Source organism: Desulfovibrio desulfuricans (assembly GCF_024460775.1).
GTDB lineage: Bacteria > Desulfobacterota > Desulfovibrionia > Desulfovibrionales > Desulfovibrionaceae > Desulfovibrio > Desulfovibrio desulfuricans_E.
Genome location: NZ_JANFYZ010000003.1, coordinates 172,880 through 230,550, shown reverse-complemented (window position 1 = coordinate 230,550; position 57,671 = coordinate 172,880). Strand labels below are relative to the sequence as shown.

Below are 57,671 nucleotides of genomic sequence, written 5' to 3'. Positions count from 1 at the left end.
TGGCAAGCAGATGGTTCGCTGGTGCCTCGATCACAAGGACTTCAAGCCTGAGTTCGCGGAATCCGCTGACGAACTGAAGAAGCTGATCTACCGTCCTTTCTACAACTACCAGGAAGGCAAGGCCGCTTCGACCGATCCCGTGGTGAACCCGAACTACATCACGCCCAAGAACTTCATGATGCGTCTCGTGAAGTGCACCGACGAATACGGCGGTGGCGTGAGCACGTACTACACCACCTCCAAGGCGCTGCTTGACACCGGCTTCAACCTGCTCGCCATGATGGAAGAAGACTCCTTCAAGCTGGCCGCTCGTGACCTGCACGAACTGCTGCGCTGCTGGGAAAACTACCATCGTCTGTGGACGGTGCGCCTGCACATGCAGCACATCGCCTTCCGTGAAGAATCCCGCTACCCCGGCTTCTACTACCGTGCGGACTTCATGGGCCTGGACGACGACACTTGGAAGTGCTTCGTGAACTCGAAGTACAATCCCGCCACCGGCGAGACCAAGATCTTCAAGAAGCCCTACTATCAGATCATCCCCGACTAGTCGGCGGCACTGATGCCAAATGGGGGCGGCCGCAAGGCCGCCCCCTCTGCTGCAAGCTCTGGCTTTGCCAGGCTCGCGGCGGCGAAAAACGCGTGCCGGCGGCGGCCCAGGCCCTGCCGGAAAAAGAGCGGTTTTCGTGCCAGCCTGTTGGTGTGCCGATTGTTTGGGCATAGGTGCGCAGCACAAGGCAAATGTTCGGCAAGGGGATGACCGGCAGCAGGCCCCCCTTTGTCGGCGGGCGTGGTGCGGGCAGTTTTGTGCGCTGGCGCTCGCAGAGGTCGGCCACGGGGCCGCTCCTTTTTTTTCGCGGCGGGAGTCCTTTTCCTTCTTCAGCCGCTATGCAACAACGCAGGAGGATATCCAGGATGTCCAATGCCATTCTCGTCGTGGGCGGCGGCTTTGCAGGCCTCACAGCCGCCATTGAAGCGGCGGAACTGGGCCACGACGTCTTTATCGTCGAAAAGTCGCCCTGGCTTGGTGGGCGCGTGGCTCAGCTCAATAAGTATTTTCCCAAACTTTGTCCCCCCTCCTGCGGCTTGGAAATTCAGTTCCAGCGCATCAGGAACAACCCGCGCATAAAATTTTTCACCCAGGCCGAAGTGGTCGGGTTTATGGGCGTAAAGGGCGATTACAAGGTGAAGGTGCGCATCAGCCCCCGTCACACAGCCCCGCACAACATCGATTTCAGCCTGCTGGCCTCCAGCCTGACCGGCGAAGTGGAAAGCGAATTCGAGCTTGGTCTTGCCACGCGCAAGGCCCTGCACAAGGATATGCCTTTCGCCTTCCCCAGCCGTTACACGCTCGACCTTGATGCGCTTTCCAAGTCTGACAGCGCACGGGTTGCCGGGGCCAAGTTCCTTGATGTGAATGAACCGCAGCGCGAGCTTGATCTCAATGTCGGCGCTGTGGTCGTTGCCACAGGCTGGAAGCCCTATGATGTTACCCAGTTGACCAATCTTGGCGCGGGCAACGTGAAAAACTGCGTGTCCAACATGCAGCTTGAACGCCTTGCTTCGCCCTTTGGCCCCACCGGTGGCCGCATTGTCCGTCCTTCCGACGGCCGTGCTCCCCACCAGGTTGCCTTTGTGCAGTGCGCTGGTTCCCGCGACCAGAATCACCTGAACTACTGCTCCTACATCTGCTGTATGGCCACGCTCAAGCAGTGCCTGTACATTGCAGAGCAGAATCCCGACACGCAGATCACGGTGTACTACATCGACCTGCGCGCCCCGGGCCGCTATGTGAAGGTGCTGGAAAAGGTCAAGGCGCTGCCCAACGTGAAGTTCGTCAAGGGCAAGGTTGCCGACGCCGTGCAGGCCGAGGGCAACAGGGTGCGCATTACGGCGGAAGACGCCGTGCGCGGTGAAAAAATGACCCTTGATTATGATCTTGTTGTGCTGGCCACGGGCATGCAGCCCTCGCTGGCTGGCGAAAATGCGCCCCTGCCCCTGCCGCTGGACGAAGACGGCTTTATCGCGGGCGGAGAAGAGGCCGGCATTTTCGCTGCTGGTTGCGCGCGCATGCCCCTTGATGTGATGCGCTCGGCGCAGTCCGGCACAGCCGCCGCCCTGAAGGCGGTACAAACGGTGAAAGGGAGGTAGGCGGCATGTCGGGTAAAATTGGCGTCTATTTTGACCAGCAGAACATTGGCGGCGGGCTTGATCTGACCGCTCTGGCCGAACAGACGAGCCAGAAGTGGGGCAGTCTTGTGCCCGTAGTCAAGGTCGTTCCCGTGCTGGCCCTGGCCGTGAGTGAAATCAAGGCCGACATCGAAGCGCAGGGGCTGGACGGCGTGCTGCTGTGCGGCGCTTCCCCCCGCGTGGATGCGGACATCTACCGCCTGCCCGTGCAGGTGGAACACGTAAACCTGCGCGAACAGTGCGTGCAGGCCTATAAAAATCCTGATCACACCCCCGTGGACACGGCCAACGGCGCGCCTGAACTGCTGGCGATCATGGCCCGCGACTATGTGAACATGGGCGTGGTCAAGCTGCAAAAGAGCGAAGTTCCCGATTCTGCCGCCATTACCGGCGTGCCGAGGGTGCTCGTTATCGGCGGCGGCTGGACGGGCCTTACCGCAGCTGCGGAAGCTGCCGAAACCGGGTATGAAGTTGTGCTCGTTGAAAAAGCCGAGAAGCTCGGCGGCGCAGCCAACAACATTCCCATGGGTTCGCCCCTGGCCTCTCCCTGGACGGACAAGCAGCCCACCAATGTGGCCGACAAGGCGAGCAAGGTGCTCGGCAACAGCAAGATCACCGTGCACCTGAACACCCGCATGGAAAAGCTGGAAGGCCAGCCCGGCGAGTTCAAGGCCACCTTTGCCACGCCCTCTGGCGCGCAGACCATTGAAGTGGGCGCTGTGGTGCTGGCTACCGGCTGGGTGCCGCTGGATCAGAAGTTCCTTGCTCCCATGGGCCTTGGTCAGAGCACCAAGGTTGTGGACGCCGCCACTTTTGGCAAAATGCTGGTAGCCGATCAGGTGAACGCCCGCCGTATCGCCTTTGTGCTTGATACCACTATTGCTGAAGAGGCCGTGCGCAAGGCCGCTGAAGAAGCCGAAGCCGCTCCTGAAGCCGCCGAAGCTGCCAAGCCTGCGGAAGGTGAAGAAGAAAAAGGCTTTGTAAAAGCCAACCTCGAAAGCTTCCGCCATGTTGCGTATTCCAACGCGGTCAACAGCGTGGGCATGCTCCGCCTTGCCAATACGGTCTGCGAAAAGACCAACGACACCTGTCAGACCTTCATCCTTTATAAGGACATGACTGTTCCCGGCATTCTTGAACGCTTCTACAAGAAGATGCAGGATCGTCTGGGCGTCATGATGACCAAGGCCGACGTGACCGACATCCGCGAAGCTGGCGACCACATGGTTGTGAGCTGCAAAAATACCCTGCTGGGTATGGATTTCGATCTGGATGTGGATCTGGTTGTGCTGCCCACGGGCCTCGTGCCCACCACGGCCAAGGACGTGACCGTCTGCTTTGACTACCGTCAGGGCCCGGACTTCCCGGATTTGAACCTGTTTGATGGTTTTGCGGATTCCAACTACATCTGCTTCCCCTACGAAACGCGCCGCACCGGCGTGTACGCAGCGGGTTGCGTGCGTCAGCCCCTGACCATGGACGCCTGCGAAGAAGACGCCAAGGGCGCTGTGCTCAAGGCCATGCAGTGCATTGAGGCCGCCAGCCACGGTGTTGCCGTGCATCCCCGCTCGGGCGACCTTTCCTACCCCGTGTTCAACTTTGTGCGTTGCACCCAGTGCAAGCGCTGCACGGAAGAATGCCCCTTCGGCGCTCTGGACGACGACGAAAAGGGAACGCCCAAGCCCAATCCGGCACGTTGCCGCCGCTGCGGCACCTGCTTTGGCGCTTGCCCGGAACGCGTTATCTCCTTCGCCAACTACAATATCGACCAGATTGGCTCCATGATCCGCGAAGTGCAGGTGCCCAAGGACTTCAAAGCCGATGGCCCCCGCGTGCTGATTCTGGCCTGCGAAAACGACGCCTACCCGGCGCTCGATATGGCCGGTGCCCGCAACAAGCCCTGGAGCCCCTACTGCCGCATCATTCCGGTGCGCTGCCTTGGCTCGGTCAACGCCATCTGGGTGTCTGACGCCATGAGCAAGGGCTACGACGGCGTCATGCTGCTGGGCTGCAAATATGGCGATGACTACCAGTGCCACTTTGTGAAGGGCTCTGAAATCTGCTCCCGCCGCAAGGAAAACATTGCCGAGACGCTCAACCGCCTTGGCGTGCAGCCCGAACGCGTGGAACAGCTTGAAGTGGCCATTGACGAATACGACAAGGTTCCCGACCTGATCGACGGCTTTGTTGACCGCATCATGGCCATGGGCCCCAACCCGTTCAAGGGCATGTAGGAGGATGGCAGCAATGGCACAATGTACAATCAAACCTGATATGGAGTTTGTCAGGGCGCTGGAAGAATCTGGGGGAGAGTCCCTCAAGAAGTGCTACCAGTGCGCCACCTGCTCCGTGGCCTGCCCTCTCGCTCCGGCCAATGCGCCTTATCCGCGCAAGGAAATGGTCTGGGCTTCGTGGGGCCTTAAAGACAAGCTGCGCGCCGACGTTGACCTGTGGCTCTGCCACAACTGCGGCAACTGCTCCGACCTTTGCCCGCGCGGCGCCAAGCCTGCGGACCTCATGGGCGCAGCGCGCAACGTCATTTACCGCGAACTGACCGAACCCACCTGCGTGGGCAAGCTCATGAGCAAGCCTGCTGGCCTGCCTGTGCTCTTCGCCATCCCGGCTGTGCTGTGGCTCTTTGTGTGGTGGATCCGCGCCGGTTTCAACGGCGGTCAGTGGTTCCCCCGCGCTGCCGATGGCCGCATTGTTTTTGGTCAGATTTTTTACGGCGACTACACCATCGACCCCATCTTCATGCTGACCTTCTTTGGCGCGGCCTTGATTATCGCGCGGGGCGTCATGAAACTGTGGGGCATGTTCAAGCCTGAAGGCTCACTGGCCGTCATTGGCAAGAAAAAGTGCTGGGTCTGGCATTTGTGGGACGTGCTGTGGGATGAAGTCATCACCCACCGCAAGTTTGACGACTGCGAAGACGGCCCCGCCACCGGCAAGGAAACCCCCAACCGCAAATTCGGCCACATGCTGCTGGTTTACAGCTTCGCCATTCTGGCCTTTGTTACGGCTGTGGTGGCTGTTGGTCACTGGGGCGGCAAGGTCATTCCGCTCATCCACATTGAAACGCCCATGCCGCTGCTCTTCCCGGTGAAGATTCTGGCCAACCTGGGCGCGCTCATGCTGCTGGCCGGTCTTGCCATCCTTACTGTCCGCCGCGTGATGCTGAATCCCAAGTTCCAGGGTTCCAGCTGGTACGACTGGTATCTGCTGGGCATCATCTGGCTGGTGGCCGTCACCGGTGTGCTGTCGCAGTGCTTCCGCCTGGCGGACGCCCTTGTGCCCGCCTTCCTGGTGTACTACCTGCACCTGGTATTTGTGTGGATGCTTTTCGCTTACCTGCCCTGGTCTAAGCTTGGCCACTTCGTGTACCGCACGGCGGCCCTGGTTTACGCCCGCATGTACGGCAGAAGCTAACGGCGTTGGCCCCTGGCCTTGCGCCGGGGGCCGCCCTTGAGGATGCGCACAGTTCCCCGTGAGCTTTTCTGAAAAAAATACGATCTCCGAGGAGGAGGCCGCCATGTCCGATACATCTCGTAAGGTTTTTCCCGTGGAGTCCGTGCTTGCCCTGGTTGTGGGCAAGGAGGGCGTAGACGTCAAGGAAATCGCCGGTTTTGTTGCCGGTCGTTCCGTTGCCTGTGATACCTGCGCCAAGGCCGTTGGCCCCTTTGCCGCCGCATGGCTGGCCCGCTGGTACCCCAAGTTTGCCGATCTGAACTGGGTTGAAGGCCAGTCCTGGGACGCCTTTGTCAACACTGGCCGTAGCGCCCTTGGCGACAATGTTTCCCTCACCTGCATGGACGGCCTGACCAAGGCCCTGTGCGACAAGGTGCTGAACTACCTTGGCGAAACCTACGCCAGCATGGCCGCTCAGACCGCTGCCGCCGTGGCCCTTGAAGACCGCGTGCGCGCTCTGGAACCCGCTGAAGCCCGCGCTGCCGCTCTTTCCAAGAAAGTTGATGAGCTTGAAGCCAAAATCAAGACCATGAACACCGATATGGGCGGGCTGCGCAAGCAGGTTGCCGAATTCCAGGGCAAGGTTGCCATCAACCATGACGAACTGATGATGAACATCAAGGACGCCATCAAGGACGGCCTGAAAGGCATGGTTGTGGGCGGCGTTGCCGCTGGCGCTGCCGCCGCTGCCGGTGATGAAGCTGCTCCTGTTGCTGAAGAAAGCGCTGTGCCGGATGATTTCGGCTTCGGTGCTTCCGGCGCCAACAACGATGGCTTCGGTTTCTAAAGCAAAGACTGTCTGCGAGAGGGTTTGGGGCCTTGCCCCGAACCCTCTCGCAAATAAAAAAACCCGCCAACTGGCGGGTTTTTTTATTTGCTGCGATACTTATTGCACTGTACTTGTGTGCCGTGCTGGGAAGGTGTACGTCTGCTGCCCTCGGTTGCTGTAACAGTCACAGAGCCGCCCTTGTCAGCGCATCCTTTGTATCCTGCGCGCTGGGCGTAGCGGCTACCAGCGTTCGGGCATGGAGTGGGGCGGGAGCGAATTTTCCGGCTGGTCGCCAAGTTTTTCTCGCAACAGGCGGATCACGGATGTGGCATCGGAAAAATCCTGCTCCAGCTTGTCCAGTTGCAACTGTTGGGCGGTAAGCGCCGCATCAAGGGCCTTGATGCGTTCCTCCTGAAAAAAAGTCAGTTCTTCCAGACGGGTCAGCCGATCATCTTCAGAAGTCAGTGGGCGGGGCATGGTTGCCTCCTTGTGAAACACCTGCTGGCACAGTTAGGCGCGTCTTCCGCCGCGCCGTCCATCGCCTCGTTTGACGTTGCGGTCAGAGCTACGATCATCAGAACCGAAGCGTGAGTCTTTGCCCCTCTGCGGGCTTTCGCCACGGCCCGGTCTGTCGTGCGCGGCACCACGATCATTATCCTCGCGCCGTGCAGGCCGGTCGTCCCGCTGTCCTTGCGGGCCACGGGAAGGCCTTGCCCTGTCCTGAGGCTTGCCAGCTTTGTCGGGCCGTGGGCCGTCAGGCTTGCGAGCGTCACCATGCGTGCCGGGCCGGGTGCTTGGTCTGGCGCTGGGCCGTGAACCAGGTCGAGAGCCGGGCCGCCGTGGTGCGTCCCCGTCCTCCGTGGCGGGCATGAGGATGTAATGCTGGCGCATGCGCTGGGCATCTGTGCGGGCAACATATATCTGTTCGCCAAGCTCATCGCGCCCGCAATAAAACATGGCCGTGGCAATGGTTCCGGGTGTGGGAATAAAACACTGCGTCTGCTGCGGATTCCAGTGGCGTTGCCGCAACCAGTGCGACAGGGTGCGCATGTCTTCATCCGTACAGCCGGGAAAGCCGCTCATGAGATACGGCACCACATACTGTTCCCGCCCTGCAGCGCGGCTTTGGCGTACAAAGCTCTCCAGAAAGGCTTCAAACACGTCCAGCGAGGGCTTGCGCATGAGCTCAAGCACAGAGGGCGCACAATGTTCCGGCGCAACCTTGAGCTGACCGCCCGTAAATTCGCCTGTATAGGCGGCAAGGGCCTCGGCGTCACGCAGTGCAAGATCGGCGCGAACGCCGCTAGCCACCCGGGCCTGCTTGACTTCCGGCAGGGCGGCAACCTTGCGCAGCAGCTCCACATGTTTGCGCTGCGGCGTGATGAAGGATTTGCACACGCTCGGGAAACAGCAACTGGTGCGGCGGCAGGCGCTTTTAACTCGTGGCTTGGCCGAGTCATCGTTCTGCGCATTGCGGCTGTCCAGTGCGCAGTGCCCCTGCCACATGTTGGCTGTGGGGCCGCCCACGTCAGAAATAGCCACAGGGCCTTTGCCTCGTGCCACATTTTGCTGCCCCAGCAGGCGCGCCTCGGCAAGAATGGATTGCTCGGAGCGCGAACTGATGCGCCTGCCCTGATGCAGAGCCAGCGAACAGAACGAGCAACCCCCGCCGCAACCCCTGTGACTTGTGATGCTGGTACGCATCATTTCCGCCGCAGGGATGGCCTCCCTGTAGCGCGGGTGCGCCATCCGGGTGAAAGGCAGAGTGTAGAGGTCGTCCATTTCTTCGGTGGTCAGCGGCTGGGCGGGGCGGGCCAGCACTACGGCGCGGTCGCCCACAGGCTCAAAGGCCCAGGCGTCAAGGCGGTGTACCTGCCGTTCCAGTTCCTGCGTCAGTTTGAGCAACTGAAAGGAGTCCGCCAAAATTTCATCGTGCGAGGGCAGGGCAACCCACGGTTCGCCTTCAAGGGCAGGCGGCAGATTGGCCGGATGCCCGGAAGCGTCCAGCTTGTTCATCCAGGCCGTACCGGGGATGCCGCGAATGTCTTCCCCCTTGTCCAGGCGCTGGGCGCATTCGATAATGGCCTTTTCGCCCATACCCCAGATGAGCAGGTCAGCCTTGGCATCCATAAGAATGGGTTTGCGCAGGGAGTCTGTCCAGAAATCGTAGTGGGAAACGCGGCGCAGGCTGGCCTCAATGCCCCCAAGAATGATGGGCAGGCCGGGAAAGGCCCGCCGGGCAAGGTTGGCATAGACCAGACACGCGCGGTTGGGGCGCGCCCCTGCCTTGCCTCCAGGCGTATAGGCATCGTCGTGCCGCTTTTTGCGAAAAGCCGTGTAGTGCGCCAGCAGAGAATCAAGCGCACCGGCGCTCACCCCGGCAAACAGGCGCGGGCGGCCCATGACGAGCAGATCGTCAGTATCCTCCCAGCCGGGCTGGGCCACGATGCCTGTGCGGAAACCGTGGTGGATCAGCCAGCGGGCCAATAGCACATTGCCGAACGAAGGGTGGTCAACGTAGGCATCGCCGTTGATCAGCAGCACATCAAGCTGATCCCAGCCAAGTGCGCGCATTTCTTCCGCGCTCATGGGCACGAAACGCGGCTGGCGCAAGCGGCCTTGAGGCTGTGCGCCGCCAGCGCTTGCCTGCGGCGCGTCCGCCCACAGAGATTCTGGGGCAACAGCCTTGCGTTGCTGTGCGCTCTCGCGCAGCAGATCGGGAAAAGGCGGCTTGCGCGTGGGCGCTGGCTTGTTGTCTGCGCGCGCGGAGGCTCTGGCACCCTGTCGGCGCGGCGCACCCTTGGGCGCGTCAGCAGAAAGCGGAACGGCAGCCGTTTTTGATTTTTCGGGCTGCCGCTCAGGAGCAGCACAGCCCTGGTCGCCGTGCTGACGCCAGGGCTGCGGAAATGGCGCGGGTCGTTTATTTGCCATTGGGGGGCGTCACCAGGGGCATGTCTGCGCTGCCGGGAGTGGGCATCATGGCGTTGCCGGGCATGCCGTTCTGGCCGCCCATCATGTTGCCCATGCTGCCACCCATGTGGCCGGAGGAATGGTTGGATACAAATTCGTCCCATTCAGCGCGGTCAATAACTTTATCGCCGTTTTTGTCAATAACGGCAAAGGCTTCTTCGCGCATGTTGGGGAAGTAAGCCTTGAATTCCTCGTAGGACACCTTGTCGTCCTTGTTAGTATCCATCATGGCAAATTTATCAACCTTGGCCGTATCGGTTGCGGCGGGGTTGGCCTGGGCAGATGCGGCCCAAAGGCAGAGCACGGCAGCGAGGGCTATGTGCAGAAGCTTCATGGGGGATCTCCTTGTGGGGTGTTGAGCCGTCAGCGCTTGGGTTCTGCCTGCGGCGTTGCTGTATTGCAAGATAAAGCCTTGCCAGTCATCGGCAAGGTCAAAATTTCAAGTCCGGCCTATTCTGTTCTGAAATCAAGGCCCAGTTTTTCCATGCGGTCAATGCACAGAGTAAGATTGTCGGGCTGTCCCGGCTTGTGATTATCGGGGTAGAGCAGGGCTGACATATAAAAAATTGAGTTCAGACGCAAAGACATTCTGGCACTTGCCGAAAAGCCTTCCAGAGCGAGCGCGTAATTGAAGCGCGTTTCGCCCGGCAGCGGTTCAAGCAGGGGCTTGGCGTCTTCGGCCATTGCGGCCAGCAGTTCGGCCTTGAGGCGCATATGTTCATTATGGCCGGGGGTATCCCCGGCGTCAAGGCGGGCAAGGGCCTGCGCCTCTGCCGCCATAACTTCTGCATGGCGGTTGCGCAGCCACTTGATAAGGCTTGCCAAGGCCTGTTCGCTGGTGTTAGCGCTCACGGGATTCTCCTTGCTGGGGTTCGGCGCGGCCTGCTGTGCAGCCGTGCATGATTTTTAAAATGATACAGTTCAGGCAAGAAGGCAACGCCGGGCATGCATTTTGCGGCGTTGACCATAATTGCCGTTGACTAGTGCGGTTTATTGGTAGGATGATCAAAATAGATCCCCCCTCACGATTTATCCGCGTAGTGGAGGACACTATGGACATGTCGCTTCGGGTTAAACTGGCAAGCGGTTTTGGCGTAATCCTGCTGATTTTTGCCATATCCGGCAGCCTGGCAATGCTGGCTTTGCGCGCGCAGCGCGAGACGCTGGGCATGCTGGGCAGGCATGAACTGCCCACTATCAATCTGCTGCACGAAGCATCCCTGGATATGCAGCTCTATCGCAAGGCTGAAAAAGACATCCTGCTGAATATGGGCGACAGCAAGGCGCTCAAAGGATACATGGGCAAGCTGGATGAGGTCTCGGCTGGATTGGGCGAAAACCTGCGAAAGCTGGAGGCCGCCCTGCGGGGCAATCCTCAGGCCGGAGCCAAAGCCGAGGCCCTGGCGCAGGAGGCGACACAGGCATTTGCGGCTTACGATGCCGTGGTGCGCCGCGCTTCTTCAGATATAGCTTCCGGCTCTGGCAGCATGAGCGCCGCACAGGCCAATGCCTACTACACAACCTACAAGAATCACGTTCATACTACCGAAAAAAATCTGGAAGCGCTGGAAACCCAGTTCATGGAACGCGTGGTATCCAGCCAGCGAGAACTGGCCGAACAAACGCGCGGTACAGAACGCCTGCTGTTGATATCCATTTGCGGCAGCGTTGTGTGCGGCGCGGGTATTGCCCTGCTGGTGCTGCTGTCTGTAACCCGGCCTCTGGGACGGGTGATCAGCTTTGCGCGCGCCGTGGCTGGCGGAGACCTCGAGGCCCGGGCCAGCGGCAGTTACAGTGCGGAAATGGCCGCGCTGCGCGACAGTATTGAGGGCATGGTGGGCACGCTCAAGGGCAAGATAGCTGAAACCGAGCGCAAGAGCGCCGAGGCTGCGGAAGAAGGCCGCCGCGCCCGCCATGCTGCGGATGAAGCTCAGGCCGCCAAGGCCGCAGCAGAACGCGCCAGGGCGGAGGGCATGATGGAAGCCGCAGCACAGCTTGAACGAGCTGTGGAGGGGATTTCGTCCGTTTCCGGGGACATATCTGCGCAGGTGCGTCAGGCCAGCCTTGGTGCGGAGCGCCAGTCTGCCCGCGTGGGCGAGGCCGCCACAGCCATTGAGCAGATGAACGCCACCGTGCTTGAGGTTGCCCAAAATGCCGCCAGTACCGCGCAAAGCACGGATGCCGCGCACAGCAGGGCCAATGAAGGTTCTGGCGTCATGCATCAGGTGGTGGACGGCATGGGCGAGGTGCGGCGCGTCTCCGCCGAGCTGAAAAATTCCATGGATACGCTGGGCGGCATGGTGGGCAACATCGGGCAGATCATGTCTGTCATTTCGGATATTGCGGATCAGACCAACCTGCTGGCTCTCAATGCGGCCATTGAGGCGGCGCGGGCTGGCGATGCCGGGCGCGGTTTTGCCGTGGTGGCGGACGAGGTGCGCAAACTGGCGGAAAAAACCATGGGAGCCACCCGCGAGGTGGGCGAGGCTGTCAGCGGCATCCAGAGCGGCACCAGCGCCAACATAGAAAATATGGAGCGCGCCCTTGCCGCTGTGGAGCGTACAACGGAAATGGCCGGGCGTTGCGGTGAGGTGCTGCGGGAGATTGTGACCATGGTTGACGGCGCGAGCGATCAGGTGCGCGCCATTGCCACCGCCAGCGAAGAACAGTCTGCCACATCGGAAGAAATCACCCGCAGTATTGAAGAAATCAATGGTATTTCGCGCGATACAGCTTCAATTATGAGCAAGTCCGCCCAGGCTGTGGAGCAGTTGGCGGGGCAGACGCGCGATTTGCAGGGCCTGGTGCAAAAGATGAAGTCTGGCGCGTAGCAACTACGCCGAACGCCTCGCCCATGGCGGTGGGCAAGGCACATTTTTACCAGATGCTTCATCCCGGGCCTTAGTGCTTACCCACGCGGCTGAAGCTTCTGTTTGTAAATTGCGCAGATTTACGAGCGATTCATGCGCGGCAAAAAGTGATGTCTTAAAAAAGGCATCACTTTTTATTTTACAAAAAATTGTATTATATTAGAGAGTTGTAAGTTTTATGAAGTAAAAAATTGCAAAATTTAATCATTTTTTTATTAAATAAAATCATATAGTTATAAATGTAGTGAAAATTGCAACTTTCTTTGCCCTCATGTGTCGCTCTTTAACAAGTTGAAATATCACATATTATTAGTGTTGCATGCGCCAAAAATTTACCTCCAGTTTACTGAAATGTTTCAGTCTTACAGAATAAAATTTTTGTGGCATTTATTTTGTTCAGACCCCGACTTGAAGTGTGGTGACCATTCTAGCAGCTCGCAGATTTGGAAATCCATGCATGAAATTCTTGGGATAACAAAAAACAAAGAGGTTCTTATGCGTGAGGCGCAAGTGGTGAGAAGACAAAATGGCCTGGCAATCCAGTATAAGTATGACGCTGCTGGACGCATTGCCCGAAAAACAGAGCAGTTTAACGGGGCCTCAAATGTGCTGGAGTATGCCTACGATGCCGAGGGCAGGCTGGCCGAGGTAAAAAACAACGCTGCCATTGCGGAAACATATAAATACAGCGCTTCTGGCCAGCGCGTGCGCAGCAAGGTCTGGTATGAGGGCTGCCCTTCCGCATCAACAAGCGCAATGGAAAAATCGCGCTACAGCTATAATGACAAAGGCCAGTTGGAAAGCGACGGGCAAAACCGCTATGCCTATGACAAATACGGTTCGGTAAGCAGCATCACGGGCAGGCGCGGCCTTCGGCTTGCCTACGGCAGCAGTACCATGCTGGGCAAGGCCGAGCTCAATGATGGTTGCGAGCTGCGCTACGCCTACAAGGGCACAAGGCTTTACAGGAGGTACCGGCACAACGACATTACGGGCGAATACCGCTGGAACGATCAGGCAAGGCTCGCAGGCTTTCGCGACCATGAACTGCGGCTGGAGTATAACTATGCCTACGATGCGGACGGCACCCTGAGCAGGATAGTCATTCGCCCCTTGGGCAAAACGGTTCTGGCTGCTGATGCCGCTCCGGAAAATGAACGCAACGGCTCGGACGGTTGGTTGCACTGGTTTGGCGCAGCAAATCGTAAGGAAAGAGTGTGCCAGTGCCTCTCTGCATACCAACAGTTTCGCAACTCTTCTGATGCTGGCAAGCCGGAGAAGTCCGCTCTGGGAGGGGCAATGACCGGGAGCGCCCCTGCAGGGGCGGCATCGGCGCGGTCGTCACTCGTGCTGGCGTGCTGCTGCGATCATCTGGGCACGCCACGCCTGTTTGTGGGGCCAGACGGCAAGGTGGTCAAGGAGGTGGTGCGCAGCAGTTTTGGCAAAATTGTTTATGATTCCTTACCCTGCCTCTATGTGCCCATAGGTTTTTGCGCCGGGCTGGAAGACAGGGACACCCACCTCATACGGTTTAACTGGCGCGACTATGATCCACGCATTGGCAGATTTATGTCGCTTGACCCTGCAAACGACACGCGCGGCGATGGTGACCTCTACGACTATTGCGTGGATGACCCGGTCAACAGGCACGATGCCAGCGGGCTGGCCTGGGATGAGAGCAAGCATCCACGCAATGTCGGTGGTCAGTTTACCAACGCGGGGGGCAGCGCAGCAGGTTATTCTACCTATGGGCATGAATTGAGAGCGCCAGTATCCCGAGAGGTTATGTATCGGGCAGATGTTGGTCGCAATGCCATGAGCGAGAGGGAAGAGCTTAAACGGTCTGCCATATCGCGCAACGGCATGATGCGGAGGGAGGAGATTTTGCCGAATGACAAGCCATTGCCCAAGTGGGATCTCGACGCGGCTATAGCGCATCTGCAAAATGCGGCGCATGAACATTCAAAGAGTCGGTGCGGTGAATATGTCCACAAGGCAATTGATGCAGGCGGAATTAGACTCAACACAGCATACAATCCTAATGGGGTCAGTGCTAGTGGGTATGGCCCAATTTTACGGCACGCGGGTTTTCTCACCGTGGCCCCAGGCGAGAAACTACAAAAGGGAGATGTTGTCGTTTTTCAGCCCGTTAAAGGGCATCCAGATGGGCATGTTGCCATGTTTGATGGAAAACAATGGATATCTGACTATAAGCAAGACAGCATATACGCTGCCTCAGCCTATAAAAATGGTGCGCCTTATGTTGTTTACCGACGACCATAAATGAGCTAAGTGATATAGGTGGTTAAATCATTGCCTTCATTAGGGGGGCGTGACCGCTGACAACAGCCAAACCCGGCTCTCTGGTGGCAAACACAGCCACCGGGGCAGGGGGGCAAAGACAATAGAGGTATAAACGCATGCGCTTTCGTAAAATACTCATTTGTGTGCTCACAAGTATGCTGTGTTTTAGCATTTTTTGCCCCAAGGCGGCAGACGCAGCACAAACGCCGCAGGAATTTGTTAAGAAATTTTATGAGTGGTATCTTATAAAAGATTATGATCTCTCGGATGCACTCAAACAAGATAAACTGGCTGAGTATGTTGATGAGGGGCTGATTGCAGAACTCAGAGAAGAAGAAAAATGTCATGAGATGAGTTATTTCACGCAAATGGGCCCATTCTTTATCGGATTTAAAAATGCTAAAGTTCACGTTGGCGGTGTGCTGCATATGACAAACGATGTATTTGTCGTGCCTGTTACAATTACCAAAGAATCAATAGAAAAAATTGTGATCGTCTACGTACATAAAAAAGACGAAACATTTAAAATTCATTCCGTCTCAGACGCATATCCATACTAATTCGCGGGAATACCAATATGAAAAAGATTTTTCTTGTCTGCATGCTTCTGCTCGCGAGCTTGTTTCAAGCAAGCCCTCAATTTGCCCAAGCACAAGATGTAAAGTCTTTTGTGCGTAACTTTTATAGCTGGTATATTAAACAGTCTCTGCCGTTACACGGTAATCCTGTTTTTGATGATGCCATATTCAAATACGTGTGCAAGGATACTGCGAGAAGAGTGCGGCTTGATTATGAAAGATCGGTTGCAGATGCGGATTATTATCTGAAAGGGCAAGATGTTGATGAAAAATTATTGGAAAATCTTATAGTTGATAAATCCATTGCCGTAAATAATAGCCTCAGTCTTGTATCTGTGAGCAGGAGCTTTAGAAAGGAATACGTGCCCAGTGTTGTGGTATATGTAGAAACGACGAAGGGCGGCATGTGCATCAGCAAAGTAGAGCGCATTGAAGGGCGTAACCGTCGCGGTGAGGCGTACTGATTCACTACGATTATTGGTTGGTCGAGGTTTGCCATGTGCTCTCAGGCTGAGATCCGCGCGGTTGTGCTGGGCATGCATTCTCTCGCGTGTTCAAAACTGGCCGCAATCCGCGCTTAAAAGTTATCCATGCATGTGTCCGGTGAGCAATGTTTCGCCGGGCGCAGTTTGCAAAATCAACGTAGGAATAAGCATATGCACATTCGTAAAATACTTATTTGTGTGCTCACAAGCATGCTGTGCATTGGCATTTTTTGCCCCAAGGCAGCAGACGCAGCACAAACACCGCAGGAATTTGTTAAAGAATTTTATGAATGGTATATTATCAAACATTATGAGCAGAATGATATTCTTGAAAATGAAAACTTGCCGAAATACGTTGATGAATCGCTCATTGCGTATCTCAAGAAGAAAGGATCATCAGACTTGTATTACTTCACGCAAATGGGTGAAACACTGGAATTTAAGGAAAGTTGTATTTTTGTAAAAAGTGTTCTCTCTATGGCGGATGGAGTCTTTGTCGTTCCTGTGACATTCAAAGGTAAAGACTTTGAGTACTATGTGATTGCATATATAAAAAAGACTGGATCGAGTTATAAAATAGCATCCATATCTGATGCCTACCCATACTAAAGGGAAAACATATGAAAAAGATTCTTCTTATCTGCCTATTTATAATCATGAGCTTGCTGCAAGCCAGTCCACAAGTTGCGTACGCGCAAGACGTGGAGTCTTTTGTACGGGACTTTTATAAATGGTATCTGAAGCAATCGCTGGCGACAGACGATCTTCCTGTTTTTGATCAAGCCATATTTAAATACGTGTGCAGATGTACAGCCAAGCGAGTTCAGTTTGACTATAAGAGGGGAGTAGGCGGGGATGATGCTGATTACTATCTGAAGGGGCAAGACGTTGGACGAAAAGATCTGGAAAACCTGATGGTTGGTAAATCAATTTCCGTAAACGAGAGTCTCAGTCTTGTGCCTGTGAGTATGAGCTATCGCAAAGAATACGCAGCTTACGTTGTGGTTTATGTGGAAAAAAATAAGGGTCATATGTGTATCAGTAAGGTAGAGCGTAACATTGGATTCAATCGTCGCGCGCCTGTGTATTGATTCGTTGTGATACTTGGTTGGCGGAGTCTTGCTATGTGCTCTCAGGCTTGAATCAGAGCCTTTGTGCTGGCATGTCTTCTCTGCATATTCAAAGCTGGCCGCAATCCGCGCTTAAAAGTTATTCATGCATGCGCCCGGTGAGCAGTGTTTCGCCGGGCGCAGTTTGCAAAATCAACGTAGGAATAAATACATGTGCATCCGCAAAATGCTTATTTGCGTGCTCACAAGCATGCTGTGTCTCGGCGTTTTTTGCCCTAATGCGGCAGATGCAACGCAAACGCCGCAGGAATTTGTTAAGGAATTTTATGAGTGGTATCTCGTCAGGTACTGTGAATTAGTTGATATTTTTAAAGAGGAAAAGTTGCCAGAATATGTTGATGAGTCACTTATTGAGTATCTCAAAAAGAAAAGATCACCAGATTTATATTATTTTACGCAAATGGGCGAAACGATGCAATTTAATAAAGATTGCCGTGTGCTTGTGAAGAATGTTCTTACGATGACAGACGATATGTATGTTGTTCCTGTAATATTTAAGGGAAAAGATTTTTATAATGTCGTAATCGCGTATGTAAAGAAATCTGGATCAGAATTTAAAATTGCATCCATATCCGATGCCTACCCATACTAAATTAGCAGGAAATGTATATGAAAAAATTTCTCCTTATATGGTTTGTTTTTGGAATAGGATTGCTTCAATCCTGCCCACAAGTTGCGCGCGCACAAGATGTGGAGTCTTTTGTGCAGGATTTTTATAAATGGTATATGAAGCAATCGCTGCTGACAGATGATCGTCCTGTTTTTGACGATGCCATATTTAAGTACGTGTGCAAATGTACAGCAAAAAGAGTACGCCTTGATTATAAAAGGATGGTTGGTGACGCTGATTATTATCTTAGGGGGCAAGACTTTGGAAAAGAATTGCTGGATAACCTTATTGTAGGTAAATCCATTGATGTGGACGATAGCCTCAGTCTTGTGCCGGTGAGTGTGTCCTTTAGAAATGAGTACACACCGTATATTGTAGTTTATGTGGAAAAAACAAAGGGTCGCATGTGTATAAGCAAGGTAGAAGATTCCCATGGGCCTAATTTCCGTGAGTCTGTGTACTGATTCGTTGTGATACTTGGTTGGCGGAGTCTTGCCATGTGCTCTCAGGCTGAAATCAACTTGGTGCAAACCATATCGGCTAGAGACATGGGCAGGCCAGCAAAATCACCAATAAAGAGTAAACTACATGCAAGAATTCGCAGTTAGAAGTGTTCGCCAGAATGATTTGGAGAGTATAGCTGAAATAGAATCCGTGTGCTTTCCTGCGGCTGAAGCCGCCTCACGGGCCTCCTTTAAGGAAAGGATTGCGGCTTTTCCTGAGTCTTTTCTTGTGGCTGAAGTTGGCGGTAGATTGGTAGGGTATATTAACGGATGCGCTACCGATAGCCCCGTCATATACGATGAACTCTTTTATAGCACCTCTCACCACAATAAGACTGGGGAAAACCTAACTGTTTTCGGGCTGGCTGTGATTCCAGAATTTCGGAAGCAAGGCATTGCCTCCCAGCTCATGAAGAATTTTGTGCAAACAGCTAAAAAGTTAGGCAAAAAGAAAGTCATACTGACGTGCAAAGAGCGACTGATTCGCTACTACGAATGCTTTGGTTATATGAATGATGGAATTTCGAAATCAAGTCATGGCGGGGCGCAGTGGTTTGATATGACGCTTGGGCTTGATACGTAAAGTAAACTGTAAAAATTGCAGTGTGGAAAAAGTGGTTTGCTTCTTTTCCACGCCGCTTGCGGTTCTTTTGGAATTGCCAAAAAACAAGCCCGGCTCTTGGCCGGGCTTGTTGCGTATATCTGCGGGTTAATCCCAGTGACGCTTGTCTTCGATGGGTCTGATCTGCGGGGGCAGGCTGCCGGGAGCCAGCACGCGCAGTTCGGGGCGCAGTTTGATCTTTTCGCGGAACTGGTGCAGCAGCTCTTCTTCGCGCTTGAAGCCGCTGGTTTCCACAAACAGGGTCATTTCGTCGATGCCGCCGGGGTTGGTGACTTCGATCTGCCAACGCTTGATTTCTTCAAAGCGGCTCATGACCTGTTCAACCTGATGCGGGTACACAAACATGCCCATGATGCGGGCGGTGGTGTCCACGCGGCCCACAATGCTGCCAAGGCGCGGGCTGGTGCGGCCGCAGGCGCAGGGGCTGCGGTCGATGTATGAAAGGTCGCCCGTGGCAAGGCGGATGAGCGGGTAGGTCTTGTTGAAGGCCGTCACCACGATTTCGCCCACTTCGCCGTCCTTCAGCGGGATGCCCGTGTCAGGATGGCAGATTTCCACGTAGCAGCGGTTGGCAATGTGCAGGCCGGTTTTGTGGAAGCATTCGTAGCCGATGCAGCCCACGTCGGCGGTGCCGTAGCCCTGACGCATGACGAGGTCGTACTTCTTTTCCATCTGGGAGCGCATCTTTTCAGACAGGCGCTCGCCGGTGACAAAGGCCACTTCGAGGAAAAGATCCTTGCGCAGGTTGAGGCCTTTTTCTTCGGCCTTTTGCGCAAGGTGCATGAGAAAGCTGGGCGTGCCCACATAGCCGGAGACGCGCAGCTTCTGCATGATGTCGAGCTGGGTGGCGGCGTCTGTGGGGCCGGCGGGAATAACCGCGCAGCCCAGGTTGCGCAGCGGCTCTTCAAACATGAGGCCAGCGGGCGTCAACTGGTAGTTGAACGTGTTCTGCACGGCGTCGCCGGGGCGAAAGCCAACGGAATAGAAGGCTTCGGTGTAACCCCAGTAGTCTTCTCCACGGTCTTCGGGATCGAAGATGGGCCCAGGCGACAAAAAGATGCGCTTGAGCTCGCCGATATCCTTGGTCAGCAGACCGCCCAGGCGCGGCCCCATGGACTGAAGGAAGATAAGTTCTTTCTTCTTCAGGATGGGAATGTGCTTTATATCGGTAAGTGTTTTGAATTTCTCCACATTGAACTGCGCACGGTCGAAGCGTTTTTTAACGTCTTCTGAATAGCGGTATGCGTAGGAGAGCAAATCTTTGAGCTGAATAAGGCAGTACTGGCGACGCTCACTTTCGTCCAGTACTTCTCGGCGGCTGTATATGCCTTCTGTGCGGTCTTTACGGGTCATACCTACTCCATGGGGCGCGGTTGGTTTTGCAATTGGTGAACATAGACACTCCAATTGTAAAACGCAAGCATTTTTTTAAAAATTCAAGTATAACAAATAGTTATATGAATAAATTTTTTGCGGCATCGTGCGCCTTTTGCACGACCTTTCATTTTTGCAGTTGTGTTGCGCTGCCTGACGCATCGGTATCATTGCCATTTTTGTCGCTTGGGGCTGCCGCGCCAGCCAGATCAAGGCAGCGGGCGCGCAGACTGTCGTACACAGGCTCGGAGCGCAGGGCATTGGCGGTGAAGGCGGCAATATAGGCCGTGAGCACCACCGTGGGAATATTGTGGAACGATCCTGTCATTTCAAGCAGCAAAAATGCGCCAGTCAGCGGCGCGCGCACAGAACCGGCAAAAAGGCCTGTCATGCCGAGGGTCAGCACTGTGGCGGTCTGCTCCGGGCTGATAACTCCGGCAGATTGTAGGCCCGCGGCCATGCATGCCCCGCCAATGGAACCCATGAGCAGTACGGGCATCAGCAGGCCGCCGGAAACGCCGGAGGCAAAGCTTATCCATGAAAAGGCCATCTTTACCGCCAGCAGACCAAACAGGCCCAGCAAGGGCAGGGGCAGGCTCTCAAGCTGCAAGGTGCTGAAGCCAATACCCACAAGCACCTGCGGGCAGAGGTAAAGCAGCACGCCAGCCAGCATAAAGGGCAGGAGCACGCGCAAGGGGCGGGGCATCAGAGGGCTGTGGTCGGCCCAAAGGGTGAGCCGCAGCAGTATCAGATTATAAAAAGCGCCCAGAACGCCCATGCCAATGCCGACAAAAGGGATGATCCACCACTGCGTCCAGTGGATGAAGGGCTGTTGCGCAAAGGGGAACACCAGGCCGAATCCAAGCAGAACCTGCACCACAAACCACGCGGCAAGGGCGCACACACCTGTAAACAGCAGCATGGGGGCGCTGAGGATGGTTTTCATTTCTTCAAACGCAAAGAACATGCCCGCCAGAGGCGCACCAAAGGCGGCGGCAAGCCCGGCAACGCTGCCCCCCACAAGGTAACGCGGCAGGCTCTGCCCGCTGCGCTCGCCCCACAGGTGCCCTACGCCAGCCCCCACGGCTGCGCCCATCATGATGGAAGGCCCCTCGCGGCCAACCGACAGGCCACCGCTGAGGGAAACGAGCGTTCCGGCAAATTTGCACAGCAACACGCGCAGCCAGTTCATGCGCATTTGCCCGCGCACCATCAGCTCCACCTGCGGAATGCCACTGCCGCTCACGAGGGGTTCAAGGCGCAGGGCCAGCAGTGCCAGCAGGGCCAATATCGCCAAACCGCCGAAAATCCAGGCGGCCACAACAGGGTCATAAAGGTCGTGCTGGCGTATGGTGTGCACAAGCGCGGCGTTGATGTGGTCGTAAGCAAGGCGAAAAAGGCCGATAACAGCGCCAGTGACGCCGCCGGTAACAAGGGCCTGCATGATGACGCGCCTGACGCCAATGTTGCGCAGGGCATCGAGATCCCGCAAGGTTGGGGGTATGGGACTGTGAAAAGGCACGATAAATCCTTGATTTGATCTGTTGACGGGGGGAAGTATGGCCGGAAGAAAGCCATATTTCAAGCCGTTGTGCAAAATTCTTAAAAAAAAGCTTGCCAAAGTCAGCGCAAGTAGATAGAAGACGTTTCCAGCCGCTGTGAAAGAGCAAACGCTCTGGCGGTAAGGCCTAATGGGCCGAGGTAGCTCAGTTGGTAGAGCAGGGGACTGAAAATCCCCGTGTCGGCAGTTCAATTCTGTCCCTCGGCACCATAAATTTCAAGGACTTAGGCAAAAAAGCCTAAGTCCTTTTTTGTTTTGTAGGTAGAACTCTCCCCCGCCTCTCCCCCATCTGGAAATGACGGAGCGTGTATTTGGATGAAGCGGCATGAAGATATTGCCTTCATCAGCCAGTATACTTCGGCATATGCTTTTGGCACAATTGCCAGAAATGGAGGCGTGCTGTGGCTTGGACTAATCTACCATCCTTGGAAAGATACCTTAAAATGATCCCCCATTCTGGATTTGACGATCGGATTCGTTTGGAACCGTTGCAAATAGATTTGCTATTTCGGCTGACACCTCCAAGCTTGGCGTATGCTCTTTTTTCAGTATCAGAGGTAATGAAAGATTTGTTCCCCGTGAACTTTGGTGGAAATTCGTATTGCCAAAATTGGGGCTTTATCGTCGTAGATGGCACGCCTGAGTCTGGTAAGGAAGACGCCACGGAAAAGGGAGTGTCAAAGAAGGAACTGTTGGGGTTGCTTGGCCAAAAAAGCTTTGTCAGTATTGATAGTGATCATCGGCGGGATAAGCGAACTTTTGTGGATTGCCTTATAAATAGGAATAAGGATCTTGATGCGTTGTATTACGGCGTAAGGGGTTCAATGCCATTAATTCCTTCAAAACGGCGTCATAAAAGTCTTCTTAATGTCTTTTGTTGTGTTGGCAATGATAAGGCTTTCGCTCTGTTAAAGCAAAAAAATATGAGTCGTATTGGGCTGTTGAATAGGTTCTTGTTCGTGCGTAGTGATGTATGGCCTACAGTTTGCGGAGAAAAAGAAGGCATTGAAGCTATAGTTAAGGTGGCAGAAAGCATTGTTAGAGAAAAGGTTGTGAAGAGTGTTGCTATCCCTAATCATGAGGTGGACACAATCTATGCTTACTGCGATCACATAGCGGAAGAGTTGAAAGATTTCGTGTATATTAGAGGGCAGGTTTCAAACATTGTTAATCTATATAGAACGGTACTTATAAAGCTATATGCAATTCTATTGCTCTTCAAAAATGCCACAAAAAGCGGAAGATATGGCTCTATGATGGATATTGCGGATGCACTAGCTAGACTCTTAATAAACGCCCATCTCATGATTATGAATGAGATGTCGCGCAATAAGCAATTGTATTATGAGCTATTTGACTATATGAGATATGCTAAAAATCTCACATTTCGTGACATCACAAGAAGGTTTCAATCTGCTGACAAAACTGTACTAAGGTACTATGTAGATTTTTTCTGTAGTAATGGTATTTTGGCTGAAGTAAAGGCGCATAGATTTTTGAAAAATCAAAGAGAAATGACGTTCTTCATATTCTGTGACCACTGAATAACTCCCTGGCAGTAGTTGGTAAATGACGCTACTACCAGGAAGTTTCTGTTGCATTATGATTTTGTTTCCCTTCCCTCTGGGAGCTCAAGTTGCTGTTGGGGAAGTACACTGTTTTGCTTGCGAGCATCGAATTCTTCAGCTGCAAAAGCCGCAGCAAATACCCCTGCAATTCCCGCCACCATGCCGCCTATAAATACCCAAGTCTTGCTCATATTCCTGCTCCTTTTGTGTTCACGAAATGACAGAAGGCGGGTATTTCCCGCCTTCTGCATGCCAGCACGATTGTGAGCTAGTCGTCCCAGTTGTCCTTGATAACCTGCAATACAGCGATGGCTACAGGTATCCACGCAAGTGGGTTCATATGCCCTCCGTTGTTTTTAGCAGCGCGGGATGCGCCGCTTTTTGTTAAACGTAAAGAAACGTAATATTCCAGTTCGGTGCCACGGCCTAAAATCGAGGGGTACCATCATACTTCACCACCCTTGAGCAAGGCAGCCTGCAGCATGGCAAACATGGCAGGCACCAGATCAGGCAGATCGTTGACCACCTTACTCGTGTGTGGCAGCAGGTGTGTTATGTGTTCATCCCGAATGCCGAGTCCGTAAACTTCAAAACCAAGTTTTTGGGCCACCCCTATGGCATTGTTTGCAGCAAGTTGGTTGTCCGGCATGCCGTCAGTGATAATCAGGATCATCTTGCGCTGCTCTTTAAGGGGCAGCATGGTTTGCAAAACCCACCACATGGCCCCAGCTAAGGGGGTTCCGCCAGAAGCCCGAATGTCGAACCTATCTGGCAACGGCTGCCCATGCCGCATGATTGGGAATACAGAATTGGTCACCGAGACTGCGGGAAAGGCCGTCACTGCCGGATTCACGCCACGAATATGGCTCAGCGCAGTTGTCACGGCAAAGCAGGCTCGATTGGCAAGATTAATCGGTGCGCCAGCCATGCTGCCGCTTACGTCCAGCAGGATATGGACAGCCGTGTTAAGACCCTGGTGCACAGATTCTTTTTGGAAAACACGATCATTCCCAACTTGCAGACGGTGTAGTGAACTGGGATGCAGTGTTCCTCTACGCCCGATGCTGCAACGTCTTTGTGTCTGCGCCTGCAGAAAGCACTGAAGGCGTGTACGCAGGGCGATGCTGGCCTGAAGGGCTTGCAGCTTCTGGTCTGCAGGCAACGGTGCTGCTTGTCGGGTGCCTTCCACGGCAACGGTCAGCGCGTCACCGGCGGATTCAACGCTGCAATTGGTAAGCTCAATCGCCATGATTTCCCCGATGTTTTGGGGTAAGTCTTGTGCCTCCGCATGAAAAAGAGCTTTGAGCGGTAACGCGTTCAAAGCCCTCGAATGTTGAACCGGCGCAGAGGCGCAAGCCGATTCATGTTGCTGGTCGATTTGTGAGGTAGAATCGTTGGTCTTTTCTTTAGCCTGACGCACGGCTGTTTTATTGTTTGCGCTCGTGTATTTGCTGCTTTCAGTTGGTTGAGGCGGTTCCCACTGTCGGATGCATAGGGCGATCTGTTTCGCGTATTCAATCGCTGCCTTTGTATCAGGGCAATGGATGTAGGCCTTGACCATGATGGCATCCAGGGCCTCTATCAAGCCGGGAAAATGATGTTCCATAATGCTCGCCGCATGTTGCCGTGCCGGGGTCACCTCATTCACGTCCCAAGCACGCACCGTCAGCAGCACATAGTCCAAAACAGCAAGGGCCGGGGACGAATCCCCGGCCCTTGGCTGTGCTTGCTCTACAAAGAATCGTCGTATCAGCCAGTTCAGGTTCCTCCGGCAGCCGGGGAAAATGCCCGACAGCTTCTTTTCAACACGCCAATCTTCAAGGCAGTTAAACAAATTAAAGGTCACAGAATCAAGGTTTGCAGCTTTCAGCACGCTAAAATCAGTGTGTCGGATATGGCCGGATTCATGATCCACAAACGACCTCGCCAATGCCAGCAATTCGGGTTCACAATCCATTGGCAATGAGGGCAAGTGAATTACCTTACCGTTGGTGCAGGCCTCATTGCCGCCAATACGCACCTGTACCCCGTAGCGGTCGCCAAGGATAGACGCCACAAGGGGCAGGCAGTTGAGTACATCTTTTGTGCGTATCATGCGTCACCACAGACCCAAGCTAGGTATGGCAGGGTGCGGCAAAGCGCTGTCAGCCACGTGGATGTCGGGCAGAATAGGCACGTCATCATATCCATCAGCAGCACCGTCTACCTGCATTGAGCTGCCATCTTGCTCAGCTATAACTCCCGGACCGGCCAGCAGGGCATCCAGCACAAAGGCCGGGCCATAACCCTCAACAACTTTTTGGGCGTGGGCCACAAGGGCCGTACTGTCCTTGAGCAGGCAGACCAGCCCCTGCAACAGCAGCAGGTCTGTGCCAGTGATATTGCCCTTTTTGGGCATGCGCTGCAGAGCCGCTTGCACGATGTCAGCAACCGGGGCCACATGCGGCTCTACAAAAGACAAACCATTGAGCTTAGCATGCAGGGTGCGCAATGGCGAGAGCGCCTTGTGGGTTACCTCCGTCTTGCCGTGGTAAACCCTGCGCCATATATCGTCAGCCGACTTGGCCACCTCATCAAACAGGGTGCCGCCCAGGCCCTGCACCTCTTCCGCCAGACCGGCTTCCAGCACAGCGGTGTTGTCTGCGTGCTGCTCAAGCGGGGCCACCTTATACAACTGCCAGCGGAAATCCATGCGGGCGCGTACGTAATCAGGCCCCACAAGGGAATTGCGAATAATTTCGCCCCACTGATGGTGCTTCTCAATCCATGCCTGCACATTTTGGTCATAGCCAGCCAGAAACGCTTCCTTTTCTTTCTGGAATTCGGCACGGATGTTGAGCAGCTCCTGCACGATCTCGCCGGCCTTTTCTTCAGGTATTGCCCAGCCAGACATGAACCGTACCCCGTGCCGGTCAAGGTAGTTGAAGGCTCGGGCCTTGAGTGTGCCGAATACTTTGAGGTTTTCCGGATCGGCAATGCGCTTGGAACCCAGTGATGCCAGATCTTCGGGGGGCAGCTCTGCGCCGCCCAGGTCTTCTTGGCTCATTTTGCGTCGGGCCGACCACAGGCTGACGTTGAGATTAAGGGCCAGCAAGTTATCCAAAATGCGTATGTCAGAAATAAGTTGTGCCATTATAGCCTCCTAGAATGAACTTTTTGTAGTATTGAGTGAGTAGCCTTCGTTGAGCTTCTTTGCTGCACGGGTTTCAAGCTCCATCACGGAACTGTTGCCCTCACAGTTTTCGGCGGGAATAAAGTGCTGCTGGCCAACGGTGTCCGGTTTGCCCCACTTCAGCGTGAGCCCCACAGGGCTAGCCTCGCCGATCCAGAATTTGCCGTCTTGTTTTTTGCCGGAAAGGTTGTGAATTACCTGAAGATGAACGAGGGGCTTGGCCACCGTAGGTGTGTGGTGCAGATGCCCACGCATGAAGCGTAAGGCTTGCTCGCCTTGCAGGGTTTCTGCTTCTGCCGTTACGGTTTGGGGGGATTCAACTTCCACCTGTTGCGGGAACATGCGTTGAGCCAGCTCGTGCAACATGGCGCGGGTTTCACGGCTTGCACGGTAGGCCAGCGCCCGGTCGAGGGCGTAGGTGACAGACTGTACGCCCTGATGGGCTAGCGGCTGAAAGCGAACGGTCAGATCACCCCAGCGCAGCAAACTGCGCGTGGAGAATGTAACTTCAATGGCGTTGGTCAGATTGCCGGTAGAAGCCTCGCCCATGAACAGCTTGCGAACCTCATTGGCGTAGTCCACCATAGTGGCACACAACGATTCGGGCAGCGAAGGGAAGCGCCGGGCAAGTAGGCTTTTTTCCACATCGGCAGATGGGTAGCCCACTTCGCAGATGGTAAACCGGTCCAGCCATGCAAGATTCTGCCTCTGGGTTCCATGGTAGAGGCCGGTGTCATCGCCACCGCCATTGGTATTGGCCGTGGCAACCAGGCGGAACATGGGGTGCGGCGCAATCAGTTCACCGCCGTTTTCTGCTATGCACAGGGGGGAGCCGTCCAGCACGCTGTTCAGGCCTGCTGCAATTTCAGGGGATGTCAGGTCGATCTCATTCAGCAGCAGAAGTGCGCCGTAGCGCATGGCAAGCGCAAGCGGACCGTATTCAAAGGTCATGTTGCCGTTTTTAACCGTCAAATGACCAACCATGTCAGCAAACTCCAGCCGCCCGTGCCCGGTAACCTCAAAGACGGGATAGTTGAGTCTGGCTGCCAGCTGCTTGATGCATGTTGTTTTACCGCAGCCAGTAGGGCCGAATACGTACAACGGTTCCTGTGGGTTGAGAAACCAGACCACAACATCGCGGCTGGACTCATGGAAGATATAGTCAGGGTCAATGGCCGGGGTGTAGGCCGAAGGAGCGGCGTAGCCCCTGACCGTGGTGCCGGAGCGCTTGCCGCTGAAAACCTGCCCGGCATCAAGATCGGCGGGCTGAAGAGAATCAAGTTCGTCAGTAAGGCGAGTTTGCATTTTTTCTCCAATGTGTCCCATTGACACGTTTAACTTGAATGTACACAATGAAGACAAAGGAGATTCCTATGTCTACGGTAACGGCACGATTGGATACGGACACGCAGGCACAGCTTGAAAAGCTTGCCGCTGCTACCTCACGGTCTCGTTCCTGGCTGGTGGCAGAGGCGGTAAGGCAATATGTGGCAGAACAGTCCTGGCAGGTCGAAGCCATTCAGGAAGGTGTTCGTCAGGCAGACGAGGGCAAATTTGCTTCTGACCAAGAGGTAACGGAAGCATTTACTAGTTGGGGCGTCCATGCAAAATAGGCCTGTGCGGTGGCTCGCTCTAGCGCTTGAGGATTTGCAAGGCATCGCGGCGTATCTAACCGAAAAGGACTCAGATGCAGGGCAACAAGTAGCCCAATGCTTATGGAATGCTGGGCAAAGCCTTGCCTCCTTGCCTTCTCAAGGAAGGACTGGCAGGGTCGTAGGGACCCGTGAGTTTGCTCTGACAGAAATTCCGTATTTTATTGCATACCGCGTTGTTAAATCCGAAGTACAGATACTTAGTGTTCTTCATACCGCCCGACGTTATCCACAATAATCACGCAACTACAATTTTCCTTTCCACATACATCCCAAACGGTTTGCCACGAAAGTTACCGCGAGTTTCAATGTCGTCATAATCTTCGCCAAGACGGATGAACAGGAAGTCGTCGCTGGGCAAGCTGTCCATGAACGCTTTCACAAAAGCCACTTCAGCAAATTCATCGTCCCACTTTTTTCTCTTCCACAGAAAGACAACAAACCCGGTACGTTCATCGATTTTGCTGGGTTCGCTACCTATGAGCATTTTGATTGCTGCAAAGTTGTCGGGATTGTTCCTTTCTGCCCCAGCAAGAGCCGTTTTTTGTCGGGCACAGGGCCACATCAGAATAATACCCCATGATAATCTCCCGAAGCTCAGTTTATGGGCGAAATGCTCAATTTTTCGAAAGGTGAGCCTGTGCGCTCGCAACGGGCCAGCAGGGTGTCCACGTCGATGCCGCCCATGTGCTCAGAGTTAAAAATCTCGGCAAGCTCCTCGCGCAAAGCATCCCTATCCAACGTGGTTCGGCCTGCTGTCACTGACATACGAAAGCGGTAGTTCCCCGTGTCTACCCAATCCCGTGTGCCAGCCTGGCGGTGAACAAGCTTGAGCACCGTCTCCATCTCTTTTATTTCGCTATCCAAAGCGGTGTGCTGCTCCTTGAGGGCCGCCAGCTTTTTCAGAGCTGGTTCCCATTGGGGCATTTGCACGCCCTGCGGGAATTTGGGGCAGTCACCGTTGTGTTCGCAGTACGAGCACAACGGATAAAAACCTTGAGCGCAATCTACCTGTGCCAGAGTTATGTGCCCGGCGCGAAATGCTGCAAGCTCGCCCCAAAGCTGTGCCGCATGGTCAAGGGCCGTATCAAGCATGGCCTGGTTGAAGCCATAGGGGCCGAACGCTTTAACCTCTTTCATGGAAAGGCAGAGCAACCATGCTTCCATGCTTGTCTCGGCAGCAGTTGGGGGTATCTCAAAGCCAATCTGAGCACGGCAAAGTTGGGGGAAGGTTATTTTTTCATGCAAAAGCGTGCCGTCTTCAGCACGAAGGCTGAAGACGGGCTTGCTCCACGCTTTTGTTAGAAGGCCGATTTGTCCGTGTAGTTGCAGCAGATGGGAATCATGAGGCGAAGCTGGCAGCTTGTCTGTGCTTTTCACTTCTAGAATGCGTATGGCATTAACAGGCGCACCCCAGACCAGCACAAAATCGAGATGAGCCTTGATAGGCACGCCTTGATGCTGCCAGTTGATCTCAAGCTGAGGCAGTACGTGCAGGCCCAGTGATACAAGAGCCTGCCCAACACCAGATTCAAACCAGTGCCCGCGTTGCAGCGTAAGCAGACGCTCCAGGCTGTTTGTGGTGGGCAGCACCTTTCTGGCCAGTGCAGCCCGTGGGCATTCCCAGTGTTGGCCGATGTCGCTCATACCAACGTAACAGGTGCGGTCGCCCAGATGGGCAAATGTATCTTTGTGGGCAACGGCTTGTAGGCCCTGTCTGATTAGAGCCCGCAATCCTTCAGTGCGGTCCTTCTGTGCCATGGTGTTTAGCCTCCATAAAAGCGAGAGGGCCGCCATCAGGCAGCCCTCTCACTCGGCATTTTTATTTTTGCTATGCGGCGTCAATATACTTCCACCACAATTTTCTCTGCGGGTTCCAGCGGAAGCCCGCGCCAGTCAGTAATTCCTTTTTGGCCTGCGTGTTGCCGGTGGCAATGATGCAAGGCCGTCCGTCCTGAGCGGTAACTTGCTGGTAGGTGATGCCCTCCAGCGGTGGGAGATTTTCAAGGCTTGCTGGCGGTCGATTTGATGGGGATGAAATGTTGTTTGCAGTGGATAGTTCGCGGTGACGAGCTTTTTGCGATTCAGGGGCAATTACAGGCAATTTAGGCCGTGTAGGCGATTTTTTGCCATTTTTAGCCCCTTCGCCATCGTCATCTTCAGTTACCATGCCCAACATGGCGGTTAGAGCGTAGCGCCGGGCGTATGTTATTGCCGATCCCATACCCTGCGGGTCGGCCTTGGGTAGCGGCACCACAGCAAGAGAACTTTGCCATTGCCCTGATTCAGCGTGAGTCAGTTTGGTGACCAGCCCAAGGGAATTAGGCTGTTCAACAGGCACCGGGTACTGGCACAGCCAGATGCCGTTTTCGATAAGCGCATCTCGGCAGGCGTCCATGACGCTGTTGAGGCTGGCGTACCAGCTTTTGGTGAAGGGATTTTCTGCGTCTTTGGTGACAGGTTGCACGGTTCGCTGTACGTTGAGCAGGGCCTTAGCCAAATCGGTAATGTTTTCTGACTGGTAACGGTTCATCTGAAAATCCTCCTGAGATAACAGAACGGCAAAGCCCTGCCCAGCTTAGTGCTGGACACGGCTTTTGGGGAAGATTTGAAACGTAGCTTCTCTGTTCTTAACACCATAATATATTTTTAAAATTTGATGATTGATGGCTTTAAATAAGGTCAAATATATTAATCGACCGCTGGCTCCAGGATGCTTTGAAGTCTTCCTCAGCCCTAACGGTGCGATTTCACGAATGCCAAAAAAATGAAATTGCCTAGTCCAAGGAATATGTACCTATGGGCACCGGGATGTAACAACCACGGAGCCCCTGTGGCTGTTTGGCATAGACAACCATCTTGTCGCCTTAAGGCGAGGGGGCAGCCTCATTGACGAGAGCATTGATGCAACGTAGATTTGGGACATGGAGCAGCAAACCAGCAAACCACGCAACTTTCCGTGTATACTTCTTGTTGCTGTGCTCTTTTTTTCATCTGTCTTTGGGGTGTTCCCTCACCCTGATGATAATGCCGTCCAACTTGGCGCAGGATACAGCCACTCGGCTGACGTGGTACATAGCCACTCGGAACATCCAGACGGTGTCATCGAGTTTCCTCAAACCGTTGTTGTCATCGGGAATAGCGGTTTCCAAGCCCTTGTGGATGGGTACATATCCTGCGTCCGCTCCCGCCACGGGCTACCCCTTGAACGCCCACCAGAACTCTCTTCACCACGCGCTTAGCGCAAAACGTTACGTTCGTCTTCCTCCCCTTTGCCTCCAGTAGGATCAGGGGTGTTGGCTGGCACGCATCTGGTGTTTCGGCACTGCTGATGTTCTGCCTTCTAGCACTTCCAGACGCCTTTGCAGTGGACTCTATGGTGCATTTGGGCGGTTAGAGGGAAAGATCTGCTAGCTTGCCCCTCCCTAGCTCGCCCACACACATGTGCCGATGATGACTGGAGAATCACGCCGTGCCCCCGCGAAGGGGCTGTTGGAGGATTCATGAAACAGAAACATCGACTTCTTGTGGTGACGCCCATATTCGTGGTCGCCCGACTTGGCAACCTCCATGGAAGCGAGGTTGCACTCTCCGTGCAGGAGAAGACGACCGTGGGAAACCTCTATAAAGTAACGCGGCGGATGTTTCCGCCAGTGAAATGCATCAAAAAATAATGCACAAACTTGATGGGGCCTCACCCACCAAGTTGTTGAAGGTTTTTTATATCCCGTGGAAATACCGCAGTTTTTCGTCGGAGGCATTGACCAGAAAAAGTATGAGCGGGTTAGCCAATGTCATTGGCTGCCACCCAGGCGTGGCGAACCTGGATTTCGAGGGTGACAGCGTACAGATTCCAGCCAAACAGGCTTTTTGTAAACAACCAGATACAGTTGGAGATAGCTCATGAATTGTCCACATTGTAATGTAACCTTGATGATGACCGAGCGTAACGGCGTCGAGATAGACTACTGTCCACAGTGCCGAGGCGTGTGGCTTGATCGTGGGGAACTGGATAAGATAATCGAGCGGGCGGGCGCATTGTCCCCCGTAGCTGTTCCGCAACCCGTTACCCAGCAGGGCTATGCGTCACAGCCCCAGCAGCCTGCATATACACAGTCCGCCGTCCACTCGCAGTTCGGGGGACATGGCAGCCACCATGATAGCCACCACAAGGACAATCATGGCTACGGCCACAACAAGAAGAAATCCATGCTTTCCGAGCTGTTTGACTTCTAGGCCAAAGACCAGCCGGATGGCCGAGACCACGTTCTGGGCCATCCGGCGCATTAACCATACAACGCCTCCGGCGACAGGATGATCATGACCCCTGATTTCTTTGACTCCACACGCGCCACCGGCCTGAGTGAACCCGAGGCCGCCCGACGACAGCAGGTCGAGGGCTACAACGAGCTGCCTCAAGGGACCAGACGCGGCGTGTTCACCATCGCCCTGGAGGTCATGCGCGAGCCAATGTTCCTGCTGCTCGTGGCATGCGGCAGCCTGTACCTGCTCATGGGCGAGCTTTCGGACGCGCTCATGCTCTTGGGCTTCGTTTTCGTGGTCATGGGCATCACCATCGTGCAGGAACGGCGCACCGAACGGGCGCTGGACGCCCTGCGCGACCTTTCCAGTCCACGCGCTCTGGTGCTGCGAGACGGGCAGCAGCGGCGTATCGCCGGGCGTGAGGTAGTCCGGGGCGATTTGCTGCTGCTTTCGGAAGGCGACCGCGTCCCGGCTGATGCGGTCCTTCGCCAGGCCCTCAACCTGTACGCCGACGAGTCCCTGCTCACGGGGGAGTCTGTTCCGGTGCGCAAGGCCAGCTCCGAGGCGTCCACTCAAACAGGCAAGCCCGGCGGAGACGACCTCCCCCATGTGTTCTCAGGCTCGCTTATCACCAGGGGGCAGGGTCTGGCCGAGGTGGTGGCCACAGGCCCACGCACGGAACTTGGAAAGATCGGCAAGGCGCTCCAGGCCATCGAACAGGAGAAGACTCCGCTTCAGGGCGAGACGGGCCGCATGGTCAGGCAACTCGCTGTTGTAGGTCTGGGGCTGTGCGCCGTGGTTATAGTAACCTTTGCCCTGACTCGGGGTAACACGCCGCAGAGTTGGGGCCAGGGAGTGTTGGCTGGCATCGCAATGGCCATGGCCGTGCTGCCGGAGGAGTTCCCTGTCATCCTGACCATCTTCCTTGCCTTGGGCGCTTGGCGTATTTCCCGTAGTCGTGTCCTCACTCGGCGGATGCCCGCCATTGAAACCCTTGGCGCTGCCACGGTGCTCTGTACGGACAAGACCGGCACCCTCACCCACAACCAGATGACCGTGCGCCAGTTGTACAGCGACGGCCAGATATTCGTCGCCAGCCCAGACGCAACCTTGCCGGAGTGCTTTCACGCGCTGCTTGAGTACGGAGTGCTGGCAAGCAAGAAGGAGGTTTTCGATCCCATGGAGCGCGCTTTGCGCGATATGGGCGACGACCTGCTGGGCGACACGGAGCACTGGCACGACCAGTGGGAAATGGTGCGCGACTACCCGCTTTCCCCGGAGCTGCTGGCCTTGTCACACGTCTGGCGTGCAACGAGCGGCGATACATTCATTGTGGCCGCCAAGGGCGCACCAGAGGCCATCGCCGATCTTTGCCACATGGAGCCGAAACAGGTCGAGGCCTTGGTAGAACAGGTTTCTCGCATGGCCAAGGAGGGGTTGCGCGTCCTTGGTGTGGCGCATGCGCGTTGGTCACAGGATCAACTGCCCCAAGAGCAGCACGACTTCCATTTCGAGTTCCTCGGTCTTGTCGGGCTTGAAGACCCGATCCGGTCCACGGTTCCAGCAACGGTTCAGGAATGCTACACTGCGGGTATCCGGGTGATCATGATCACCGGTGACCACCCCGATACGGCCCGAAGCATCGCCAGACAGATCGGCCTGCGTTCCCAGGAACAGGTCGTCACAGGCCCGGAGTTGGACGTGATGAGTGATGAGGAGTTGGCCAGCCGCATCCCGAATGTTGACGTGTTCGCCCGTGTAGTGCCGGAGCAGAAGCTCCGCCTTGTGAACGCCCTCAAGGCCAACGGCGAGGTCGTGGCCATGACTGGTGACGGGGTGAATGACGCCCCAGCCCTCAAGGCCGCGCATATTGGCATCGCCATGGGCGGGCGTGGCACGGATGTGGCGCGTGAGGCCTCGGACCTGATCCTGCTTGATGATGATTTCGGCTCCATAGTGCGGGCCGTCCGCCTTGGAAGGCGTATCTACGACAACATCAAGAAGGCCGTTGGATACACCCTGGCCATTCATGTTCCCATCGCGGGGCTGTCCATCCTGCCGGTGTTCTTTGCTGACTGGCCATTGCTCCTTCTTCCCGTCCACATCGTTTTCTTGGAGCTCATCATCGATCCGGCCTGCTCGCTTATCTTTGAGGCCGAAAACGCGGAAAAGGACATCATGCTCCGGGTGCCGCGCAGACCGGACGAGCGGCTTTTCAACTTCCAAGTGGTGATGGTCAGTGTGCTTCAAGGTGGGGGCGTCTTGGCGGCTCTCCTCATAATGTACTGGTTTTCCGGAGTTTTTGGGCATGGTGGGGAGGACAGTCGACGAGCCTTCGTGTTCACCACGCTTGTGGCGGGGAATTTGGCGCTTATCCTGACCAACCGCTCTTGGGTGCGCAACTTTGCCGCCATGTTCCGTGAACCAAACGCCGCGCTGTGGTGGGTCGTTTGCGGTGCGGGAGTGATGCTTGGGCTTGTGCTGAGCGTTCCGGCACTGCGAGACGTCTTCCATATGGGGGCGTTGCAGCCCCAGGAGGTCGGACTGTGCGTGCTGGCAGGATTCTTGAGCGTTGGTTGGTTCGAGGTATGGAAACAATTGCGAAGAAGGTGATCGGGACATTGACGAGCAGGTGAGAATCCATCATTGACCGCTATCAATCGCTGCCCGCTCGCGAAGACGGCCCAGCCCGAGCAGCAGCGGCCAGTAGCTGTTGCCAGTGGCCTGGACTGGGCAACCCCAAATTCGTTCTGGACTGCCTTCTCTCCAACACCATCTACGCCTTGTCCTTCTGTTTGCTGGCAGATTGAGCGACAGTATAGGGCGCTAACGTATGCTCATCACAGGCTGGGGCATACCCCGCCGTGTACTTCGGCTTTGTCGTTTTGGATTTTGGCAGCGCTTGGGGACAGTTAACCCTCGGAGTTGCATGTGTTTTACTGTTGTACTAAAATTGCTTTCTAGTTGAAGAAATAATGAGCGCAGAATGCCATGCAAAGCACTAAACATACGATCAAATCAGAATCCCCAGTAAACATGTTCGGTTTTTCTACCGCAACATTTTTCAGATCGTTATGTGCTTTCATGATGCTTTTAGTATTGTTCTCGCCCATTATTGATATGGTCAATGATTATGTGGGAAACAGTCAAATTTCTACACTCCAGCCGCAGCACGAATCAAATGAACATCATGACCATCATGAACCCATAACCCACTTTCTTTATTCCACGTCCGGCATTTTAAGGGCTGCGCCTCCGCATTTTTTTGCGCCGTGTTTTTCTTTATTGCAGCACATCTACTGCATTGCACTCACCATAGAACACCCGCCTGAAGAGCTGCTTTTTTCCTAAAGCAGATTCTTTTCGCAACTTTTCCTATCAGGTTGTGGGCGCTTATTGCGCCCACAACCTCTATAGGCATGGGAGACTGTTCTATGCTTGATAAAGCCGTGTGCTATGTAAATGGCTGGCTACAGAGCCAGCGCCATAGGCTACATATTCCTCAAACGTACCTAACGTGGTGTTCCCAAAAAACCAATGCAAGTTGGTGGCATGCTTATGCTATCAAGCACCGCCCCTGGCGGCCGCATGTTTGTGTGCCCTGCGAATGGATTACGCAATTAGTGCCGAGCTCTGGGCATGTTTTTGAAGTGGGGTGCGGCAGCGGCGCGAATTTGATCTGGCTGCAACAAAAGGGGTTTCTGAATTTGGGGGGGAGTGATATTGCCGCTTCTGCAATTGAAATGTGCAATTTGCTGGCAAGCTACTATAAAACAAGCATCAACACAGTTGTGGACGATGCTTTGCACCCCCAATTCAAGCCCAAAAATGTGGACGTGCTGCTTTCCGTAAATTGGCTATATCATATTCCCGGGGCCACATTGGAGGATATGTTTAATGTTTATGGAGAATGCGTTAACCTAGGCGGGTATATGGCCTTTGACTGTATCAGCGCAAGATATAACTCGAAGCCTAACAATAACTACCATACAGCAGACCTGCGCTTGTCCCCAGCCAAAAGGCGACCGTCTGAATATACATTCCGTATGACTAGCCGCGAGGTTGAAAACTGCGCTTCTAAGTATGGTTATGTAGTGCAGAAGAAAAGAGAGTTATGCACCTTTCCTCCACGCAATGTGTATATTGCAAAACGGTGTTTCTGATAGTTGTTTAAATATAAACAGGAGTGTTTAATGTTCATCTATCAAAAAGGTTTATGTGTTGGGGTGGCGTTATGCGTTGTGCTGCTCTTTACAACTTTTTCAGCGGCGAACGATAAACATTCTTGCAGGTCAGGAAATGGTAATTCTATTCCTCCCGCCGCATATGCAAATACATGTGGAGGCTGTCATATTGCATACCCTGCATGGTTGCTGCCAGCAACCTCATGGAGCAAAATTATGAGCAACCTTGGTGACCATTTCGGCGCGGAAGTGACAGTGTCGCCAGAAGACGCAGCTATTGTTGAAAGCTGGCTGAAAGAGCAGGCGGCTGGCTCTGGCGCTAGCCGCCGTGGAGATAAAGTTGCACGTCACCTTTCAGGGCAAAGCCCCTTGCGCGTGACCGATACTCCATGGTTTGCACACAAACACCGCAAAGTGCGTGATTCAAAAAAATTTGCGGACTGTGACTCTTGCCACAAGGAAGCCGCTCAAGGCATCTATGACGATTAATATTGCGACGCTTCTGCTGAAAAAAATGGATTTTTTTGTTGTAGTTTTTTCAGTAGAGGGGATTGATACATAGTGTGCCCTTGGTTGCAATAACTGAAGAAGAAACGCATTCATCACCAATGTATTAACATCAAAGAAGGCCACTCGCAGTTGAGTGGCCTTCTTTGATGTTAATACGCTAGGTAGCCTTGTTCTTTAAGTGGTGCATACCAAGGATGTTTGTAATCTCTCTTACAAGAGTTCCCCATACTTCCAGACAAAGGCCTTTTTGGCGATTGTTGCCAGCACCATGTACATAAGGATGGTTACCGCCAGCCATGCAAAATACACGGGCGGCAGTGTGCCAAGCCCAATGGAGGCCCCAAACGCCGTAAAGGGTATCATGGTGAGCACAGCAATACCCGTAAACGTAACCAGCGTCACTGATGCCGAAGCGCGACTTTGGAAAAAAGGTATTTTGGGAGTGCGGATCATGTGAATAACCAGAGTCTGGCTCCACATGGATTCCACAAACCAGCCAGCCTGAAACACCGCAATGTACTGTGCCTGCAAAGCAGGATCTGCAATCTGGTGGAACAGCTGTCCGCCGCACATCATGGGGCAGATGACAAAATACATCAGCAGATAGGTTGTGATGTCAAAGACAGAGCTTGTGGGGCCGATCCACAACATGAATTTGCCAATGGACGAAGCATCCCACTTGCGTGGAACACGCAGATATTCCTTGTCCACGTTGTCCCAAGGTATTGCCGTGCAGCTCAGGTCATAGATAAGATTCAGCAGTATCAGGTGGATCGAAAGCATGGGCAAAAACGGCAAGAATGCGCTGGCCGCCAGCACTGAAAACATGTTGCCGAAGTTAGAACTGGCCGTCATTTTTATATATTTTATCATGTTGGCATACGTTTTCCTACCTTCAACGATGCCTTTTTCCAAGACCATCAAGTCTTTTTCCAGCAGGATAACGTCCGCCGATTCCTTGGCAATATCCACTGCGCTGTCTACAGAAATGCCCACATCGGCGGCTTTCATTGCCGCTGCGTCGTTTATGCCATCCCCCATAAAGCCAACGCTATGTCCGTTTGCACGCAACGCCCTGATAACCTGCGTTTTTTGCTGGGGAGAAAGCTTGGCAAACACGCTCACGTTTTCAGCCTGACGGCAAAGTTCTTCCTCGCTCATGCTGGCAATGTCAGAACCCAGCAGCATTGGTTCCACGGGAATCTTCAACTGACGGCAGACACAGCGTGTGACCTTGTCGTTGTCGCCAGTAAGAATTTTTACGCCAACACCGTGTTCGTGCAGGGCCTTGAGGGCTCTTGCCGTTGATTCCTTGGGCGGATCAAGAAAGGCCAGATAGCCCATCAATACCATATCAGATTCATCTGCAACAGAAAAAGTGCCGACCGGCGAGGGGTTAGTTTTCTGTGCAACGGCGATAACACGCATGCCATCATCGTTAAGAGCTGACACTTTTTTTAAGATATACTCCCTGATTTCGTCAGAGAGGGGTAGCACCTCACCCTTGTATTCGGCATAGCCGCACACGGCGAGCATTTCTTCCACAGCACCCTTGGTTATCATCTGAGTTTTGCCGTTCGAAACCACCACGCTCATGCGCCGTCTTTCAAAATCAAATGGAATTTCATCCACCTTGGTGAACTTGTCTGAAAGGTCTACCAGGGATGGATTTTCTTTTTGCTCCTGAAGGGTTCGCTCGATAATGGCAAAATCAATCAGGTTTTTGAGGCCGGTCTGATAATAGCTGTTCAGAAAGGCGTGGCGCAGAACCCGTATGTCTTCCTGCCCATGGATATTTAAGTGGTACTGCAAAACGACCTTGTCGAGGGTCAGCGTGCCTGTCTTGTCAGTGCACAGAATATCAATAGATCCCAGGTTTTGTATGGAATTGAGGTTCTTGATTATGGTTTTTTCGCGGGCCATGCTTACCGCGCCCTTGGCAAGGCATGTTGTCACAATCATGGGCAACATTTCGGGGGTAAGACCCACCGCGACAGAAAGTGCAAACAGGGCAGCGTCAACCCAGTCGCCCTTGGTGAAGCCATTGATAAATAAAACTAGGGGCACCATGATCAACATAAAGCGAATAAGCACCCACGAAACCTGGTTAATGCCTTTTTCAAAGCTGGTTTTAACAGGCTTGGCCGTAATGTTCTTAGCCATTTCGCCGAATATGGTTGAATCGCCCGTGGCAACTACAACGCCCATGGCACTGCCGCTCACCACGTTTGACCCCATAAAGGCCAAGTTGCGGCTTTCTGCCATGCTGCTCAGACCGCTATCCACCTCGCTGGCGATTTTTTCTATGGCGACGCTCTCACCGGTCAGGGCCGCTTGGCTGACAAAAAGGTCCTTGGCCTGAATGATGCGCATATCCGCAGGTATCATGTCACCTGCAGCCATGTGCACAATGTCGCCCACCACCACTTCTTCAATGGGAACTTCGGCTCTGCCCACCTGGCGGCGCTGCACGCAGGTGGTCGTCTTGATCATCTTGAGCAGGTTTTCGGCAGCCGCGCCGCTACGGGCCTCCTGCACAAAGCGCAGCAGTCCAGAGATCATGACCATGGTCATGATGATGATAACAGTTTTGGGGTTTGCTTCGCCCGGGTCTGCCATCACAATATCCGTGCAGGCGGAAACCGTGGCCAGACCAAGAAGGATAGCCGTGAAGGGGTTGATGAACGCCCCAACTAACCGGCTGAAAAGAGACTGCTTTTTGCCGCGAGTGATGACATTGCTGCCAAAAAGGTCGCGTGAGGTTCTGATCTGTGCTTCATTGAGGCCATCTCTGGCCGTTTTGAGCTTCTTGAGCAGGGTGTTGGCATCGAGCATTGCCGCAAGTGCAAGACGGTCGCCAGCTTCTTTATAGTGGCGTTCCCTTGCACGGGCATTTTTGCGTGCATCGCGAGTAGATTGACGCATGAGTGCACCTCCACAAATGAAAACTGATGGAAGCACAGCCCATAATCTGACGAACCCAGAGTTATCGTGGCGGAACGGACATAGACATCCCTTCCGTCACGCACCGTCGCGGTACGAAATCAGAATTAGGGCTGTATCTACTGTCCGGTTCCATTTTTGTCCTCTGGTTTGGGAATTGTCCCTGTTTAGGCAGAATCGCCCGTTGGAATAAAAAATACCCCAGTCACGTCACAAAACGATGACAGGGGCAAACCCAACGCCCCAGCAAGGGGCAAATGTCATCGTTCAAGTTTTAGCTCCCCAGGGCGGTGAAGTTACATAGTCCACGCCTTTCACGACATCGACTGTTGGCCTTCTCATAGTGTCTCCACTACTCCGCGGCAGTAACCCATATCCCTGAGGTAGCCTCGCCTACCGACAAGCTGGAAAATTCCTACGCCCCAAAGTGTGAGGAGTCAATGGGTGAATAAAAATTACAGCTTCAGTAGTCCCCCACTGTATCACAGTCGGGCGAGCCCCTCTGGGGGGCTACTGAAGCGTATATGTTTTCAGTTTGCTTCGCAGATAGGCAATAAACGATTCACGTGTATAGCCGACCTTGGAACCAATCCGTATCTTTCCGCATGGGCCTATATGAAGGGCGTCGTTGTTGCTGAGCGTTTTGGCAGAGATAAGCCCGCCTGTGGCGCGTGACGCTTCTGCCCGAGAGACCATAGGGGGCAGTTCGCGTTCAAGGGTTTTGAAAAAATCTTCCGTAACGAAGCCTTGGGTGAATACTGAATCGATGAGTGGGAACTTTTGCTGCATGGGTACCTCTTGGGGATGTGCTGTGGGCCGGTGATGGCATCGGAAGGAATGCATAATATCATTCATTGTGGAGTCGATGATAGATATCCGCACTCATCTGATTGAATCAGAAAGTGTACGCCTCGTGATGCGAGTGCAAGAAGATACTCGTGACCACTTTGGATTAAACTCCTTTGAGCGTGCTTTTGCTAGATAGCTGGCAGCATAAACAACGGCATCTATCTGTGCATAAACGTCTGGGGAATTCCTTTCTATAAGTTTCCCCTTTGTTCCATTGCTGTCAGAGAAGTTAACCAAGCCGTCATAAGTGGTTTGTAGCCTTCTTTTCACTGCAATGCTTATCGCGTCTTTAAAGGCGTAGCCATTCTGAATGGCATTGGCATTTGCAAAGAAGTTTAGATGGAAATGTGGGGTATCGTCAGGTGTTGTTTTTTCTGATGTCCACACGTAGTGTATATCAGGGTCATTTTTCCCTTTGCTTGCCTTTGCGTCTAGTGTTCTCATGGCACTTTCAATGATTCTGGTTATGTCCATACTTGTAAGAGGTGTTTTGGTGTGTCTTGCGCTTTGGATATCAATGCGTACAGAAAGCACTTTTGAGTGCCTTGATAGCATATATTCGATTGTATCAACAATCTGATCTAATGTTTTCGTAAAGCATGCATGCTCTTTGCTGTTTCCACTATTCACTTTGAATCCACGATATGTACTTTCATTGGTTGTTTTCTTGAGCATTGTTCTCTCCGTTGTAGTTGTGTTCATTGGTATGTTAGCTTGTGTAATGTTTTATGGTTTGTGCTTGTATGTGTCTTCTGTTGTGTTGAGCTTGTGTGTATTGCTTGTTGTTGTGTGGTATATGATACTACTAAAACCGGGTTTATGGTTTTCGTTTTGGCTTTGTATGGCAAGGTTGATGGCTTTGGTTGTTGTGTATTTGCCGTAAACACTGCTTGCGATAAAGTTGTTCCATGTTCATTTTGTCATGTGCCCCTCTTTGCAACCATCGATCTGGTTTCAAAGAGGGGCTTTCTAATGGGTTATCTTAGGTTGTTGCGATATCAAAACCGTATGGTGCCGCACGCTATTTATTGCGGGTGTCTGCAAGGATCGTTTTCACATACTCAAGGAATTGGGGCTTTTGGTACCATGTCTCACGCTTGACGAAAAAGCGCCCTTTGGGGCCGGTGTTATTGCTGTCCCTATTTGCTAGCGTGCGCGGGTTGACCATGCCGAAAGTCAACTCGTGTACCTTCTTGCGTGGGAAGCAAGGCGGAAGGGTTTCTTCAAGTAGTTTGAGAATGTCTTGTGTCGGGGAGGGCATGACGATGGCTCCTGTTCGAAACGATGTCGCCGTTGGGCGCATCGCATGGGGGAGGCATGTCAAAAAGAAATGAGGCCGAGGTCTGAGCAATGCAAATGGCGCTGTGGAGTTGCCCCTGCTAAACCGGACACTCTACATCTTGCAATGAACGGATAAACTCACGAGGTGAGAGCATCCGCAGGGCCTTATGTGGGCATTTTCATTATAGTCTTCAAACCAGCCAGAAATCTGCTCCATCGCTGTTTCGGCGTATGGTCGGTCATTGCAGAAGACGTAATCTCGTTTGAATGTTTTGACGAGAGCTTCAGCCATACCGTTGCTTTGGGGGCTGCGAGCCGGAGTAAACTTGCTGACGATGCCCAGCGCGGCGGCAAAAGTTATTGTTTCTCTTGCCGTGTAGCAGGAGCCGTTGTCGGGGAGCCATTCAACTGGCCGCAATACTTTGACCTCCCCAAACCTTTTTTCAACGCATGCCAGCATGACGCTTTGCGCCATGTCAGCACTATACCCGCAGTGGTGGCGGCATAGGCAACCATTTCCCGGTCGCAAGTATCCAGAGCAAAAATGGCGCGTACGCGCTCTCCGTTGTCGCAGGCAATCTCAAACCCCGTCAGAGCATCAACGCTGATTGCTTTGTAGGCTGGAAATCTTGCCTGTGTGCTCTTTGCTTGGTCGGCAGCCAGTAAACCGTGCCAGCAACAGGTTGTTCCGCCTCATTACCCTGTAAACACGTTTATGGTTGACCGGGGTGCGCCCATTGGCAATCAGTTGCCCATTAAGCAGCCGCTGGATACGCCGATAGCCATAGGTTTGGCATCCGCCCAAAAGTTCGACGACTAGCGGTAGAAGGAATGCGTCTCCCGCGTTGCTGTATGGCTATCCATCGCCTCGCAGTCGCCTCAGCGTTTGCCTGGAAGATGCTACAATGTGCCCATCAATAGGTTGGCAAAAGCTGAAATGGTTCTCCATGAAAGGCATTTTGACGTATTGTGGCATTACAGGGGGGGGGCTCCATCGCTAGCTTTTTGTGCCACTGAGCAAGGCAAAAAAGCCGTTATTGTTTTTGCGTTAGCCCCGGGAAAAGTTTCAATCGCACGCTAAAAGCTGCGCATTTTGCACTGAAAACAGCCGACAAAACGTGGACTGTCATTGTGTCATGTAAAAATGTAAATTTTCTTGACCCCCATTTTCTCAAAAAAAATACGGGTGGCAGACCATGGATTTCTGTAAATTCATGCTACGGCATTGAATCATATTGCAAGGGTATGAATTTGGGGGGGCAGATGAAGAGAACCTTCTCTATAGCTAGGTGGTCAGGAATGATTCCTGCCTAAGCTCGGTTCTTATGCGTGGATGAAAAGGCATGAATACTGGCAGGCTGCTGCTTCAACTTGATATCCAGGTTGCTCATTGCCCGCTGTTTTTTCTCATCAGTAGGGTGAGTATAGCGTTGAAGCATTGCGAGCGTTGACCATCCAAAAATTTCTTGGATTGTGCGAACATTTTCCCCCGCGTCAAGGAGCATTGAAGCAGCGCTGTGACGCAAAGAGTGAAAAACCAGCACCTCTCGGGGGTCACTGCGCCCTTCATTCAGCTTGAGGTTGGCAACAGCTTTGCGAAAGTTGGTAGGCATTGAGGTCCATCGCTTTCCATGAGCGTTGGTAAAAACAAAATCCTGTGCTTGGCCCTGGGGCATGTCGCGTAAAAGTGTGAGTAGCGTTTCGGTCATAGGGACAGCGCGTGGCTTGCCCGTTTTTGTATGAACGAGGGTAATGTGTCTCTCATTCATGTTTACCTGCCCCCATGTTACGTGTGCTACCTCGCTAAGCCGCCCACCAGTGTGTAAACATGCTAGTGTGAAAGCCCATGCATTTTTATCTAGACGCAGAATTTCTTCGAGGAGGTCGTGTGCTTCTGTTGAGGAAAGGGTGCGATTACGTGCATTATTGATCTTGCCCAGCTTGATTTCTTGAGTAGGGCAGTCACCCCCCACCAGTTTGTTGCCTCTGGCGTGGTTCCAAACCGCTCGCATGGTCGCAAATACAAGCTGAATTGTGCGCTTGGCAAGACCGGCAGTGACCATTTTGCCCTTTATAGCATCCAGGTCTGCCTTAGATATCTCACGCAGAGGGGTGTCACCCAATGCGGGCGAAAGCCATGTCTTGAAGTTAGATTCTTCCTTGCGCCAAGTCTCTGGTGCCTTGGTTTGTTTACTGTCAGGAAAGTAATTGCTGTGCCAGTATGCGTTTAATGTTACTGCCAGTCGCTTGCGTGCTTCCTGTTGTCTTTTGGCTTCTTCACGTTCTTCCTGTGCTTTGACACGCCTCTCCCGTAGTGTAACTTCACCCGCCCCGGTCTTTTTGGCAATCATCAGTTCAGCCAGTGTCAGCCTGGCGCGCTCAAGCGTCCACCCTTGGCTAGCCCAGCCCAAGCCTTCTTCATACCTTTTGCCCTCGACCCGATAGCGCAAGGCGTAGTACACATCGGGCTTCAGGCCATGCTTTCTGGTCAGGTGGTCGTATTTGCGAATGCCACGTTCAACCGTGATCCATGGGGTATGATCTTTCTCTTTACCCACTGCGCCCCCTCCCTTGTACGGGAATCCTCTCCCCCTCCTCTCCCCCAAAAGCGGCTGAAAGTGGGTGTTTTTGTGTGAACCTCTATGAAGGTGAAAATGGCCGTAAGGTGCTTGTTTGTCAACATGATATTGGGTATTATGAAGCTGTGTGAATCCCAGTGAAAATGTGTTGCAGGGGACTGAAAATCCCCGTGTCGGCAGTTCAATTCTGTCCCTCGGCACCATATAGATTTCAAGGACTTATGCATGATTTGCATGAGTCCTTTTTCTGTTTATATGATTCTCTGGCCCCTTCTTGGCCCCTTATCTGTGGGGGCAGATTTTATATAAGTGCTCCCTGCGCCCCTTATGCCCATTCCTTCCTGCCATGCATATGGGCGGCAGCGCCCATAACTGCATTTATTGCAAGCCTTTTGTCTGTCACGCGCGCACTGGCCTTTCACTCTCTTGACAGAAAGAGTGATTGTGCGTCACATTTTTGTAAGGTTCATGCGTTCCCGGTAATCATTGGCGCATGCCGCACCCGTCCCATGTCCGCGATCTGTTTCACGCCCGCAACCTGTCCTTGCCCTGAATCCCGCGCAGCCCTTTTTGCAAGCCCCATGCGCGTTAAGGCAGCCATGTCAAAAGCGACCCCCGATAGTCATACATCCCACCTAGCGGAGCAGAATGCGTCTTCCGGTCTTTTTGACCTGAGCGGCGAAGAGTGGCGGTGCGCGCTTGGCGCGGTGAACCACTTTGACGACTGCGCCGAGGTTTTTCTCGGGCAGTGGACGCTGCGCATGAAAGCTGCGGGCTACCTGTCCTTTACCACAGCCCGGCGGGAGGACTGCATGACCTCCTGCGACGGACTGCTGGACGCGATGAAAGGCCATGCCGACCGCAACACGCCGCCTTCGTTCGAAACGCTGCGCACCAATGCCGACGGCTGGGCCGACGCACTGAAAAGCTCGGGTCTGCGCCATCTGCGGCGGGGCATCACCAGCAGCATGTTTCTGGGCTGCTACAAGACCTTCACGCTGGCGGTGCAGGATGCCCTTGAGGCCCTGCCGCGCCTCGCCCCTGAGGTAACGGAGCGCGCAGCGGCCCTGGCTGCGCGGCTGGTGGAGGTTTACAGTCAGGCTTTTGAAATTGTGTGGATGGAAACCTGCATGCAGGCGGCCCAGTGCGCCCACACCTTTGATCAGGACGAGCTGTTTCGCCTGCTGACCGTTGAAAAATGCCGCTTTGAAAACGTGTTCAACGCCACATCCGACGGCGTGCTGGTCATGAATTCCGCCTGCCGCATAGTCACCGCTAACCGCTCCTTGCGGCAGTACGCGGGCGAGAATCTTGAAAACAAATACGTCTGGGATGCTCTCGGCCTGGAAGAAACAGACGCAAAAACATTCTTTGCCCGCTACAAGGTGGGGCAGACTGTCGAGATTTCGCCCTTTGGCAATGGCTTGGTGTTCCGGCTTTCCATGGCCTCGCTGGGCGATCTGAGCATGGCAAGCTCCGGCGACTTTTTGTTGCTGCTGAACAACATAACGCCGCACGTGCTGCACAGGGAAATGCTCGAAGACGCGGTGCAGCGGCAAACGCAGGATCTTCAGCAGGAAAAGCAGCGCCTTGAAGAGCTGAACATCACTCTGCGCAACGTGCTGCGGCATGTAGAGGAAGAACGCTGCCAGCAGAGCGATGAGCTGGCCGAAAACGTGCGCAGCTTCCTGTGGCCCGCCCTGGCGGAGCTGGGCAGGGAGCAGGATGCAGCGGCTCGCAAACAGGGAATCGAGCTTGCGCGCGAGCAGCTTGAGCGCATCCTTGGCGGCACAGGTTCCGCGCAGGAGCAGATGGTTAAAGACAAGGGGCTGGGCAAGCTGACCCTCGCCGAACTTAAAATCTGCCAGTGGATCCAGACCGGGCGCACGACCAAGGAGATTGCCGCCATCCTGCGCATTTCGCCGGAGACAGTGCAGACCCACCGCAGAAACATCCGCCGCAAACTTGGCGTGCGCGGGCACGATACCCAGCTTGCCATGTACCTGATTACCAGTCAGGCCTGAGGCTCTGCCGGATTGCATCCGCAGCCCGGCGCTTCCTCACTTCGCTCCTTCGTTTTCCCCTTCCTACCCAATTCCGATTAATCGGGTATAGCTGTATACCCGATCTCTCACCAAACATTCACTCTGGCGCACTACACACAGAGCGGGCATTTTAATAACGTATCAAAATGCTCGTGATGCCCCGCTTGAGGCATCCTGCCCGGAGGCTTGAATGTCCCCATCATTACCAGAAATGCAGACCCTGGCTCAGGCCTTGCGCGATTTTTTTAGCAGCACAAATGCTGAGGCGCTGGCTGCGGCGGCCACGCGCTTTGCGCCCGTGGAAATCCTGCCCGACAGCATAAACTGGCAGGCGGAAGAATACGCCTTTAACCGGCTGTTTGTGGGACCGCAGGCCGTGCCCGCGCCGCCCTACGCCTCGGTGTATCTGGAGGTGGAACCTCGGCTTATGGGCAATGCCGCGGCAGACATGCGCGAAATGCTGCAAGCCCTTGGCCTTGCCGCGCCGGAGGGCCAGCCGGACGACTTTATCGCCTGCGAGTTGGAGGTCTGGATGATGCTGACCTTGCTGCTGCGCCCCGAGCGCGGTGAGCACTTGCGCGCCCATGCCCGCGAAGCCCTTGCCTGGCTTGTGGATGAGCACATGGCGCGGTGGCTCCCCGCATTTGTGGAAAGGGCAGGGACGGACGCGCCCACGCCCACAATACAGGCGGCTCTGCGCTGTCTTGAATATTGGCTGTGTCATTGCACGCAAAGGAGTATGTATGCATAAATCTGACTGCTCAAAAGAACGGCGCGGCTTCCTTAAAGGATTGCTGGCGACCGGGGCTGCGGGCGCGCTTGGCGGCGTTTCCGGTTCGCTGCTCCTGCCTGCGCGCAGCGAGGCAAAACCCTTTGACCCCTCGGTCTATCAGGTGTTTCGCAACGCCTGCCCCCGCAACTGCTACGATACATGCAGCATTAAGACCTACGTCAAGGACGGCATCGTGCAGTTTGTGGAGGGCGCGCCGGAATCCTCCTTCACTCAGGGGGCCTTGTGCGTAAAGGGCTATTCCTACCCCCGGCGGGTCTACAGCCCTGACCGCATCAAGTATCCCATGATTCAGGAGGGCCGCGGCTCGGGCAACTGGCGCAGAATCAGCTGGGACGAGGCCATGGACCGGATTTCAGACAAGATTCTGGAGTTGAAGAAAAAGGACGGCAACCTGCTGGGGCTGGGACTTACCAAATATTCCGGCAATTTCGGCATCACCAACTACGGCGTGGAAGGCATGATGTCTTCCCTCGGCTACACCAGCCGCTTTGTGGGCACGCCCTGCTGGCCTGCAGGCATTGACGCCCAGAACTACGACTTCGGCGACATGTGGTGCAATGACCCGGAAGACATGGTCAAGGCCAAGTACATCATTGTGTGGGGCGCAAACCCGGCGTGGTGTTCCATGCACACCATGAAGTACATCTACGAGGCCCGGCAGAAGGGCGCCAAGGTGGTGGTTATTGACCCCATCTTTACCCAGACTGCGGCCAAGGGCGATGTGTACTGGCAGGTGCGCGCTGGCGGCGATGGCGCGCTGGCGCTCGGCATGGCCCGCCATCTGCTGGATTCCGGACTTGTGGATCAGGATTTTGTCAAAAACCGGGCCGTGGGTTTTGACGAATTTGCGGCCTATCTGCGGGCCAACGTCACCGTGGAGTGGGCGGCGCAGGTTTCTGGCGTACCCGCCCATGAAATCCGCGCGGTGACGGAAGAATTTGCTTCGGCCCACCCCGCGACAGTGTGGATTGGCTACGGCATGCAGCGCCACACCAACGGCGGGGCCATGGTGCGCGCCGTGGATGCCTTTGTGGCCATGACAGGTAACGTGGGCGTTGAGGGCGGCGGCGCACGCTACGGGCATTTGCAAACCTGGGGTTTCAACTACCACGCCATGACGCAGCAGCGCCCCGCAGGCTCCAAGGGTTTTGTGGGCGGCGGCGGCCCCAAGGGCGAATTTGACTTTGGCGGCGGGGAAAAGGCCGCCTATACCGACCGCTCGCTGAACATCAACAGGATTGCCCAGGAAATTCTGGATGCCAAGGATCCCGAGCTGAAAATGCTCTGGGTATCCTGCAAAAATCCCTTTGCGCAGGATTTTGACCGCAACAAGCTGGAACGGGCTTTCAAAAAGCTGGATATGGTTGTCTCCGTTGAGCAGTTCTTTACGGAAACCGTGCGCCATTCCGACATAGTGCTGCCGGTGACAACGCTTTTTGAGGAATGGACGATCAACGTATCATACTGGCACTACTGGCTTTCGCTCAACGAGCAGGCCATCAAGCCCATGCACGAGGCGCGCTCGAACATCGAAATCGCGGCGGCCCTCTCCCGCGCCATGAATCGCAAGGAAGCCGGGTCGTGCACCTTCCCGCAGGAAGTGGACGGCAAGGAATGGATGGCAAAGGAATGCAACAAGGGCATTTACGACCTGTTTGGCATCCCGGGCTGGGAGGCGCTGCGTCAGGGGCCGGTCAAGGCCAAACGCAAATCCTCTGCCGCATGGCCGGAGGGCACCTTCAAGACTCCCTCGGGCAAGTACGAGTTCAAGTCCGACCTCTGCGCCAAGAACGGCTTCAAGGCCCTGCCCGAATTTGTGGAAGGGCGCAAGGCCTCCGGGCCGTTCCGGCTGCTGACCCCGCATGTGCAGTTTGGCCTGCACTCCCAGTTTATCAATCTGGACTGGATGGAAAACTTCTATCCAGAGCCGTATGTCTACATCCACCCCAAGGCGGCGCAGGAGCGCGGCATCAGGGATATGGGCATGGTCAAGGTATTCAACGGCATCGGCGAGGTGCGGCTGCGGGCGCGGCTCAGCACCAACGTTGCCGCGGATTGTCTGGTCATGTACGAGGCATGGTTCCGCAAGCTCGACTTTAACGTGCAGAATGTTGTGGACGATTGCCCGTCAGACATGGGGGCCATGAAAACCGGTTCGCCGGGTGTTGCAATTCACGATCAGTTTGCAGACGTGGTTGCGGTGAACGGAGGCTTGGCATGAGTAAAAGACGCGCGTTTTTGATGGATATGGATAAGTGCATTGGCTGCCGCTCTTGCGCCATGGCCTGCAAAAACTTCAACCAGCTCGAGCCGGATATGGTCTGGCGGCAGGTGTATCCGCTGGACGAGGCCATTTATCCGCACCACGACAGGGCCTTTCTTTCGCTGGCGTGCAACCATTGCGAGCATCCCGCTTGTATGGATGCCTGCCCTACGTCATCGTACGAAAAGCGGCCTGATGGCGTGGTCGTGCACCACAAGGAAACCTGCATCGGCTGCACCAACTGCATTCGCTCCTGCCCTTACGGCGCGCCGCGCTTCAACAAGGCGGAAAAGCACGCGGAAAAATGCAGCATGTGCCATGAGCGCCTGGATGCCGGGCTGTTGCCCGCCTGCGTGCAGGGTTGCCCCACTGGCGCGCTGGAGCTTGTGGATCTGGAGCAGTTTGACGACACCAACGCCGTGCAGAATCCGGCTGGCTACCCCGCCATGCCGCGCCTTAATCCTTCCACCCGGTTTATCCTGCCCAGGATGCCGCGTCAGGTCAGGGGGTAAAACCATGCATTACGAATTCCCTCTTGTCTTCTTTACGGTGCTTACCCAGCTTGCCGTGGGCATGGCCGTATTTGCGGCTTTTGGAATGCTGCGCCCGGCTGACAAGGCTGTAGGCACGGCCCCCGGACAGGCCGCAGGGGTTGGCCCTTTTGGCGGTAAGGAATGGTACGTTGTGGCCGGTGCCGCCCTGCTTGGGCTGGCGGCTTCCATGCTGCATCTGGCCCAGCCCTGGCGCGCCGCAACGGCGCTCACCAACATGGGCGGCTCCTGGCTCAGCAGAGAAGGGCTGGTATTCGGCCTGTTCGCCGCGCTGGCCTGCCTTTGCTGCTTCAAGCCTTCGCGCCTGCTGTGCGTAGTCACTGCCGTGGCGGGGCTTGCGGGCATCATCATGCAGGGCATGACCTATGCCGTCATTTCCATGCCTGCCATCAGCAACGGCGTGCCCATGCTGCTCTTCGCCCTTACCAGCCTTTCGCTGGGCGCGGCCTTTGCCCAAAACCGGGTTGGGGTGCTGCGGGTGTTTCTGGGCATGCTCATGGCGGTACTGCTGATTGTGCCCTGCGTGTGGGCCTCCGGCGGTACGATCATGCAGGCCACGGCCCATGCGTGGCTGGCTTCGCCCCTGTTCTGGGGCGGGCTGGCGCTGCTGGGCGCGGCCTTTGGGCTGACGTACGCTGCGCGGCAACGCGCCTGCGCGCTTGGCCTGCTGGTGCTCTGCGCCGTGCTGCTCAGCCGTATTGTCTTTTTCAAGGATACCATCCACACCGCAACAGGCCTTGGTTTGCCCTATTAACGGGGTGACAACTCCTTATGTGAACGGCCTGTCCGCAACTGCGGGCAGGCCGTTTTTGCGCGGGGGATTTGTTTATTCCTGCCCCTCGCTTGAGGCGCTGGATTGCTTATCAGAAGTTTTGGTGTCCCTTATGCCTATCCATTTCAGCCATGCATTCGGCAAGGTTGCTCAATATCTATTGGGTTTGCTTGACGAGGTGTTGTCAGGACTCCAATCTTCTCCCGTATAGTTTGTTTCCAGAAGATATGTCGCACATCATCCTGTCTTAAGAGTATTGCAGCTTCGTTGTTTTTTGATCAGTTGGTCTAGCTAATTGCGGGGGCTGGATTTTTTGCAACTACCAATTATTGTAGGGAATGGTACCGGTTTGCTATGCCTCAGATTGTATTTAAAGCATATTTTCGATAAATATAATTTTTCTATTTTTAGAAGGCGGAGGTTCGATGAAGTCAAATTCTGGAGCAGGAGCTTCTGTTTCTTCAGGCGCGGATTATCAAGCACGGGTTGCGGCATCTATTCTTGCAATGGCTATATGCGGCATGTCCACAGATTTTATTTGTCCAGAAGAAATAAAAATAATGAGCTTTGAAACCGCAGAGGAAATAGATGATATTGTATTGGAAACAAATACAGGAAGGTCTGTGTATATACAAGCTAAGGTAAATATATCTTTCTCATTATCTAAAAATGGCGATTTAAAGTCCGTATTAAGCCAATTTAAAAGCCAGCACTGCTTAAATGGAAAGGATTCTGATATATATATTCTTGCAACAAGTATGAGATCATCGAAAAAAGTAATTTATGATCTTAGGACAGCATTGAATGCATATTCTAGCTGTGAGTCACGTTTCTTCTTTAGAGATCAATCTCAGGAATTCAAAAAAATAATTAAAGAAATTATATGTATTTTAAATAAAATTGAACCAATCTGTGGTGAAAATATAGTTGATAAGATAATTAAAAAGTCTTGCGTGAATATTATTAGTGTAGAAAGTGGTGACGCTTTTGAGAAGGCAATAATTTTATCTTTAGCTTCGCATGGTTATGAAAATCCAGATGCAATTTGGGGTAAAATTATTTCAGATTGCATTTCATTTTCAAAATTAAGAAAGACAATAATCGTTGATAATTTTATTTCTGAATACAAAAAATTTAAACATGCAGGGAGAGACATCAATGATAGCCCTCGGGTAAATAATTTTTTTCAAGTTGACATGGGGAAAATGGATTTTTTGGTTGGAAAAGAATTTATTTTTTGTGATGTCCCAGAGGATTCATACTTCCCAACTGGATTTACAATAATGGAGTTTTACAGATTTGATGAACTAGGGAATGAACGGCTATCCTTTTCAGAAACGACTTTTTTATTTGGAGGATCTGGGCCAATTCCGCTGATATTCAGGGCAGCAACAGCGGCAGGATTGTTGAGATTGATTAAAAAACATTATGTTGACACTGAAAATTTAGCCATAAATATTATCGACAGTAATCTTACTGGTGATTATGAAACGGATCAAATAGCCGAAGTTCACAGAGGGCGTTTGAAAATGGCCGCATTATCTAACAAGGAAATGCTCCGATGCTTACATTGTGGGCGATATTTACATTCCGAGGGGTATACAGTTGAACTTGGTCCTTTAAATGAACCGAGTATAGGAAATATACATCCTGAATGTATAAAGCCCTCTGATAGAGTCCTTGGAACTATCCAACTTCCTTTTTTTCATGATTACCCAGAATTAATGAACTTTGACGTCAAATCTTGGATGGCTGCCGCGATGAATGGGCAAATGGGGCTGCCTAGTGATGGGTTTGCTGGGGCCTATATCGGCTGGGGAGGATTAACTCCACGCGATGCCAACGGAAAATATCTTGTGGCTTTTAAGTTAAAGGATGGGACAGAAGAAATAGCATGTCGCCGTAATAATTTAGAATGCTTAACAAAATCAGAAGCTGAGGAAATGGTGCTTACTGTTAACTGCATGATACAGGCAAAAAAATATAAGAAAAATCCTTTTTGTTACACAGAACAGTCGAAGATATTTGGAGATCGAGCAACGTTGCTTGCTACAGTGGGGGGGAAAGAGAGGTTAATTCCTGTTGAGAAGGCATATGTCCGGCTTTATGAAGAGCGTCTTGTACAAAGATATAATCGACCTGGCAGTTGGTATGCCCCACTATTTTATCTCAGGAATTATGAAACTAGTGAGATAATTGTTGTGGAAGAATCAATAGTTTTTATTCTGAGTGACCCTTTAGAGTTTAAAAATTATCTCAGTAATTGGGCTGATGTAAATTTTAATATGCCGGCATACGAAGTCACATGTTTGTTGTCTGACAACGCGTTTGATGAATTTATGCGCCTAGTTGTAAGTAATGGGTGGTCTGCTATTCTCAATCCAATATTTGATCCATCAAATAAACAATTGGTGTCGGGGTTTCCTGTATATCCAATTGAATTTTTGTATAAAATTTATAGAAATATTGAATAATAGCAGCAAGGCGCGATATTTAAGAGGATTCATTTTGCCTGTCAGTTAATCATACAAGTATGCTTAAACTCATTTTGAAAAACTTGCGTCTGTTTTTGTTAAGCCCCACCCCGTCATGTGACGCAAGCTTAGTCTGCCCGTAACGCAGGCGTCACCCGCATGGGCGAGCGTTAGCCCATTGTAGAGCCCGCAGGCAGCCTTGTATGGTTTTGGGGAAGGCTGGCCGATTTTCGGGGGCTTTCCACCATCGCATTCATGCAGGAGGTTCGGGTCATGGCCCAGTTTCGTTGGCACAATGCTGCTCGCGCGGCTTTTGTTCTTTGCGTCATGCTGTTCGGCTTTATGGGGGTTGCCCACGCAGGGCAGGCCAAGTACGTCATTCTGCTCATAGGCGACGGCATGGGCATGGCCCAGCGCAACGCGGCGGAGCTGTATCTGGCTGCGCAGAAGGGCGACACCACCCCCGGCATCGTCAAGCTCAACATGAGCCAGTTGCCCGTGCAGGGCGCAACCACCACGTATTCCATTGATTCGCTCATTACGGATTCCGCTGCCGCCGGAACCGCCATGGCCTGTGGCGTCAAGACCACCAATCGCGGCCTTGGCGTGGACGGCAAGAACGTGCCCGTGGTTTCCATTGCCGAAATGGCGCGCGACAAGGGCATGAAGGTGGGCATCGTGTCCACCGTGTCGCTCGACCACGCCACGCCCGGTTCTTTTTACGCGCATCAGCCCAGCCGTAAAAATTATTACGAAATTGGCCTTGAACTGGCCGCGAGCCGCATGGATTATTTTGCTGGCGGCGGCTTTCTTGATCCTGCGGGCAAAAAATCCAAGATGGAAGGCGACAAGCGCAACGTGCTGGACGCCATCCGCGCCAATGGGTTCCACTATGTGAACAGCGCGCAGGATTTTCGCTCGCTCAAGCCCGGCAAGGAGCGCGTGGTGTTCGTCAATCCGCGCCTCCAGGACGAATCAGCCATGACCTACGCCATGGATGCCGCCAAGGACGATGTTTCGCTGGCCGAGATGTCGCGCAAGGGCTTTGAACTGCTGGATAATCCCAAAGGCTTTTTCATGATGATCGAAGGCGGCAAGGTTGACTGGGCCTGCCATGCCAACGATGCCGTAAGCTCCATTACCGATGTGCTGGCCTTTGACGCCGCCGTGGCCGAGGCCATGCAGTTCATGCGCAACCACCCGGATGACACCCTGGTCATTGTTACGGGCGACCACGAAACCGGCGGCATGTCCATCGGTTTTGCGGGCACCAAGTACGATTCGTACCACACCCGCCTGAAAAACCAGAAGATATCCTACGTGGCCTTTGACGAAAAATTCAACGCCTTCCGCAAGGCCAATCCGCAGGCAAAGCTGGAAGACGTGCTGCCGCTGGTGAAGGAAAACTTTGGCCTTGTGGTGCTTTCTGATGCGGAAGCCGCCGCCCTGCCCAAGGATGGCGACGCCGCAGGCATGGTGCTGAAACCCTATGAGGTGGACGAACTGCGCGCGGCCTTTGAGCGCAGCATGAAGGGCGGCGACCGCAAGAATCTTTCGGATCAGGATTACCTGCTCTACGGCGAGTATGAGCCGTTCACTGTTACCCTTACCCATCTGCTCAACCAGAAGTCGGGCATTGCGTGGACAACGTATTCCCACACGGGCGTTCCGGTGCTGACCTCTGCCGGAGGCGTTGGCGCTGAGCGCTTTGGCGGGTTTTACGACAATACAGACATCTTTGCCCGCATGGCCGAAATCATGGGGATGAAAAAATCCTCCGCCGCAGTCAGCCCTGCCGTAAATACCGTTGTAAGCCCGGCAGTCAGCCTGGCGACAGCCGCTAACTAACGAAGCCTTGGCACAAGACTGGCGTAGTGTTGCAGGCCGGGCGGCGGGGCTATATGCCTGCTGTCCGGCCTGTTTGTCATGGCGTTAAAAGGGCAAAGGCGCGAGTGCAGCACAGGAGTCATCATGGCGCAGCAGAGTGAAGAAAACGAATTTTCGGGCAACACGGCGGATGTAACCGGGGCAGATCAGGCGCATCCGCAAATACAGGCTCAATCGTTGGCCCCGATGCCGATTGGGGCCGCCGCAGGGCATATGCCCTTGCGCTCCACCCGGCGCGATGCCCTGCTGTGCGTGGTGCTGGGGCTGGCCTGCCTTGCGCTGTACCTGATGCCCACGGGTTTTGAAAACCGCCTGCCGGATAATGCGGTGCGCTGTCGTGCAACGGTGCTGAGCGTGGATAATGAGCGGGTGCACCAGTACGGCATTGTGCGCATGGGTACGCAATATGTGACCATGCGCGCCATCGATGGCCCCTATGCAGGGCAGACATGGCAGGCGGGCAACGATCTGGTGGGCAAGATGGAGCTGGATAAAGTATTCGCCCCCGGCGACACAGCCCTGATGGTGCTTACCCTGCGTGATGGCAAGGTGGCCGATGCCGTGGCGCAGGATCACTACCGGCTGCATACGCAAGCCGTGGCCTTTGGCATATTTGCCCTGTTGCTGCTGGCCTTTGCCGGGGCCACAGGCCTCAAGGCTTTGCTCTCCTTTGTGTTTTCTGCCCTGACGATCTGGAAGGCGCTGGTTCCGGCCCTGCTGCGCGATGTAGATCCCATACTGCTGGGGCTGGGTGTCACCACGGCCATAACAGCCGCAACCATCCTGCTTGTGGGCGGCATGAACCGGCGCGGGCTGGCTGCATGGCTCGGCTCCCTGCTGGGCATTGGCGCCACCTGTGCGCTTGCGCTGGCTTTTGCAGGGCCGTTCCAGTTGCACGGGGCCGTGCGCCCCTATGCGGAAACCGTGCTCTATTCCGGCTATCCGCATCTGAACATGACGCGCATCTTTCTTGCCAGCATATTCATGGCTTCTTCCGGCGCGCTGATGGATCTCGCCATGGATGTGGCTGCCAGCATGGCCGAGCTGGCGGCGCAGAATCCCGGCATTTCCCGCCGAGCGGCGCTGGCCTCGGGCCTGCGTGTGGGCCGCGCCGTTGTGGGCACCATGACCACAACCCTGCTGCTGGCCTATTCCGGCGGCTACATAGCCACCTTGATGCTGTTCATGGCGCAGGGCATCCCGCTGGAAAACGCCCTCAACCTGCCCTTTGTTTCCGCTGAAATAATGAACACATTGGTGGGCAGCATCGGGCTTGTGACGGTTGCGCCCTTTACCGCGCTCACAGGCACATGGCTGCTCATACGGCCCGGGCACGCAAACAGCGCCAGCGCCGGGGCCTGAGGCATCGGGGTAGCGCGGCAAACGTAGCGCATCTGAGGCAGCTTGTTTGATGCAATGCATGGGAAACAGTACAGAGGGAACAGTGCGAAGGGCGAGGAGGCGGTTCCTACAAATCGATTGTTTGCTGTAGGCTGTCTCCACCGGATTTGCGGCACCAGCGCATGGCAACTTCTGCCAGCGCCGTGGGGTCGATGGGCTTGGAAATGTGGTCGTTCATGCCCGCCTTGAGGCATTTTTCCCTGTCGCCCACCATGCCGTGAGCTGTGAGGGCAATGATGGGCAAATGGCGGAACCCTGGTGTGGCGCGTATCATGCGTGTTGCCTCAAAGCCGTCCATTTCGGGCATCTGTATGTCCATGAATACGGCTGCGTATGCGCCTTTGCAAATCATATCCACGGCAATGCGTCCATTATCGGCGATATCCACCACAAGGCCCATGCCTTCCAGCAGCTCCTTGGCGACAATCTGGTTGATTTCATTATCTTCAGCCAAAAGCACACGCTGGCCTTCCAGCCCCTCTATAAACCTCGGCAGCTCGTTGCCGGTCAGCAGGTTGTCTTCTGCCGGCTGGTTGCGGCGCGTGGCCTCCTGAATGGCGCGCAGCAGCGTTGTTCTGCAAACAGGTTTGCAGAGAACATGATTGATGCCCAGGGCGGTTGCCTGCGTATTGAGTTTGCCCAGATTGTGAATCCCGGTCAGGATAATGACGGGCATGTTCTGCAATTTTTTAATCCGCGCTGCGGCTTTCAGATTGATTTTTTCAGACTGGTTGCAATCGATCAGCGCTACCTCGTAGGCCATGCCTGCCTTGGCGGCTTTTGCGGCAACGCGCGCACCCTGTGTGCAGTCTGCTGCCTCGCCGTATTGCAGCCCAAGGCCTGCGAGGGTTTGCCCCAGTTTCTCCCTCCGGGCGCTGTCGCTGTTGACCACAAGGGCGCGCAGGCCAGAGAGTTCCTGCACCTCCGGCAGTGTGGCATGCCCAGCCGGGGGCAGGTCAAAGGATGCGGTAAATAGAAATGTGCTGCCCTGATCGGGCGTGCTTTCGACCGTGATAGTGCCACCCATCATTTCCACAAGCCTTTTGGAAA

51 protein-coding genes, 2 tRNA genes, 2 pseudogenes and 1 riboswitch (2 of these 56 running past the window's edge) are annotated in these 57,671 nt (G+C 54.1%); of the genes and pseudogenes, 33 read left to right on the top strand and 22 right to left on the bottom strand.

Annotated features, from left to right (window positions below):
• From aprA to NE637_RS05285, 5 genes are all read left to right on the top strand, one after another.
• Positions 1-550, top strand: partial view of an adenylyl-sulfate reductase subunit alpha gene (aprA, locus tag NE637_RS05305; protein ID WP_192112648.1) — the final stretch only. 1,439 nt of this gene lie to the left of the window's left edge; the window shows 550 of its 1,989 coding nt (coding positions 1,440-1,989); its start codon lies off the left edge, out of view; the stop codon is at positions 548-550.
• Positions 551-915: 365 nt separating this feature from the next.
• The gene (locus tag NE637_RS05300) at positions 916-2,151 is read left to right on the top strand and encodes a CoB--CoM heterodisulfide reductase iron-sulfur subunit A family protein (protein ID WP_192112649.1); all 1,236 of its coding nucleotides are present in this window, start codon (positions 916-918) and stop codon (positions 2,149-2,151) included.
• A 5-nt stretch (positions 2,152-2,156) separates the two neighbouring features.
• A complete protein-coding gene (locus NE637_RS05295; RefSeq protein ID WP_227119309.1) occupies positions 2,157-4,424 on the top strand; it encodes an FAD-dependent oxidoreductase in 2,268 nt (755 codons plus the stop codon).
• Positions 4,425-4,437: 13 nt separating this feature from the next.
• Positions 4,438-5,619, top strand: coding sequence for a quinone-interacting membrane-bound oxidoreductase complex subunit QmoC (gene qmoC / locus NE637_RS05290; RefSeq protein WP_227119310.1), 1,182 nt, complete (start codon positions 4,438-4,440; stop codon positions 5,617-5,619).
• A gap of 103 nt (positions 5,620-5,722) precedes the next feature.
• The gene (locus NE637_RS05285; RefSeq protein ID WP_227119311.1) at positions 5,723-6,445 is read left to right on the top strand and encodes a hypothetical protein; all 723 of its coding nucleotides are present in this window, start codon (positions 5,723-5,725) and stop codon (positions 6,443-6,445) included.
• A gap of 222 nt (positions 6,446-6,667) precedes the next feature.
• Here NE637_RS05285 and NE637_RS05280 read toward each other — a convergent pair whose 3' ends face one another.
• The 4 genes from NE637_RS05280 to NE637_RS05265 form a co-directional block, all read right to left on the bottom strand.
• Complete coding sequence (locus NE637_RS05280) at positions 6,668-6,904, bottom strand: SlyX family protein (protein WP_227119312.1); 237 nt, start codon at positions 6,902-6,904, stop codon at positions 6,668-6,670.
• Positions 6,905-6,937: 33 nt separating this feature from the next.
• The gene (locus NE637_RS05275; protein WP_227119342.1) at positions 6,938-9,016 is read right to left on the bottom strand and encodes a YgiQ family radical SAM protein; all 2,079 of its coding nucleotides are present in this window, start codon (positions 9,014-9,016) and stop codon (positions 6,938-6,940) included.
• A gap of 331 nt (positions 9,017-9,347) precedes the next feature.
• Positions 9,348-9,731 (bottom strand): EF-hand domain-containing protein, encoded by a 384-nt coding sequence (locus NE637_RS05270; RefSeq protein WP_192112653.1) that lies wholly within the window; start codon positions 9,729-9,731, stop codon positions 9,348-9,350.
• A gap of 116 nt (positions 9,732-9,847) precedes the next feature.
• Complete coding sequence (locus NE637_RS05265) at positions 9,848-10,249, bottom strand: hypothetical protein (protein ID WP_192112654.1); 402 nt, start codon at positions 10,247-10,249, stop codon at positions 9,848-9,850.
• Between the two features lie 200 nt (positions 10,250-10,449).
• On the opposite strand from NE637_RS05265, the gene NE637_RS05260 reads away from it, so the two are divergent.
• The 9 genes from NE637_RS05260 (at position 10,450) to NE637_RS05220 (ending at position 18,460) form a co-directional block, all read left to right on the top strand.
• Positions 10,450-12,228 (top strand): methyl-accepting chemotaxis protein, encoded by a 1,779-nt coding sequence (locus tag NE637_RS05260; protein WP_227119313.1) that lies wholly within the window; start codon positions 10,450-10,452, stop codon positions 12,226-12,228.
• Between the two features lie 312 nt (positions 12,229-12,540).
• Positions 12,541-14,550: an RHS repeat domain-containing protein gene (locus NE637_RS05255; protein ID WP_227119314.1), complete on the top strand. Its 2,010-nt coding sequence runs from the start codon at positions 12,541-12,543 to the stop codon at positions 14,548-14,550.
• A gap of 137 nt (positions 14,551-14,687) precedes the next feature.
• The gene (locus NE637_RS05250) at positions 14,688-15,131 is read left to right on the top strand and encodes a hypothetical protein (protein WP_227119315.1); all 444 of its coding nucleotides are present in this window, start codon (positions 14,688-14,690) and stop codon (positions 15,129-15,131) included.
• A gap of 17 nt (positions 15,132-15,148) precedes the next feature.
• Positions 15,149-15,613, top strand: coding sequence for a hypothetical protein (locus NE637_RS05245; RefSeq protein WP_215648260.1), 465 nt, complete (start codon positions 15,149-15,151; stop codon positions 15,611-15,613).
• A 192-nt stretch (positions 15,614-15,805) separates the two neighbouring features.
• The gene (locus tag NE637_RS05240) at positions 15,806-16,243 is read left to right on the top strand and encodes a hypothetical protein (protein WP_227119316.1); all 438 of its coding nucleotides are present in this window, start codon (positions 15,806-15,808) and stop codon (positions 16,241-16,243) included.
• Between the two features lie 11 nt (positions 16,244-16,254).
• Positions 16,255-16,725: a hypothetical protein gene (locus NE637_RS05235; protein ID WP_227119317.1), complete on the top strand. Its 471-nt coding sequence runs from the start codon at positions 16,255-16,257 to the stop codon at positions 16,723-16,725.
• 190 nt (positions 16,726-16,915) lie between these two features.
• Positions 16,916-17,356, top strand: coding sequence for a hypothetical protein (locus tag NE637_RS05230; RefSeq protein ID WP_215648266.1), 441 nt, complete (start codon positions 16,916-16,918; stop codon positions 17,354-17,356).
• Between the two features lie 17 nt (positions 17,357-17,373).
• Positions 17,374-17,838, top strand: coding sequence for a YqhG/Tai3 family protein (locus NE637_RS05225; RefSeq protein ID WP_215648268.1), 465 nt, complete (start codon positions 17,374-17,376; stop codon positions 17,836-17,838).
• Positions 17,839-17,962: 124 nt separating this feature from the next.
• Positions 17,963-18,460: a GNAT family N-acetyltransferase gene (locus NE637_RS05220; protein ID WP_215648270.1), complete on the top strand. Its 498-nt coding sequence runs from the start codon at positions 17,963-17,965 to the stop codon at positions 18,458-18,460.
• A 126-nt stretch (positions 18,461-18,586) separates the two neighbouring features.
• Here NE637_RS05220 and NE637_RS05215 read toward each other — a convergent pair whose 3' ends face one another.
• Together NE637_RS05215 and NE637_RS05210 are read right to left on the bottom strand one after the other, a co-directional pair.
• Positions 18,587-19,852, bottom strand: a complete 1,266-nt coding sequence (locus NE637_RS05215) for a phenylacetate--CoA ligase family protein (protein WP_022659670.1) — start codon at positions 19,850-19,852, stop codon at positions 18,587-18,589.
• 148 nt (positions 19,853-20,000) lie between these two features.
• Positions 20,001-21,395 (bottom strand): chloride channel protein, encoded by a 1,395-nt coding sequence (locus NE637_RS05210; RefSeq protein ID WP_227119318.1) that lies wholly within the window; start codon positions 21,393-21,395, stop codon positions 20,001-20,003.
• A gap of 173 nt (positions 21,396-21,568) precedes the next feature.
• Here NE637_RS05210 and NE637_RS05205 point away from each other — a divergent pair.
• Together NE637_RS05205 and NE637_RS05200 are read left to right on the top strand one after the other, a co-directional pair.
• A tRNA-Phe gene (locus NE637_RS05205) sits at positions 21,569-21,644 on the top strand.
• A 191-nt stretch (positions 21,645-21,835) separates the two neighbouring features.
• Positions 21,836-22,978 (top strand): hypothetical protein, encoded by a 1,143-nt coding sequence (locus tag NE637_RS05200; protein WP_256267609.1) that lies wholly within the window; start codon positions 21,836-21,838, stop codon positions 22,976-22,978.
• A gap of 56 nt (positions 22,979-23,034) precedes the next feature.
• Here the strand turns inward: NE637_RS05200 and NE637_RS05195 are convergent, their stop codons facing one another.
• The 4 genes and pseudogenes from NE637_RS05195 to NE637_RS05180 all read right to left on the bottom strand — a co-directional run.
• Positions 23,035-23,193 (bottom strand): hypothetical protein, encoded by a 159-nt coding sequence (locus NE637_RS05195; RefSeq protein ID WP_256267608.1) that lies wholly within the window; start codon positions 23,191-23,193, stop codon positions 23,035-23,037.
• Positions 23,194-23,447: 254 nt separating this feature from the next.
• A complete protein-coding gene (locus NE637_RS05190) occupies positions 23,448-25,097 on the bottom strand; it encodes a cobaltochelatase CobT-related protein (RefSeq protein ID WP_256267607.1) in 1,650 nt (549 codons plus the stop codon).
• A 3-nt stretch (positions 25,098-25,100) separates the two neighbouring features.
• Positions 25,101-26,135, bottom strand: coding sequence for a DUF3150 domain-containing protein (locus tag NE637_RS05185; protein WP_256267606.1), 1,035 nt, complete (start codon positions 26,133-26,135; stop codon positions 25,101-25,103).
• Positions 26,136-26,504: 369 nt separating this feature from the next.
• Positions 26,505-27,479, bottom strand: a pseudogene (locus NE637_RS05180) (AAA family ATPase); the annotation flags it as partial.
• Positions 27,480-27,547: 68 nt separating this feature from the next.
• Here NE637_RS05180 and NE637_RS05175 point away from each other — a divergent pair.
• A complete protein-coding gene (locus tag NE637_RS05175) occupies positions 27,548-27,787 on the top strand; it encodes a CopG family ribbon-helix-helix protein (RefSeq protein WP_256267605.1) in 240 nt (79 codons plus the stop codon).
• Positions 27,777-28,064 carry a type II toxin-antitoxin system RelE/ParE family toxin gene (locus NE637_RS15880; RefSeq protein WP_371740816.1) on the top strand — a complete coding sequence of 96 codons (288 nt, stop codon included), beginning with the start codon at positions 27,777-27,779 and terminating at the stop codon, positions 28,062-28,064. Before NE637_RS05175 ends, NE637_RS15880 begins: the two co-directional genes overlap by 11 nt.
• On the opposite strand, the gene NE637_RS05170 is transcribed toward NE637_RS15880, so the two are convergent.
• The 3 genes from NE637_RS05170 to NE637_RS05160 form a co-directional block, all read right to left on the bottom strand.
• Entirely contained in the window at positions 28,065-28,391 is a 327-nt protein-coding gene (locus tag NE637_RS05170) for a hypothetical protein (RefSeq protein ID WP_256267604.1), read from the bottom strand. It abuts the gene before it with no gap.
• Positions 28,392-28,423: 32 nt separating this feature from the next.
• Positions 28,424-29,587, bottom strand: a complete 1,164-nt coding sequence (locus NE637_RS05165) for a hypothetical protein (protein ID WP_256267603.1) — start codon at positions 29,585-29,587, stop codon at positions 28,424-28,426.
• A 70-nt stretch (positions 29,588-29,657) separates the two neighbouring features.
• A complete protein-coding gene (locus NE637_RS05160) occupies positions 29,658-30,359 on the bottom strand; it encodes an ERF family protein (RefSeq protein WP_256267602.1) in 702 nt (233 codons plus the stop codon).
• Positions 30,360-31,329: 970 nt separating this feature from the next.
• Here NE637_RS05160 and NE637_RS05155 point away from each other — a divergent pair.
• The gene (locus tag NE637_RS05155) at positions 31,330-31,500 is read left to right on the top strand and encodes a hypothetical protein (protein ID WP_256267601.1); all 171 of its coding nucleotides are present in this window, start codon (positions 31,330-31,332) and stop codon (positions 31,498-31,500) included.
• A gap of 229 nt (positions 31,501-31,729) precedes the next feature.
• Positions 31,730-31,843, top strand: a pseudogene (locus NE637_RS05150) (TFIIB-type zinc ribbon-containing protein); the annotation flags it as partial.
• A gap of 69 nt (positions 31,844-31,912) precedes the next feature.
• On the opposite strand, the gene NE637_RS05145 reads toward NE637_RS05150, so the two are convergent.
• Positions 31,913-32,113 carry a hypothetical protein gene (locus tag NE637_RS05145; RefSeq protein ID WP_256267615.1) on the bottom strand — a complete coding sequence of 67 codons (201 nt, stop codon included), beginning with the start codon at positions 32,111-32,113 and terminating at the stop codon, positions 31,913-31,915.
• 33 nt (positions 32,114-32,146) lie between these two features.
• Between NE637_RS05145 and NE637_RS05140 the strand changes: the two genes are divergently transcribed.
• The 4 genes from NE637_RS05140 (at position 32,147) to NE637_RS05125 (ending at position 36,762) form a co-directional block, all read left to right on the top strand.
• On the top strand, positions 32,147-34,702 hold the full coding sequence (locus NE637_RS05140) for a cation-translocating P-type ATPase (RefSeq protein WP_256267600.1): 2,556 nt from the start codon (positions 32,147-32,149) through the stop codon (positions 34,700-34,702).
• 378 nt (positions 34,703-35,080) lie between these two features.
• Entirely contained in the window at positions 35,081-35,440 is a 360-nt protein-coding gene (locus NE637_RS05135; RefSeq protein ID WP_192113455.1) for a hypothetical protein, read from the top strand.
• Between the two features lie 83 nt (positions 35,441-35,523).
• A complete protein-coding gene (locus tag NE637_RS05130; RefSeq protein ID WP_256267599.1) occupies positions 35,524-36,252 on the top strand; it encodes a class I SAM-dependent methyltransferase in 729 nt (242 codons plus the stop codon).
• 30 nt (positions 36,253-36,282) lie between these two features.
• Complete coding sequence (locus tag NE637_RS05125) at positions 36,283-36,762, top strand: diheme cytochrome c (RefSeq protein ID WP_256267598.1); 480 nt, start codon at positions 36,283-36,285, stop codon at positions 36,760-36,762.
• Between the two features lie 231 nt (positions 36,763-36,993).
• Here the strand turns inward: NE637_RS05125 and mgtA are convergent, their stop codons facing one another.
• From mgtA to NE637_RS05095, 7 genes are all read right to left on the bottom strand, one after another.
• Positions 36,994-39,708 (bottom strand): magnesium-translocating P-type ATPase, encoded by a 2,715-nt coding sequence (gene mgtA / locus NE637_RS05120; protein WP_256267597.1) that lies wholly within the window; start codon positions 39,706-39,708, stop codon positions 36,994-36,996.
• 270 nt (positions 39,709-39,978) lie between these two features.
• Positions 39,979-40,134, bottom strand: a riboswitch (M-box (ykoK) riboswitch).
• A gap of 102 nt (positions 40,135-40,236) precedes the next feature.
• Complete coding sequence (locus tag NE637_RS05115; protein ID WP_256267596.1) at positions 40,237-40,515, bottom strand: hypothetical protein; 279 nt, start codon at positions 40,513-40,515, stop codon at positions 40,237-40,239.
• Positions 40,516-40,608: 93 nt separating this feature from the next.
• The gene (locus tag NE637_RS05110; RefSeq protein ID WP_256267595.1) at positions 40,609-41,250 is read right to left on the bottom strand and encodes a YagK/YfjJ domain-containing protein; all 642 of its coding nucleotides are present in this window, start codon (positions 41,248-41,250) and stop codon (positions 40,609-40,611) included.
• Positions 41,251-41,596: 346 nt separating this feature from the next.
• Positions 41,597-41,836, bottom strand: coding sequence for a hypothetical protein (locus NE637_RS05105; RefSeq protein WP_256267594.1), 240 nt, complete (start codon positions 41,834-41,836; stop codon positions 41,597-41,599).
• A 132-nt stretch (positions 41,837-41,968) separates the two neighbouring features.
• The gene (locus NE637_RS15875) at positions 41,969-42,331 is read right to left on the bottom strand and encodes an integrase core domain-containing protein (protein WP_371740814.1); all 363 of its coding nucleotides are present in this window, start codon (positions 42,329-42,331) and stop codon (positions 41,969-41,971) included.
• Positions 42,332-42,454: 123 nt separating this feature from the next.
• A complete protein-coding gene (locus NE637_RS15870; RefSeq protein ID WP_371740813.1) occupies positions 42,455-42,661 on the bottom strand; it encodes an IS3 family transposase in 207 nt (68 codons plus the stop codon).
• A gap of 505 nt (positions 42,662-43,166) precedes the next feature.
• Positions 43,167-44,414: a tyrosine-type recombinase/integrase gene (locus NE637_RS05095; protein ID WP_256267593.1), complete on the bottom strand. Its 1,248-nt coding sequence runs from the start codon at positions 44,412-44,414 to the stop codon at positions 43,167-43,169.
• 99 nt (positions 44,415-44,513) lie between these two features.
• On the opposite strand from NE637_RS05095, the gene NE637_RS05090 reads away from it, so the two are divergent.
• The 9 genes from NE637_RS05090 to NE637_RS05050 all read left to right on the top strand — a co-directional run bounded on the left by NE637_RS05090 (position 44,514) and on the right by NE637_RS05050 (position 56,582).
• A tRNA-OTHER gene (locus NE637_RS05090) sits at positions 44,514-44,638 on the top strand.
• Between the two features lie 396 nt (positions 44,639-45,034).
• Positions 45,035-46,459 (top strand): helix-turn-helix transcriptional regulator, encoded by a 1,425-nt coding sequence (locus NE637_RS05085; RefSeq protein ID WP_227118033.1) that lies wholly within the window; start codon positions 45,035-45,037, stop codon positions 46,457-46,459.
• Between the two features lie 211 nt (positions 46,460-46,670).
• On the top strand, positions 46,671-47,231 hold the full coding sequence (locus NE637_RS05080) for a TorD/DmsD family molecular chaperone (RefSeq protein ID WP_227118034.1): 561 nt from the start codon (positions 46,671-46,673) through the stop codon (positions 47,229-47,231).
• The gene (locus NE637_RS05075; protein WP_227118035.1) at positions 47,224-49,494 is read left to right on the top strand and encodes a molybdopterin-dependent oxidoreductase; all 2,271 of its coding nucleotides are present in this window, start codon (positions 47,224-47,226) and stop codon (positions 49,492-49,494) included. Before NE637_RS05080 ends, NE637_RS05075 begins: the two co-directional genes overlap by 8 nt.
• On the top strand, positions 49,491-50,048 hold the full coding sequence (locus NE637_RS05070) for a 4Fe-4S dicluster domain-containing protein (RefSeq protein WP_022659675.1): 558 nt from the start codon (positions 49,491-49,493) through the stop codon (positions 50,046-50,048). Before NE637_RS05075 ends, NE637_RS05070 begins: the two co-directional genes overlap by 4 nt.
• A gap of 4 nt (positions 50,049-50,052) precedes the next feature.
• Complete coding sequence (locus NE637_RS05065) at positions 50,053-50,841, top strand: DmsC/YnfH family molybdoenzyme membrane anchor subunit (RefSeq protein WP_227118036.1); 789 nt, start codon at positions 50,053-50,055, stop codon at positions 50,839-50,841.
• A 443-nt stretch (positions 50,842-51,284) separates the two neighbouring features.
• A complete protein-coding gene (locus NE637_RS05060) occupies positions 51,285-53,333 on the top strand; it encodes a hypothetical protein (protein WP_227118037.1) in 2,049 nt (682 codons plus the stop codon).
• Between the two features lie 273 nt (positions 53,334-53,606).
• Positions 53,607-55,181, top strand: coding sequence for an alkaline phosphatase (locus tag NE637_RS05055; RefSeq protein ID WP_215648280.1), 1,575 nt, complete (start codon positions 53,607-53,609; stop codon positions 55,179-55,181).
• Between the two features lie 225 nt (positions 55,182-55,406).
• Positions 55,407-56,582 (top strand): YibE/F family protein, encoded by a 1,176-nt coding sequence (locus NE637_RS05050; protein ID WP_371740825.1) that lies wholly within the window; start codon positions 55,407-55,409, stop codon positions 56,580-56,582.
• A gap of 106 nt (positions 56,583-56,688) precedes the next feature.
• Here the strand turns inward: NE637_RS05050 and NE637_RS05045 are convergent, their stop codons facing one another.
• On the bottom strand, positions 56,689-57,671 hold the 3' portion of the coding sequence (locus tag NE637_RS05045) for a response regulator (RefSeq protein ID WP_256267592.1). It continues 2,992 nt past the right edge of the window; 983 of the gene's 3,975 nt are visible here — the last part of the coding sequence; the start codon falls outside the window, past its right edge — the gene reads right to left on this strand; it ends in the stop codon at positions 56,689-56,691.

Bases quoted from the DNA above. Each gene is read 5' to 3' on its own strand.
- NE637_RS05245 (WP_215648260.1), top strand. From the start codon at position 15,149: ATGAAAAAGATTTTTCTTGTCTGCATGCTTCTGCTCGCGAGCTTGTTT.
- NE637_RS05225 (WP_215648268.1), top strand. From the start codon at position 17,374: ATGAAAAAATTTCTCCTTATATGGTTTGTTTTTGGAATAGGATTGCTT.
- NE637_RS05220 (WP_215648270.1), top strand. From the start codon at position 17,963: ATGCAAGAATTCGCAGTTAGAAGTGTTCGCCAGAATGATTTGGAGAGT.
- NE637_RS05240 (WP_227119316.1), top strand. From the start codon at position 15,806: ATGCACATTCGTAAAATACTTATTTGTGTGCTCACAAGCATGCTGTGC.
- NE637_RS05185 (WP_256267606.1), bottom strand. From the start codon at position 26,135: ATGGCACAACTTATTTCTGACATACGCATTTTGGATAACTTGCTGGCC.
- NE637_RS05190 (WP_256267607.1), bottom strand. From the start codon at position 25,097: ATGATACGCACAAAAGATGTACTCAACTGCCTGCCCCTTGTGGCGTCT.
- NE637_RS05115 (WP_256267596.1), bottom strand. From the start codon at position 40,515: ATGCAGCAAAAGTTCCCACTCATCGATTCAGTATTCACCCAAGGCTTC.
- NE637_RS05125 (WP_256267598.1), top strand. From the start codon at position 36,283: ATGTTCATCTATCAAAAAGGTTTATGTGTTGGGGTGGCGTTATGCGTT.
- NE637_RS05155 (WP_256267601.1), top strand. From the start codon at position 31,330: ATGAAACAGAAACATCGACTTCTTGTGGTGACGCCCATATTCGTGGTC.
- NE637_RS05060 (WP_227118037.1), top strand. From the start codon at position 51,285: ATGAAGTCAAATTCTGGAGCAGGAGCTTCTGTTTCTTCAGGCGCGGAT.
- NE637_RS05170 (WP_256267604.1), bottom strand. From the start codon at position 28,391: ATGTGGCCCTGTGCCCGACAAAAAACGGCTCTTGCTGGGGCAGAAAGG.
- NE637_RS05140 (WP_256267600.1), top strand. From the start codon at position 32,147: ATGACCCCTGATTTCTTTGACTCCACACGCGCCACCGGCCTGAGTGAA.
- NE637_RS05050 (WP_371740825.1), top strand. From the start codon at position 55,407: ATGCCGATTGGGGCCGCCGCAGGGCATATGCCCTTGCGCTCCACCCGG.
- NE637_RS05135 (WP_192113455.1), top strand. From the start codon at position 35,081: ATGCAAAGCACTAAACATACGATCAAATCAGAATCCCCAGTAAACATG.
- NE637_RS05065 (WP_227118036.1), top strand. From the start codon at position 50,053: ATGCATTACGAATTCCCTCTTGTCTTCTTTACGGTGCTTACCCAGCTT.
- NE637_RS05235 (WP_227119317.1), top strand. From the start codon at position 16,255: ATGAAAAAGATTCTTCTTATCTGCCTATTTATAATCATGAGCTTGCTG.
- mgtA (WP_256267597.1), bottom strand. From the start codon at position 39,708: ATGCGTCAATCTACTCGCGATGCACGCAAAAATGCCCGTGCAAGGGAA.
- NE637_RS05280 (WP_227119312.1), bottom strand. From the start codon at position 6,904: ATGCCCCGCCCACTGACTTCTGAAGATGATCGGCTGACCCGTCTGGAA.
- NE637_RS05175 (WP_256267605.1), top strand. From the start codon at position 27,548: ATGTCTACGGTAACGGCACGATTGGATACGGACACGCAGGCACAGCTT.
- NE637_RS05295 (WP_227119309.1), top strand. From the start codon at position 2,157: ATGTCGGGTAAAATTGGCGTCTATTTTGACCAGCAGAACATTGGCGGC.
- NE637_RS05075 (WP_227118035.1), top strand. From the start codon at position 47,224: ATGCATAAATCTGACTGCTCAAAAGAACGGCGCGGCTTCCTTAAAGGA.
- NE637_RS05260 (WP_227119313.1), top strand. From the start codon at position 10,450: ATGGACATGTCGCTTCGGGTTAAACTGGCAAGCGGTTTTGGCGTAATC.
- NE637_RS05145 (WP_256267615.1), bottom strand. From the start codon at position 32,113: ATGCGCCGGATGGCCCAGAACGTGGTCTCGGCCATCCGGCTGGTCTTT.
- NE637_RS05130 (WP_256267599.1), top strand. From the start codon at position 35,524: ATGCTTGATAAAGCCGTGTGCTATGTAAATGGCTGGCTACAGAGCCAG.
- NE637_RS05285 (WP_227119311.1), top strand. From the start codon at position 5,723: ATGTCCGATACATCTCGTAAGGTTTTTCCCGTGGAGTCCGTGCTTGCC.
- NE637_RS05165 (WP_256267603.1), bottom strand. From the start codon at position 29,587: ATGGCACAGAAGGACCGCACTGAAGGATTGCGGGCTCTAATCAGACAG.
- NE637_RS05275 (WP_227119342.1), bottom strand. From the start codon at position 9,016: ATGAGCGCGGAAGAAATGCGCGCACTTGGCTGGGATCAGCTTGATGTG.
- NE637_RS05085 (WP_227118033.1), top strand. From the start codon at position 45,035: ATGTCAAAAGCGACCCCCGATAGTCATACATCCCACCTAGCGGAGCAG.
- NE637_RS05080 (WP_227118034.1), top strand. From the start codon at position 46,671: ATGTCCCCATCATTACCAGAAATGCAGACCCTGGCTCAGGCCTTGCGC.
- NE637_RS05195 (WP_256267608.1), bottom strand. From the start codon at position 23,193: ATGAGCAAGACTTGGGTATTTATAGGCGGCATGGTGGCGGGAATTGCA.
- NE637_RS15880 (WP_371740816.1), top strand. From the start codon at position 27,777: ATGCAAAATAGGCCTGTGCGGTGGCTCGCTCTAGCGCTTGAGGATTTG.
- NE637_RS05230 (WP_215648266.1), top strand. From the start codon at position 16,916: ATGTGCATCCGCAAAATGCTTATTTGCGTGCTCACAAGCATGCTGTGT.
- NE637_RS05105 (WP_256267594.1), bottom strand. From the start codon at position 41,836: ATGCCCTCCCCGACACAAGACATTCTCAAACTACTTGAAGAAACCCTT.
- NE637_RS05055 (WP_215648280.1), top strand. From the start codon at position 53,607: ATGGCCCAGTTTCGTTGGCACAATGCTGCTCGCGCGGCTTTTGTTCTT.
- NE637_RS15875 (WP_371740814.1), bottom strand. From the start codon at position 42,331: ATGGCGCAAAGCGTCATGCTGGCATGCGTTGAAAAAAGGTTTGGGGAG.
- NE637_RS05215 (WP_022659670.1), bottom strand. From the start codon at position 19,852: ATGACCCGTAAAGACCGCACAGAAGGCATATACAGCCGCCGAGAAGTA.
- NE637_RS05300 (WP_192112649.1), top strand. From the start codon at position 916: ATGTCCAATGCCATTCTCGTCGTGGGCGGCGGCTTTGCAGGCCTCACA.
- NE637_RS05250 (WP_227119315.1), top strand. From the start codon at position 14,688: ATGCGCTTTCGTAAAATACTCATTTGTGTGCTCACAAGTATGCTGTGT.
- NE637_RS05110 (WP_256267595.1), bottom strand. From the start codon at position 41,250: ATGCTCAAGAAAACAACCAATGAAAGTACATATCGTGGATTCAAAGTG.
- qmoC (WP_227119310.1), top strand. From the start codon at position 4,438: ATGGCACAATGTACAATCAAACCTGATATGGAGTTTGTCAGGGCGCTG.
- NE637_RS05070 (WP_022659675.1), top strand. From the start codon at position 49,491: ATGAGTAAAAGACGCGCGTTTTTGATGGATATGGATAAGTGCATTGGC.
- NE637_RS05270 (WP_192112653.1), bottom strand. From the start codon at position 9,731: ATGAAGCTTCTGCACATAGCCCTCGCTGCCGTGCTCTGCCTTTGGGCC.
- NE637_RS05160 (WP_256267602.1), bottom strand. From the start codon at position 30,359: ATGAACCGTTACCAGTCAGAAAACATTACCGATTTGGCTAAGGCCCTG.